This is a genomic window from Acinetobacter nosocomialis NIPH 2119 (assembly GCF_000368085.1).
Lineage (GTDB): Bacteria > Pseudomonadota > Gammaproteobacteria > Pseudomonadales > Moraxellaceae > Acinetobacter > Acinetobacter nosocomialis.
The window spans coordinates 1,453,714-1,511,384 of the sequence record NZ_KB849239.1 but is presented as its reverse complement, the minus strand read 5'-3'; the positions used below and the strand labels follow the sequence as shown (position 1 = coordinate 1,511,384).

59 protein-coding genes and 1 pseudogene (1 of these 60 running past the window's edge) are annotated in these 57,671 nt (G+C 39.8%); 37 read left to right on the top strand and 23 right to left on the bottom strand.

Going from position 1 to position 57,671, the window contains the following annotated elements:
* A protein-coding gene (locus F984_RS11115) for a GNAT family N-acetyltransferase (protein WP_004709361.1) crosses the window boundary here: on the top strand, positions 1–99 show its 3' portion. It extends 186 nt beyond the left edge of the window; only the last 99 of its 285 coding nucleotides appear in the window; its start codon lies beyond the left edge, outside the window; it ends in the stop codon at positions 97–99.
* Between the two features lie 116 nt (positions 100–215).
* Here the strand turns inward: F984_RS11115 and F984_RS22415 are convergent, their stop codons facing one another.
* A complete protein-coding gene (locus F984_RS22415) occupies positions 216–305 on the bottom strand; it encodes a hypothetical protein (RefSeq protein ID WP_228128016.1) in 90 nt (29 codons plus the stop codon).
* A 79-nt stretch (positions 306–384) separates the two neighbouring features.
* Between F984_RS22415 and F984_RS11110 the strand changes: the two genes are divergently transcribed.
* The 5 genes from F984_RS11110 to F984_RS11090 all read left to right on the top strand — a co-directional run bounded on the left by F984_RS11110 (position 385) and on the right by F984_RS11090 (position 4,274).
* Positions 385–1,044, top strand: a complete 660-nt coding sequence (locus tag F984_RS11110; RefSeq protein WP_004709359.1) for an amino acid ABC transporter permease — start codon at positions 385–387, stop codon at positions 1,042–1,044.
* Positions 1,034–1,699 carry an amino acid ABC transporter permease gene (locus tag F984_RS11105; protein WP_000418074.1) on the top strand — a complete coding sequence of 222 codons (666 nt, stop codon included), beginning with the start codon at positions 1,034–1,036 and terminating at the stop codon, positions 1,697–1,699. Before F984_RS11110 ends, F984_RS11105 begins: the two co-directional genes overlap by 11 nt.
* A gap of 2 nt (positions 1,700–1,701) precedes the next feature.
* The gene (locus tag F984_RS11100; protein WP_004709357.1) at positions 1,702–2,433 is read left to right on the top strand and encodes an amino acid ABC transporter ATP-binding protein; all 732 of its coding nucleotides are present in this window, start codon (positions 1,702–1,704) and stop codon (positions 2,431–2,433) included.
* A gap of 30 nt (positions 2,434–2,463) precedes the next feature.
* On the top strand, positions 2,464–3,324 hold the full coding sequence (locus F984_RS11095) for a transporter substrate-binding domain-containing protein (protein ID WP_004709354.1): 861 nt from the start codon (positions 2,464–2,466) through the stop codon (positions 3,322–3,324).
* Between the two features lie 83 nt (positions 3,325–3,407).
* Positions 3,408–4,274 carry a cysteine ABC transporter substrate-binding protein gene (locus F984_RS11090; RefSeq protein ID WP_004709351.1) on the top strand — a complete coding sequence of 289 codons (867 nt, stop codon included), beginning with the start codon at positions 3,408–3,410 and terminating at the stop codon, positions 4,272–4,274.
* A gap of 245 nt (positions 4,275–4,519) precedes the next feature.
* Here F984_RS11090 and F984_RS11085 read toward each other — a convergent pair whose 3' ends face one another.
* Positions 4,520–5,455: a LysR family transcriptional regulator gene (locus tag F984_RS11085; RefSeq protein WP_004709349.1), complete on the bottom strand. Its 936-nt coding sequence runs from the start codon at positions 5,453–5,455 to the stop codon at positions 4,520–4,522.
* A 91-nt stretch (positions 5,456–5,546) separates the two neighbouring features.
* Between F984_RS11085 and F984_RS11080 the strand changes: the two genes are divergently transcribed.
* The gene (locus tag F984_RS11080; protein ID WP_004709347.1) at positions 5,547–6,185 is read left to right on the top strand and encodes a LysE family translocator; all 639 of its coding nucleotides are present in this window, start codon (positions 5,547–5,549) and stop codon (positions 6,183–6,185) included.
* 605 nt (positions 6,186–6,790) lie between these two features.
* Here F984_RS11080 and F984_RS11075 read toward each other — a convergent pair.
* The 5 genes from F984_RS11075 to F984_RS11055 all read right to left on the bottom strand — a co-directional run bounded on the left by F984_RS11075 (position 6,791) and on the right by F984_RS11055 (position 12,340).
* On the bottom strand, positions 6,791–8,752 hold the full coding sequence (locus F984_RS11075) for a family 2A encapsulin nanocompartment cargo protein cysteine desulfurase (RefSeq protein WP_004709345.1): 1,962 nt from the start codon (positions 8,750–8,752) through the stop codon (positions 6,791–6,793).
* Entirely contained in the window at positions 8,727–9,659 is a 933-nt protein-coding gene (locus F984_RS11070; protein ID WP_001107594.1) for a family 2A encapsulin nanocompartment shell protein, read from the bottom strand. Before F984_RS11070 ends, F984_RS11075 begins: the two co-directional genes overlap by 26 nt.
* 236 nt (positions 9,660–9,895) lie before the next feature.
* Positions 9,896–10,837, bottom strand: a complete 942-nt coding sequence (epsC, locus tag F984_RS11065) for a serine O-acetyltransferase EpsC (RefSeq protein ID WP_080631556.1) — start codon at positions 10,835–10,837, stop codon at positions 9,896–9,898.
* Between the two features lie 18 nt (positions 10,838–10,855).
* Positions 10,856–11,365 carry a rhodanese-like domain-containing protein gene (locus F984_RS11060; RefSeq protein WP_000992242.1) on the bottom strand — a complete coding sequence of 170 codons (510 nt, stop codon included), beginning with the start codon at positions 11,363–11,365 and terminating at the stop codon, positions 10,856–10,858.
* 237 nt (positions 11,366–11,602) lie between these two features.
* Positions 11,603–12,340 (bottom strand): SDR family oxidoreductase, encoded by a 738-nt coding sequence (locus F984_RS11055; protein WP_004709341.1) that lies wholly within the window; start codon positions 12,338–12,340, stop codon positions 11,603–11,605.
* 125 nt (positions 12,341–12,465) lie between these two features.
* Here F984_RS11055 and F984_RS11050 point away from each other — a divergent pair, with 125 nt between their 5' ends.
* Complete coding sequence (locus tag F984_RS11050; protein ID WP_004709339.1) at positions 12,466–13,386, top strand: LysR family transcriptional regulator; 921 nt, start codon at positions 12,466–12,468, stop codon at positions 13,384–13,386.
* A 37-nt stretch (positions 13,387–13,423) separates the two neighbouring features.
* On the opposite strand, the gene yghU is transcribed toward F984_RS11050, so the two are convergent.
* The 3 genes from yghU to F984_RS11035 all read right to left on the bottom strand — a co-directional run bounded on the left by yghU (position 13,424) and on the right by F984_RS11035 (position 15,970).
* Entirely contained in the window at positions 13,424–14,284 is an 861-nt protein-coding gene (gene yghU, locus F984_RS11045; RefSeq protein WP_004709336.1) for a glutathione-dependent disulfide-bond oxidoreductase, read from the bottom strand.
* A gap of 33 nt (positions 14,285–14,317) precedes the next feature.
* Entirely contained in the window at positions 14,318–14,944 is a 627-nt protein-coding gene (gene yfcF, locus F984_RS11040) for a glutathione transferase (RefSeq protein ID WP_004709334.1), read from the bottom strand.
* Between the two features lie 120 nt (positions 14,945–15,064).
* Positions 15,065–15,970, bottom strand: coding sequence for a LysR family transcriptional regulator (locus F984_RS11035; protein WP_004709332.1), 906 nt, complete (start codon positions 15,968–15,970; stop codon positions 15,065–15,067).
* Positions 15,971–16,080: 110 nt separating this feature from the next.
* Here F984_RS11035 and F984_RS11030 point away from each other — a divergent pair, with 110 nt between their 5' ends.
* Complete coding sequence (locus tag F984_RS11030; protein ID WP_004709330.1) at positions 16,081–16,512, top strand: CidA/LrgA family protein; 432 nt, start codon at positions 16,081–16,083, stop codon at positions 16,510–16,512.
* Positions 16,513–16,525: 13 nt separating this feature from the next.
* Entirely contained in the window at positions 16,526–17,215 is a 690-nt protein-coding gene (locus F984_RS11025) for an LrgB family protein (RefSeq protein WP_004709328.1), read from the top strand.
* A gap of 7 nt (positions 17,216–17,222) precedes the next feature.
* Here the strand turns inward: F984_RS11025 and pdxR are convergent, their stop codons facing one another.
* Entirely contained in the window at positions 17,223–18,713 is a 1,491-nt protein-coding gene (pdxR, locus tag F984_RS11020; RefSeq protein WP_004709325.1) for a MocR-like pyridoxine biosynthesis transcription factor PdxR, read from the bottom strand.
* Between the two features lie 115 nt (positions 18,714–18,828).
* On the opposite strand from pdxR, the gene F984_RS11015 reads away from it, so the two are divergent.
* Together F984_RS11015 and F984_RS11010 are read left to right on the top strand one after the other, a co-directional pair.
* Complete coding sequence (locus F984_RS11015; RefSeq protein WP_004709323.1) at positions 18,829–19,464, top strand: FMN-binding negative transcriptional regulator; 636 nt, start codon at positions 18,829–18,831, stop codon at positions 19,462–19,464.
* 42 nt (positions 19,465–19,506) lie between these two features.
* Positions 19,507–20,100 carry a GNAT family N-acetyltransferase gene (locus F984_RS11010; RefSeq protein ID WP_004709321.1) on the top strand — a complete coding sequence of 198 codons (594 nt, stop codon included), beginning with the start codon at positions 19,507–19,509 and terminating at the stop codon, positions 20,098–20,100.
* 7 nt (positions 20,101–20,107) lie between these two features.
* Here F984_RS11010 and F984_RS11005 read toward each other — a convergent pair whose 3' ends face one another.
* On the bottom strand, positions 20,108–21,295 hold the full coding sequence (locus F984_RS11005; RefSeq protein WP_004709320.1) for an MFS transporter: 1,188 nt from the start codon (positions 21,293–21,295) through the stop codon (positions 20,108–20,110).
* A gap of 403 nt (positions 21,296–21,698) precedes the next feature.
* Between F984_RS11005 and mdcA the strand changes: the two genes are divergently transcribed.
* The 9 genes and pseudogenes from mdcA (at position 21,699) to madM (ending at position 29,039) form a co-directional block, all read left to right on the top strand.
* Positions 21,699–23,378, top strand: coding sequence for a malonate decarboxylase subunit alpha (mdcA, locus tag F984_RS11000; protein ID WP_004709318.1), 1,680 nt, complete (start codon positions 21,699–21,701; stop codon positions 23,376–23,378).
* Positions 23,378–24,264, top strand: a pseudogene (locus F984_RS10995) (triphosphoribosyl-dephospho-CoA synthase). The gene mdcA and the pseudogene F984_RS10995 overlap by 1 nt, the downstream one beginning before the upstream one ends.
* A gap of 2 nt (positions 24,265–24,266) precedes the next feature.
* A complete protein-coding gene (locus tag F984_RS10990; protein WP_004709314.1) occupies positions 24,267–24,566 on the top strand; it encodes a malonate decarboxylase subunit delta in 300 nt (99 codons plus the stop codon).
* Positions 24,559–25,410 (top strand): biotin-independent malonate decarboxylase subunit beta, encoded by an 852-nt coding sequence (locus tag F984_RS10985; protein WP_004709312.1) that lies wholly within the window; start codon positions 24,559–24,561, stop codon positions 25,408–25,410. Before F984_RS10990 ends, F984_RS10985 begins: the two co-directional genes overlap by 8 nt.
* Entirely contained in the window at positions 25,407–26,234 is an 828-nt protein-coding gene (mdcE, locus tag F984_RS10980; RefSeq protein WP_004709310.1) for a biotin-independent malonate decarboxylase subunit gamma, read from the top strand. Before F984_RS10985 ends, mdcE begins: the two co-directional genes overlap by 4 nt.
* Entirely contained in the window at positions 26,225–26,833 is a 609-nt protein-coding gene (locus F984_RS10975) for a malonate decarboxylase holo-ACP synthase (protein WP_080631555.1), read from the top strand. The genes mdcE and F984_RS10975 overlap by 10 nt, the downstream gene beginning before the upstream one ends.
* A 12-nt stretch (positions 26,834–26,845) precedes the next feature.
* Positions 26,846–27,778, top strand: a complete 933-nt coding sequence (mdcH, locus tag F984_RS10970; RefSeq protein ID WP_004709307.1) for a malonate decarboxylase subunit epsilon — start codon at positions 26,846–26,848, stop codon at positions 27,776–27,778.
* Between the two features lie 53 nt (positions 27,779–27,831).
* Positions 27,832–28,233, top strand: a complete 402-nt coding sequence (madL, locus tag F984_RS10965; protein ID WP_000587899.1) for a malonate transporter subunit MadL — start codon at positions 27,832–27,834, stop codon at positions 28,231–28,233.
* A gap of 44 nt (positions 28,234–28,277) precedes the next feature.
* Positions 28,278–29,039, top strand: a complete 762-nt coding sequence (gene madM / locus F984_RS10960; RefSeq protein ID WP_002114328.1) for a malonate transporter subunit MadM — start codon at positions 28,278–28,280, stop codon at positions 29,037–29,039.
* Positions 29,040–29,093: 54 nt separating this feature from the next.
* Here madM and F984_RS10955 read toward each other — a convergent pair whose 3' ends face one another.
* The 5 genes from F984_RS10955 to F984_RS10935 form a co-directional block, all read right to left on the bottom strand.
* The gene (locus F984_RS10955; protein ID WP_004709303.1) at positions 29,094–30,011 is read right to left on the bottom strand and encodes a LysR family transcriptional regulator; all 918 of its coding nucleotides are present in this window, start codon (positions 30,009–30,011) and stop codon (positions 29,094–29,096) included.
* A 100-nt stretch (positions 30,012–30,111) separates the two neighbouring features.
* Positions 30,112–31,530, bottom strand: a complete 1,419-nt coding sequence (locus F984_RS10950) for an aminotransferase-like domain-containing protein (RefSeq protein WP_004709302.1) — start codon at positions 31,528–31,530, stop codon at positions 30,112–30,114.
* A 98-nt stretch (positions 31,531–31,628) separates the two neighbouring features.
* The gene (locus tag F984_RS10945) at positions 31,629–31,763 is read right to left on the bottom strand and encodes a hypothetical protein (RefSeq protein ID WP_000736768.1); all 135 of its coding nucleotides are present in this window, start codon (positions 31,761–31,763) and stop codon (positions 31,629–31,631) included.
* Between the two features lie 14 nt (positions 31,764–31,777).
* Complete coding sequence (cydB, locus tag F984_RS10940) at positions 31,778–32,782, bottom strand: cytochrome d ubiquinol oxidase subunit II (protein WP_002049414.1); 1,005 nt, start codon at positions 32,780–32,782, stop codon at positions 31,778–31,780.
* Positions 32,775–34,220: a cytochrome ubiquinol oxidase subunit I gene (locus F984_RS10935; RefSeq protein WP_004709299.1), complete on the bottom strand. Its 1,446-nt coding sequence runs from the start codon at positions 34,218–34,220 to the stop codon at positions 32,775–32,777. The genes cydB and F984_RS10935 overlap by 8 nt, the downstream gene beginning before the upstream one ends.
* Positions 34,221–34,874: 654 nt before the next feature.
* Between F984_RS10935 and F984_RS10930 the strand changes: the two genes are divergently transcribed.
* The 4 genes from F984_RS10930 to F984_RS10915 all read left to right on the top strand — a co-directional run bounded on the left by F984_RS10930 (position 34,875) and on the right by F984_RS10915 (position 40,338).
* On the top strand, positions 34,875–35,693 hold the full coding sequence (locus F984_RS10930) for a hypothetical protein (RefSeq protein WP_004709297.1): 819 nt from the start codon (positions 34,875–34,877) through the stop codon (positions 35,691–35,693).
* 118 nt (positions 35,694–35,811) lie between these two features.
* Positions 35,812–37,104 carry an acyl-CoA dehydrogenase family protein gene (locus F984_RS10925; RefSeq protein WP_004709296.1) on the top strand — a complete coding sequence of 431 codons (1,293 nt, stop codon included), beginning with the start codon at positions 35,812–35,814 and terminating at the stop codon, positions 37,102–37,104.
* A gap of 180 nt (positions 37,105–37,284) precedes the next feature.
* The gene (locus F984_RS10920) at positions 37,285–38,676 is read left to right on the top strand and encodes an LLM class flavin-dependent oxidoreductase (protein WP_004709294.1); all 1,392 of its coding nucleotides are present in this window, start codon (positions 37,285–37,287) and stop codon (positions 38,674–38,676) included.
* 195 nt (positions 38,677–38,871) lie between these two features.
* Positions 38,872–40,338: an MFS transporter gene (locus tag F984_RS10915; RefSeq protein ID WP_004709291.1), complete on the top strand. Its 1,467-nt coding sequence runs from the start codon at positions 38,872–38,874 to the stop codon at positions 40,336–40,338.
* Positions 40,339–40,398: 60 nt separating this feature from the next.
* Here the strand turns inward: F984_RS10915 and F984_RS10910 are convergent, their stop codons facing one another.
* Positions 40,399–41,583: a hypothetical protein gene (locus F984_RS10910; protein ID WP_004709289.1), complete on the bottom strand. Its 1,185-nt coding sequence runs from the start codon at positions 41,581–41,583 to the stop codon at positions 40,399–40,401.
* A 442-nt stretch (positions 41,584–42,025) separates the two neighbouring features.
* Between F984_RS10910 and tauA the strand changes: the two genes are divergently transcribed.
* The 4 genes from tauA to tauD are packed head-to-tail and all read left to right on the top strand — an operon-like array spanning position 42,026 to position 45,626.
* Complete coding sequence (gene tauA, locus F984_RS10905) at positions 42,026–43,066, top strand: taurine ABC transporter substrate-binding protein (protein ID WP_025469317.1); 1,041 nt, start codon at positions 42,026–42,028, stop codon at positions 43,064–43,066.
* Between the two features lie 9 nt (positions 43,067–43,075).
* Positions 43,076–43,870 carry a taurine ABC transporter ATP-binding protein gene (locus tag F984_RS10900; protein WP_004709285.1) on the top strand — a complete coding sequence of 265 codons (795 nt, stop codon included), beginning with the start codon at positions 43,076–43,078 and terminating at the stop codon, positions 43,868–43,870.
* Positions 43,867–44,736, top strand: coding sequence for a taurine ABC transporter permease TauC (tauC, locus tag F984_RS10895; protein ID WP_004709282.1), 870 nt, complete (start codon positions 43,867–43,869; stop codon positions 44,734–44,736). Before F984_RS10900 ends, tauC begins: the two co-directional genes overlap by 4 nt.
* 8 nt (positions 44,737–44,744) lie before the next feature.
* Positions 44,745–45,626 carry a taurine dioxygenase gene (tauD, locus tag F984_RS10890; RefSeq protein WP_004709280.1) on the top strand — a complete coding sequence of 294 codons (882 nt, stop codon included), beginning with the start codon at positions 44,745–44,747 and terminating at the stop codon, positions 45,624–45,626.
* A gap of 66 nt (positions 45,627–45,692) precedes the next feature.
* On the opposite strand, the gene F984_RS10885 is transcribed toward tauD, so the two are convergent.
* Both F984_RS10885 and F984_RS10880 read right to left on the bottom strand, forming a co-directional pair.
* On the bottom strand, positions 45,693–46,427 hold the full coding sequence (locus F984_RS10885) for an aspartate/glutamate racemase family protein (protein WP_004709277.1): 735 nt from the start codon (positions 46,425–46,427) through the stop codon (positions 45,693–45,695).
* Entirely contained in the window at positions 46,424–47,893 is a 1,470-nt protein-coding gene (locus F984_RS10880; RefSeq protein WP_004709275.1) for an NCS1 family nucleobase:cation symporter-1, read from the bottom strand. Before F984_RS10880 ends, F984_RS10885 begins: the two co-directional genes overlap by 4 nt.
* A 398-nt stretch (positions 47,894–48,291) precedes the next feature.
* On the opposite strand from F984_RS10880, the gene F984_RS10875 reads away from it, so the two are divergent.
* A complete protein-coding gene (locus F984_RS10875) occupies positions 48,292–49,041 on the top strand; it encodes a GntR family transcriptional regulator (protein ID WP_080631554.1) in 750 nt (249 codons plus the stop codon).
* Between the two features lie 39 nt (positions 49,042–49,080).
* Here the strand turns inward: F984_RS10875 and F984_RS10870 are convergent, their stop codons facing one another.
* The gene (locus F984_RS10870) at positions 49,081–49,971 is read right to left on the bottom strand and encodes a LysR family transcriptional regulator (RefSeq protein ID WP_004709271.1); all 891 of its coding nucleotides are present in this window, start codon (positions 49,969–49,971) and stop codon (positions 49,081–49,083) included.
* Positions 49,972–50,165: 194 nt separating this feature from the next.
* On the opposite strand from F984_RS10870, the gene F984_RS10865 reads away from it, so the two are divergent.
* The 3 genes from F984_RS10865 (at position 50,166) to F984_RS10855 (ending at position 53,275) form a co-directional block, all read left to right on the top strand.
* Positions 50,166–50,852, top strand: a complete 687-nt coding sequence (locus F984_RS10865) for a hydrolase (RefSeq protein WP_004709268.1) — start codon at positions 50,166–50,168, stop codon at positions 50,850–50,852.
* 330 nt (positions 50,853–51,182) lie between these two features.
* Positions 51,183–53,057 (top strand): amidohydrolase, encoded by a 1,875-nt coding sequence (locus F984_RS10860; protein ID WP_004709266.1) that lies wholly within the window; start codon positions 51,183–51,185, stop codon positions 53,055–53,057.
* A gap of 56 nt (positions 53,058–53,113) precedes the next feature.
* Complete coding sequence (locus F984_RS10855) at positions 53,114–53,275, top strand: DUF1427 family protein (RefSeq protein ID WP_000784879.1); 162 nt, start codon at positions 53,114–53,116, stop codon at positions 53,273–53,275.
* Between the two features lie 68 nt (positions 53,276–53,343).
* On the opposite strand, the gene arsC is transcribed toward F984_RS10855, so the two are convergent.
* On the bottom strand, positions 53,344–53,772 hold the full coding sequence (arsC, locus tag F984_RS10850) for an arsenate reductase (glutaredoxin) (protein WP_025469316.1): 429 nt from the start codon (positions 53,770–53,772) through the stop codon (positions 53,344–53,346).
* An 84-nt stretch (positions 53,773–53,856) separates the two neighbouring features.
* On the opposite strand from arsC, the gene F984_RS10845 reads away from it, so the two are divergent.
* Complete coding sequence (locus tag F984_RS10845) at positions 53,857–54,186, top strand: metalloregulator ArsR/SmtB family transcription factor (RefSeq protein ID WP_004709262.1); 330 nt, start codon at positions 53,857–53,859, stop codon at positions 54,184–54,186.
* A 104-nt stretch (positions 54,187–54,290) separates the two neighbouring features.
* Complete coding sequence (gene arsB, locus F984_RS10840) at positions 54,291–55,325, top strand: ACR3 family arsenite efflux transporter (protein ID WP_004709259.1); 1,035 nt, start codon at positions 54,291–54,293, stop codon at positions 55,323–55,325.
* Between the two features lie 88 nt (positions 55,326–55,413).
* Here arsB and F984_RS10835 read toward each other — a convergent pair whose 3' ends face one another.
* A complete protein-coding gene (locus tag F984_RS10835; protein WP_004709257.1) occupies positions 55,414–56,316 on the bottom strand; it encodes a LysR family transcriptional regulator in 903 nt (300 codons plus the stop codon).
* A 101-nt stretch (positions 56,317–56,417) separates the two neighbouring features.
* On the opposite strand from F984_RS10835, the gene F984_RS10830 reads away from it, so the two are divergent.
* Positions 56,418–56,978 (top strand): chromate transporter, encoded by a 561-nt coding sequence (locus F984_RS10830; RefSeq protein ID WP_004709256.1) that lies wholly within the window; start codon positions 56,418–56,420, stop codon positions 56,976–56,978.
* Positions 56,978–57,499, top strand: coding sequence for a chromate transporter (locus tag F984_RS10825; protein ID WP_004702206.1), 522 nt, complete (start codon positions 56,978–56,980; stop codon positions 57,497–57,499). The genes F984_RS10830 and F984_RS10825 overlap by 1 nt, the downstream gene beginning before the upstream one ends.
* The last annotated feature ends 172 nt before the right edge of the window (positions 57,500–57,671 follow it).

Below are 57,671 nucleotides of genomic sequence, written 5' to 3'. Positions count from 1 at the left end.
TTTGTTCGTGAAAAAGACGTAAAAGTAATTCCACTTTGCCCATATGCAAAATCAGTTTTTGATAAAGACCCAAGTATTGGTGATGTACTTAGAAAATAAGCAATAAATTGAAAATCATTTAATAAAAATCGGGCCGTGGTGTCCGATTTTTTTATTAGTTTTATTATTCATCTTTGTTTTAGTGAATATGTTTTAAGCAGTTGTCTTCAACTGAGTTAACAGTTTTCGTTTACCAAATCGAATTTATCAAACTTATAGAAAAGCTTATCTAATAAAAATAGTTTTAGACCAATTGGGAAAAAAATAAACTCGTTTCACAAATATTTAATGGCTGACGAAAGCTAAATATTTATAACGTTTTAATATTATTTGTTGGAATTTTCCTTGAACTGGCAGTATATCCATAGTGTGTTGCCGCAATTTTTCTCTGCAACTTTGACCACGCTGAAAATTTCAATTATCAGCATTATTTTGGCGATTGTTGTAGGGCTGATTTGCAGCATTTTAATCACATATCGCGTGCGGGTACTAAATAGAATTTCCCAGTTCTATATTGAGTTATCTCGAAATACCCCTTTATTAATCCAACTGTTCTTTTTGTATTACGGTTTGCCAAAACTCGGTATCAAAATCGATGGTTTTACTTGCGGTGTAATCGGACTGACCTTTTTAGGCGGAAGCTATATGGCTGAAGCTTTCCGAGCAGGTTTGCAGTCGGTGGCAAAAGGGCAAATTGACTCAGCAAAAAGTATTGGTCTGCAACCCATTCAGATTTTTAGATATGTCATTTTCCCTCAAGCACTGGCTATTTCAATTCCGGCAATAGGGGCAAATTGCCTATTTCTAATTAAAGAAAGTTCTGTGGTCAGTGCGATTGCTGTCGTTGAGCTACTTTTTGTGACCAAAGACTTAATTGGCATGGACTATAAAACTACGGAAGCTCTGTTTTTACTCATCATGGCTTATCTGATTATTTTATTGCCTGTGTCTATTTTAACCAGTTATCTGGAGCACAGAAGTCGGAAGGTGAACCATGGAACTTGATTATCTATTTCAAGCGAGTCACCTCGAACGTTTAATGTGGGGACTCTGGGCAACTGCAAAAATTGCTTTTATTTCGGTGTTTTTCTCTGCAATTTTTGGCACAGTTTTCGGCGTCATTATGACTTCTAAAAACATAGTAGTTAAATCGCTGTGCCGTCTGTATTTAGAAGCGATTCGAATCATTCCAATTTTAGTTTTGCTGTTCGTGTTTTATTTCGGCTTTGCGACATGGTTTAACTGGCAGTTTTCAGCAATGTGGGTGTGTGTTGTTGTGTTCGTTTTATGGGGTACGGCAGAAATGGGCGATTTGGTTCGTGCTGCCATTACTTCAATTGACCAGCATCAACGCGATTCGGCCTATGCGCTCGGACTTACCCACGTTCAAGCTTTGGTCTATGTCATTTTTCCGCAAAGTCTAAAACGAGTAACACCAGGCGCGATTAATTTATTTACGAGAATGGTGAAAACCAGCTCTTTGGCAGTCCTGATTGGTGTGGTTGAGGTCATTAAAGTTGGCCAGCAAATTATTGAAAATTCGCTGTTGACTGTGCCAAGCGCTTCTCTTTGGATTTATGGCTTTATTTTTATTTTGTATTTTCTAATTTGCTATCCCTTATCTCGTTTGGCGGCACATTTAGAAAAGGTCTGGGAGTAATTATGCCTTTGTTATCGATACAACAATTACAGAAATCATTTGCACAAAGTCATATTTTACAGGGCATTGATCTGGATGTAGAACAAGGAGAGGTGGTTGTTATTTTAGGTCCATCGGGCTGCGGTAAAAGTACTTTATTGCGCTGTATTAATGGCTTAGAACCGATTCAGGGTGGTGAGATTCGTTTAACTGGTTCAGGCGTGCTCGGTAAAGATGTGGACTGGACTAATGCTCGTCAAAAAATTGGCATGGTTTTTCAAAACTATGAGCTATTTGGGCATATGAACGTCATTGACAATATTTTGCTTGGACCACTCAAAGTACAAAAACGCCACCGTGATGAAGCTGAACAAGTCGCAGATGAATTGCTAAAGCGAGTCGGGCTATATGAGCGAAAAGTTGATTATCCGCGCCAACTTTCTGGTGGACAAAAACAGCGTATAGCCATTGTCCGTTCACTGGTCATGCAACCTCAAGTGATTTTACTTGATGAAATTACCGCTGCGCTTGACCCAGAAATGGTTAGGGAAGTGCTCGATGTAGTACTCAAGTTAGCGAATGAAGGAATGACCATGTTGATTGTGACACATGAGATGTCCTTTGCACGTAAGGTTGCCGACCGCATTATTTTTATGGATAAGGGCAAGATTATTGAACAGGCTTCACCAGAAGAATTTTTTGAACAGCCCAAGACAGAACGAGCGAAAGCCTTTTTAAATATTTTGTCGTACTAAATTTTTATTATTTGAATCATGAGGAAGTGAATGTTTAAACGTAATTCGATAAAAATATTAAGCAGTCTTGCCGTTGCTGGGGTGTTGTTAACTGCATGTAGTAAAACGCCATCCACTGAACAGGCAAGTAATGCTCAAGAAGACCATTCTTTAAAGCAAGTCAAAAAAAATGGGGTTTTACGCGTTGCCGTTTTTGCCGATGATCCGCCGTTTGGTTATGTAGACAGTGCTGGTAATAATCAGGGCTTTGATGTGGCTTTAGCAAAACGTGTGACTAAAGATTTGCTCGGTGATGAAAAGAAAGTTGAGTTTATTGTGACTGAAGCTTCAAATCGGGTGGAGTTTTTAAAATCAAATCGTGCCGATGTGGTATTTGCGACATTTACAGTAACGCCAGAACGTAAGCAAGTTGTCGATTTTGCCGAGCCTTATTTGAAAGGTGCTTTTGGCATTGTCTCACCTAAAGCTAAGCCGATTACCGACATTACCCAGTTAGAAGGTAAGACCTTAATTGTAAATAAAGGCACAAGTTCAGATACCTACTTTACCAAGCATTATCCGAAAGTAAATTTACTCAAGTTTGAAAGAAATTCGGATGCCTTCAAAGCTTTAACCGACGGTCGTGGTGACGCAATTTCACAAGATAGTACATATGCTTTGGCGTGGGCCGCGAAGAATCCAAGTTATGTTGCAGGTATTCAGTCTATTGGTGATCAAGAGTTTATTGCACCAGCAGTTAAAAAGGGCAATACCCAATTATTGAATTGGCTCAATACTGAAATTAAGCAGCTAAGAACAAGCGGTGAAATTAAGAAAATTTATGATGAAACCTTGAAGCCAATTTACGGTGACTCGGTCAATCCAAATGTGTTTTTAGATGTAGGCCAATAATTTTCGATATCGCTAGAGCAGTACCTAAAAGTAGGCGCTGCTATTTTTAAATAAGACTTTTACAAAAACGATAGGGTGAAATAATGACAACATTAACATTTCAAAACGTGAAGCATATTTTAGCTGCGTCTTTACTGAGTTTAGGTTTGGTTGCATGTGACAAAGGAACTCAATCTACTGAAAAAGCGGCCGATACCACACAAAAGGTGTCGAGTATTGAACAGATTAAAAAGAATGGAGTGGTACGAATTGGTGTATTTAGTGATAAACCGCCGTTTGGATATTTAGATGCCCAAGGCAAAAATCAGGGCTTTGATGTAGAAATTGCTAAGCATGTCGCTAAAGATCTGCTGGGTGATGAGAACAAAGTTGAGTTTGTTTTAACTGAAGCGGCTAACCGTGTCGAATATTTAAAAGCCAATAAAGTAGATATTATTTTTGCAAACTTTACTGTTACACCAGAACGTAAGGAAGTGGTCGATTTTGCTAAACCTTATTTGAAAGTCGCTTTGGGTGTCGTTTCTCCTAAAAGTCATCCAATCACTGATGTTGCTCAACTGAAAGATAAAACTTTACTGGTAAACAAAGGTACAACGGCTGATTCATTCTTCACCAAGACTCACCCTGAAATTAAACTACAAAAATATGAGCAAAACACTGAAACTTTTGATGCTTTAAAAGATGGTCGTGGTGCTGCGCTTGCACATGATAACTTGCTGGTTTTAGCTTGGGCTAAAGAAAATCCAAATTACACTGTTGGCATTACCAATTTAGGTGAGCAGGACTTAATTGCACCAGCAGTGAAAAAGGGTGACAAAGAGTTATTGGACTGGTTGAACCAAGATTTAGAGAAATTGGCGAAAGAAGGCGTGATTCATCAAGCTTATGAAAAAACCTTAAAACCAGTTTATGGCGATACGATTAATCCAAAAGATCTATTGGTTGAGTAGTTTTACTCACAGCCCCTAATGACTAGGATTTAGATAGTATTTGCTTGAGCTAGGATTCATCTACAGCCTGCCTATAATCTATAAAGATAATGTTTTTGCAATATTTTTCATAGATATAAACAGTGGTCAGGTTCTGTAGATGAGAAAGTTTTTTGGTTACTTTTTTCAAAAAAAGTAACAGAATGAGCTGATCGCTTTAGAGATTCAAAGATAGAATTCCATCGTGCTAATTCATTGAATTTATATTACTTTAACTTAAATAACGTCGGCTCTGCTGCTAGTTTATCTGCCAAATATTGAATTAACATACTCAATTTAGGCGGGACATGCCGTGTCGGTGGGTACAGTAACCACAGCCCACCGCTATAATAGGTTTTAAAATCCCAGTCGGGCAAAACCTGAACTAAGCTACCTTGTTGTAGTGCATGGCGTGCAACGAAGTATGGCAAGCTCGCAATACCTAAATGCTGTAATGCAGCACTCAAACGCACACCGGTATGGTTTGCTGCATAACGACCACGCACAGCCACACTTATCGATTTATTTCCCTGTTGAAATTTCCATTTTGAGTCACTGGCTTGCTCACCCAAGTAAATACATTCATGCTGCTTTAAATCATGAGGATGCTTCGGTGTACCATGCTTGGCCAAATATTCAGGCGTAGCACAAACCAAATGATCAATATCAATGAGTTTTCGGCCCATTAGTCCACCCGGTGGCTGCTCTGTAATTCGAAGCGCTAGATCAACGCCATCATCAATGAGGTCTACATAACGATCTTCTAAAAGCATTTGTATATCAATTTTAGGGTAGCGTTCTAAAAATTCGGGTAAATGTGGATGAATCATAAAATGTCCCACAGCTTTCGGAACACTCATACGAATAACACCTTCTGGCTCGACATGAAATTGCCCAGAACTTTCCATGACTGCTTGTGCCGCATTCACCATGTCTAGACAGCGTTGATAGACCTGTTGTCCACTTTCACTTAAACGAAGTTTCCGTGTAGTTCGATAGAGTAAACGAGTGCCTAAAGCACGTTCTAAACGGGCAATGGCGCGGCTCACAGCAGAAGGTGTCGTACCAAGCTGGCGGGCAGTTTCAGAAAAGCTTTCCGACTCGACAACCTTCACGAAAGTCGCCATTTCATTTAAAAGAACCAGACTTTGATTTGTGCTCATGAGGCAAAAGTTATTTGGATTTTTATTGGATTATCGCGTCTAAAAAATCGCAATACAATCTTTTAGGTGATTTTCAGGAAACTAAATTGTTATGTGGCAGTTGTATGGACATGAGTTTTTAACGCTAGCTCTTATTCACTTTATGGCGGTGATTTTACCGGGACCAGATTTTGTGATTACGGTAAGGCAAAGTGTACGTTATGGCTATTTAATTGGATGTCTAACTGCAATTGGTATTGGTGTCGGGATTTCAGTACATGTGTTTTATACACTTGTTGGTATTGGCTTCTTGATTCAGCAAAGTGAATGGCTCATGTCTCTGATCAGAACAGCGGGGGCGGCTTACTTAGTGTATTTAGGATGGCAGTGTTTACGTAGCCAGCCGAATACCAATATTGAGATTAATGGCCAAGCAGATAGTGACACGCCGAGCTTATTTAAAGCTTTTACAATGGGTTTTCTTACCAATGCGTTAAACCCGAAAGCCACTATCTTTTTTCTGGCAATTTTTACGACGATTGTAAGTACGACCACACCAATGAAAGTTCAGGTCTTTTATGGGGTCTGGATGTGTATGGTCAATGCCATCTGGTTTATGGTGGTGAGTGTACTGTTTGCTCAGCCTATTGTACGTAAACGTTTTTTGGAGTTTGGAGTGTATTTTGAGAGGGTGATGGGAGTGTTGTTGATTGGGATTGCGTTGAGATTGATTTGGGGATTGTTTAATTAAGTTGGTTTTATTTATAAGTGGATGGGTTAGCGCGACGGAGTCTTACCGTTTATAGGTCATAATAAAGTAGCTAATTCTGTTACTTTTTTTGGAAAAAGTAACCAAAAAACTTTGTCATCTACAGAACCTGTTCACTGTTTTCATCCATCAGGAAATGTTGCAAAAACATTATTTTTATAAATTATGGGTAGGCTGTAGATGACTTTTAGCTCAAGCCGAAGGCTAAGCTAGGAATCGAATTTAAAATAACAAGACTCCGCAGTGATAACTACTTTGAGTTGTCCGAACTATTGATGACTTTTAATTCGAGCTAAAATCATCTGCAACCTGCGTGGTATTAAATAGTTTATGTTTCTGCGATATATCGATTAGATATAAGAAGAGGACAGGTTTTGCAGATGAAAATGCTTTTGCTTACTTTGGGCGAAACCAAAGTAAGTCTAGCCGAAGGCTAATTCAGAAATCGAATTTAAAATAATAAGACTCCACTGTGATAGCTACTTTGACTTGTTACTTCATATATAACTTTTGAGCTCAAGTAGTTTTAATAAATAATCCATAAAAAAGACCGCTCAAAAGCAGTCTTTTCTAGTCTAGAAATAGATTTAATTACTACGCCTATTACGCGTCAGTTGATGTAACACCGACACCAATAAATCAATTTCTTCAGTCGTATTATAAAAAGCCAAAGACGGACGCACGGTCTGTTCTACACCAAAACGACGTAAGATTGGCTGTGCACAGTGATGGCCAGAACGTACGGCAATACCATGTTGATTTAAAGCTTTACCGACTTGTTCGGTTGAATAGCCTTGTAAGGTAAAGGACATTACACTGGCTTTGTGATGTGCGGTTCCGATCAGGCGTAAACCTGACACACTGCTCAGCGCATTTTGACCATATTCGAGTAGATTATGTTCATAGCGAGCAATGTTATGAATGCCTAGACTTTCTACATATTCAAGCGCAGCGCCTAATCCGACAGCATCGGCAATGTTGCCAGTTCCAGCTTCAAACTTGTTGGGTGCAGGTTGGTAAACTACTTGTTCGAAGGTAACATCCTGAATCATGTTGCCGCCGCCTTCCCAAACAGGCATGCTTTCTAGCAACTCTGGTTTTGCATAGACCGCGCCAATGCCCGTTGGACCAAACACTTTATGTCCAGAAAACACAAAAAAGTCTGCATCGAGAGCTTGTACATCGGTAGGAATGTGCGAAACAGATTGAGCACCGTCAACTAAAACACGTACGCCTTTGGCATGCGCAATTTTAATGACTTCGGCAACAGGTGTGACTGTACCCAAAGCATTCGAAACTTGAGTAATTGACAGCAGTTTAGTGCGTTCATTAATCAGTTTTGGCAACTCTTCTAAAATAATCTGGCCCGTGTCATCCACAGGAATGACTCGTAATTTCGCTCCAGTTTTTTTAGTGAGTTGATACCAAGGCACAATATTGGCATGGTGTTCTAAGTGAGAAACGATAATTTCATCACCTTCACCAATATTTTGCTCACCCCATGTTTTTGCAATCAGGTTAATGCCCTCGGTTGTTCCTCGAACAAAGATAATTTCTTTGGAAGAGGGTGCACCAATAAATCGGGCAACTACATTTCTTGCATGTTCATAGGCATCGGTTGCACGGGCTGCTAACTCATGTGCAGCACGGTGAATATTTGAGTTTTCATGCTGATAAAAATAAGCAATCCGATCAATCACGCGCTGCGGTTTTTGTGTAGTAGCTGCATTATCAAACCAGACCAAAGGTCGACCGTTGACGCGTTCCTGTAAAATTGGGAAATCACGACGTATAGCATGCACATCGAGTGGTTGAGCACTACTTGCTACAAAAGTAGGTTGCGACGGTTGATAGTGACTATAACTTTGTCCAGTTTGAGGCAAGTCTAAAAAATAAAATGCAGAGCTTGCCGAACTTTGGGTAGGCGTGTTCGTTGCAAAACGATCTTCCGTCAGTAAGGACTGTAGCTGGTCACCATGTGGCAATTGAAAAGACTGTGCAACCGAATAATTATCTTCAACACCTTTAACAGACGGTTCTGCTACATTGGGAGCAGAAAAATCATTTAAAAAATAATAAGGTGATTCACCTGCACCAGTGGGTAAGTTTGGTTCAATGCGTGGCACATTTGGTTCACTATGAGCAGCTTGTGGTAAATGTGGTTCAAATGGTGGGCGTGGCAAATTAGCTCCACCAACCACAGGCGCGGAAGCTACTATTCGGCGTTCAGGGTAGTCTGGCAAATTTGGAATATGCTCAGGATATTCCGGATTGAGACTTTTCTGAAAGGCGATATTGGGCGCACGACCACTGAGAGCAGAAAATGGTTCACCCGGTTGCGGTGGGTGAGGTGGCGCTCCGACAGGTAAGTCCAAGTTAAGGCCCGATGGAGAAGTCGAACTGCTTGCGTTCGGTACTGCTGAAAAGAACTCATTAGCAAGTCGAGCAATCGTGGACTCATCGGGGAAGTTGGCTGGTGGATGAGCACCAGCCACATCAGGCCCTATTGGACTACCTTGCAGATTATTTGTAGTTAACTGGGTAGTCATGATATTTGTCCACCTCCACATCATCTAACACTGCTAACGCATCGTCTGTTAATACTGCAAGTGAGCAATATAACGAGATTAGATACGACGCAATCGCGTTACGGTTAATTCCCATAAAGCGTACTGAAAGCCCCGGTGACTGTTCACCCGCAAGACCCGGTTGGAACAAACCAACAATCCCTTGACGCTTTTCACCAACACGAAGTAGCAAGATTTTAGTTTTACCATCTTCTACAGGAATTTTATTTGATGGAATGAGTGGAATACCGCGCCATGTAATAAACTGCGAACCAAATAAGCTAACCGTTGGAGGTGGCACACCACGGCGTGTACATTCACGGCCAAATGCTGCAATCGCGTCCGGGTGTGCTAGGAAAAAACCCGGTTCTTTCCAGACTTTACGTAATAAGTCATCAAGATCATCGGGGGTAGGTGGGCCATTTAAGGTCGAAATACGTTGGTCATCTGTCACACTAGCCAATAAACCGTATTCAGGGTTATTGATCAGCTCACTTTCTTGACGTTCTTTAATAGTTTCAATAGTTAAACGAAGCTGTTCTTTAATTTGGTCATGTGGGCTGCTGTAAAGGTCAGCAACGCGTGTATGCACATCTAAAACAGTAGATACACCATTTAAAAAGTATTCACGTGGTTCTGGATCATAATCGACGAAAGTTTGAGGTAAAGTTGCTTCATCACGTTGTGTGCAAGCTACTTGAATATCATCGGTATTATTGACACGGTTTAGGCGATAAATACCTGCTTCAACAGGAATCCATTGAAGTAAGTGAGTCAGCCAGCGGGGAGTAATTGTAGAAAGCTGGGGAGCTGTCTTGGTTGCATTGGCCAGTTGACGGGCCGCATGGTCCCCAAGTGCAAGTTGGGCTTTGTCTGTATTTTTCGCCATGAATCATTTTTCCTTATTACATTGGCTTTTTGAAAATAAAAATTCTAGGATGCATATAAACTAGAATTAGTTCTGGTTTTAAAATTAAAATAGCGTTGTAATTTAAATACTGAGCTTATTAATGAGTTATCTATTTTCTAAATAAAAATATATTTAAACTAGAAATAAGCATTTTATTAATCTGCACGTTCTTTGTTTATTTATCTCCTTATCTATTTATTTCACATCTATAGTTTTTAACCGGCAATATGATTTTTTTGATAAGACTCATTCGGTGACTGTAAAATCTGGCTACCTGCAGCAACACTATGGGTTAGCCAAACATTCCCCCCAATAATTGAACCTCGACCAATGGTAATACGGCCTAAAATAGTGGCACCTGCATAAATCACGACATCATCTTCAACAATCGGATGGCGTATATAATCTTTTTTCAAACCACCATCATCATTGGTTTCAAAGCGTTTTGCTCCAAGGGTCACGGCCTGATAAATACGAACGCGTTCCCCAATCACACAAGTCTCGCCAATCACCACACCCGTACCATGATCAATGAAAAATCCTTTGCCGATTTGCGCACCCGGATGAATATCAATACCCGTAGCAGAGTGAGCTAACTCGGAAATAATGCGAGACAATAAAGGCACTTGAGCATAGAGCTGATGCGCAATTCGGTGATAAATAATCGCAAATATGCCCGGATAGCAGAGTAATACCTCATCTACACTATGTGCTGCTGGATCACCTTCATAAGCCGCCCGTACATCACCATCTAAAAGGCGCCGTATAGAGGGCAAAGTGTTGGCAAAATCCTGCACAATAGTTTGGGCAAGTTCTTGTGGTTGCTGGTCTGGGCTTGAATGGCCCAAATGACGTTTTGCTTCATAATTTAAAGCCAGTTGTACTTGCGCATGTAAGGCTGTGAGTACCCGATTTAAAGTATAGGCAATATAAGAATCTTCAGTTTCTTGGCGTAAGTCAGCCGGGCCTAAACGCATTGGAAATAAAATGCCGCACAGGTCATCTAAAATGGCCTTTAAAGCTTCTTTAGATGGAAGTTCGCGGCCCCCAAATTCTTTTGTTCTGTGCTGTTGCTGACGCCAGTCATGCCTTGCTTGTTGTAAACCTTGTACAACCGCATTAATGTTCCATTGAGTCACAGGCTTTCCTTGATTCACTGAAAATTGATTGAAGTATTAGTCTTGTTGCCAAGGAAGTTGGTGGATGCGCCAGCCATTTTTCTGGTTACGCTGTTGCTGATCATTTAGATCACCTTCGAAGCCTTCAAGAACGTTATAAATGTGCTCAAAACCTGCATTAAATGCGGCTTCGGCAGCTTGTGCTGAACGGTTGCCACTACGACATAACAAAAGAATGGTTTTGTCTTTGCCAACTTTTGATTCAAGTTCTTTTAAAAAGCGTGGATTACGGTTAAACGATGTGCCTGTTGCCCATGCAACATGGATACTTTCAGGGACATAACCCACAAATTTGCGTTCTTCATTGGTACGCACATCAACTAAAACCGCTTCTCCTTGTTGTACGAGTTGCCATGCGTCAACAGGTGATAAACTGCCACTAAAATTTAGTTCGTGTTCTTGTGCATATTGCTGTGCTTTAGCAAGAATATCTTCGGCCGAAAAGGATGTATTTGAACCATTTGAGATAAAACTTTGTGGAGTTTCAGTATTTAATTTAGCGTTCATTGAATATATCCTTATCTTTGATTCAGATTGTTAAGGATCAATTTACGCGGTTTTAAATATAAGCAAAAATAAGGAATATCTATTTATATATATTATTTTGATAAATAAGAGCGGTGAGTATTTTATATAAAACAGTATTAGTTAATCTTATAAAGTTATTAAAGTAAAATAGATTTAATAAATTTTATTATTTAGTAAAAACCGTGCAGATTAAAATAATCCGCACAGTTTTTAAAATTAAGCAAATCCACCATTTACTCGAATGACTTGTGAGTTTACCCAACGTCCATCTGGACCAGCTAGCATGGCAACTACGCTAGCAATTTCGTCAGGTGTTCCGATTCGTTCCAATGGAGCAAGTTTTGCAATAGCCGCCACTTGCTCTTCAGTTTTTCCATTATAAAAAAGGTCAGTGCCTGTCGGGCCGGGAGCAACGGCGTTTACAGTGATATTGCGCCCACGTAACTCATTTGCTAACACATGTACTAAACCTTCGACACCAGCTTTTGAAGCAATATACGGTCCATATAAAGGAAAAGATTTAGCAATTACACTGGTTGAAAGCGCAATAATCCGACCACCATCTGGCACTGTTTCGGCTGCATGCGCCAATATTAAAAAAGCACCGCGCAAATTGGTATGAATCATTGTATCGAAATCTGGCAGGCTTTCAGGTGTAATTTTTGCCATATGCATAATGCCTGCGCTATGAACGACTACATCTAACTGACCGTTAATGGCCTTTGCCTCTTGAAACAAACGGCTCACTTCATGTTCATTTGCAACGTCCGCTTGAATAGCTGAAGCTTGACCACCTTGCTCAATAATATGATCTACAGTGGCTTGGGCATGCACTTTATTACCAGCATAGTTAACAATCACATAAAAACCATCTTGAGCTAAACGTTCTGCAATAGCACGACCAATACCACGTGATGCGCCAGTAACCAGAGCTGTCTTTTTTGAAATATTCATTTTTAGATTGCCTGTTTGAGTAAGTATGGCTTATTTTAATAATATAGAAATATGGGATAAATCGTTAGAATTGGATAAGATAATTCCATATACATTAATAATGGATAGGGTTAAAAGCGAGCACCATGGATAAATTTGATACCTTGCAACTTTTTACCCGCATCGTAGAGCTGGGGAGCTTTAGTCAAGCGGCCGATCAACTGAATATCCCCCGCGCTACAGCAAGTAATGCCATTAAAGAGTTAGAAAATAACTTACAGTGTCGTTTATTAGAGCGGACGACTCGGCATGTAAGACCATCACTAGATGGACAGGCATTTTATGTACGCTGTACACAAATATTATCGGAACTCGATGATGCCGAATCATCTTTACGCAATGTAATTGCTCAGCCCCGTGGTTTATTACGTGTCGATTTATCGGGCGCCCATGCGACCAAAATTGTTTTACCCAATATCGACCAATTTCACGAGTTGTACCCCGACATTGAACTGATAATTAGTACGGGTGATCGCTTGGTTGATCTGATTAGGGAAGGGATAGACTGTGTGGTGAGAGCGGGCCGTTTGGATGATTCCACTTTAATTGCTAGACATTTGGTGGATATGCCACAAGTCATTTGTGCAAGTCCTGACTATTTAAATAAACATGGAATGCCAGAGCAACCAGAAGAGTTGTTATCACATTATTGTGTCAATTTCTTCTCGACATCAGGCGGACGGAATTATCCATTTGAATTGATGGTGAATGGCAAAAAACAAGATTATTTTTTGAAAAGTTGGATTGCGGTAAATGACGCTGAAAACTATGTATTATCTGCCTTACAAGGGGCTGGCTTAATTCAAGTACCGCGCTACCATGTGGCAAATGAATTAAAAAATAGGCAACTGGTTGAGGTTTTATCTGAGTGGGAAATCCCGAAAATGTCAGTTTCTGCTTTATATCCGCAGCATCGGCAGCTCTCGCCACGCGTACGAGTTTTTGTTGCTTGGCTGAGTGAGTTATATACGGGCTATTTTGCCAACTTTGAATACCCGCAAAAATGAAATATCTTGCGGGTAAGTCAAAAACTGAATGATATTTTTAAGACTGGTTCTGCAATTTATCTTGAGTCTTGGTCTCAAAATCACTCGCATCATGGCGTTCATGCAACTGCGTAGCTAAATCACCAAAAGTACGGTTGACCATACGCCCGCGTTGAACCGCAGGACGCGCTAAAATCGCATCTGCCCAACGTTGAACATTTTTATATTGATCGACACCTAAAAACTCCGCGCCGTTATATACCCAGTTTTTAATAAGACCACCATACCAAGGAAATGCCGCAATATCAGCAATCGAATATTCAGAACCAGCCAAATATTCGTTTTTTGCCAGATGCTGATCTAATACATCAAGTAAGCGTTTTGTTTCCAAGGCAAAGCGGTTAATGGCATATTCAATTTTAACAGGGGCATAAGCATAAAAATGCCCAAAACCACCACCTAAGTAAGGTGCACTGCCCATTTGCCAGAATAGCCAATTGAGGCATTCAGTACGTGCAGCAATATCAGTCGGAATGAAAGCTTTAAATTTTTCAGCCAAGTAAAGCAAAATTGAGCCAGACTCAAACACTCTTAATGGCGGGTTTTGGCTATGGTCAACCAATGCCGGAATTTTAGAGTTTGGATTAATATCTACAAAGCCACTGCCAAATTGCTGTCCTTCTCCGATTTTAATCAGCCAAGCATCATATTCCGCATCTTGGTGTCCTAGAGCTAAAAGCTCTTCTAACAAAATAGTGACTTTTTGACCATTAGGCGTTGCTAAAGAGTAGAGCTGGAGCGGATGTTTTCCTACTGGAAGTGTATGTTCGTAACGAGCACCTGAGGTAGGTTGGTTTAAATCGGTTTTTTCTCCAGTCCATTGCCAAACTTGTGGAGGAATATAGTTTGAATCACTCATTTTTTATCTCATGTTTGGTGTAAATATAAGGGTTTAGTTATGTCGCAAGGCAAGCCATTTTTGTACGCTCGGACGTTGCCATTGCTGTAATGCATAGGTTTTTAGGTGCTCTGGTACAGCATCACCATTTTGAATAAGGCGTTGCAACATCAGGGCAAGTTCAGCATCTACAATGCTCCATGAACCAAAAAGAAATTTGGCATCAGACGCAAGAAGTTTTTCTGCAACAAAGAAAAGTTTCTCGGCTGCTTTTTTGCCTTCTCCTGAAAGTGGAGTGGACTTGGGCTGAATAAAAATGACATCGGTTGGACGTTCTGTTCTTAGTACCACTAAGTCCGATCTGAGCCATGCTTGAATTTGACGTGCTCTGGCACGTGCTTGAATATCTTTTGGATAAATAGCTGTGTCTGGATAGAGCTCTTCGAGATATTCCAAAATGGCGGAGGATTCTGATAGGGCAAAATCATTATGCTCAAGTACAGGCACTTTGGCAGTTAATGACTTTTCTACATAAGATTTTTCTAACTGTCCTTGCTGGCCTAAGTTGATGGTCGCTATTTCAAATGGAATTTGTTTTTCATGTAGCCCTACAAAAACAGTAAACGCATAGGGGCTTAGAAATTGTGAATCTGTATATAGCTTAAAATGCTCATTATTCATTGTTATTGTCCATGTCATAAAACAATCGGATCTAGTCTAAGTGAGCTAAGCCAAGATTGGGTAGCTTTTTTGTGGAAAAGCTTTATTGGTTTTTGAATTAAGCCATTTTAATATTCAACGTTAAGGCTTAACGTGCTGGAAATGCTCATGAACAATATTAAGCCACGCTTGTACCGCTGGTGAGACAGGAAGATTTTTTTTCCAAGCCATGACTAAGTGCCACTGAATATTTGGTTTTTCGAGTGGCACTGCTGCAAATAAACTAGGGTCAAGCATGTCGGTATAATATTGGGGGAGAAGCGCAATCCCCATACGTTGTAACACCATATCTGCCAAAAGATGCCATTGGCTGGTACGGCAAGCAATGGTTGGGTAGAAACCATGCTGTTTACAGGCATCAAGAATAATACTGTTTAAAGAGAAATTTTCAGGAAACATTAAAAACGATTGATGTTGTAGTTCTTCTAAATTTATTTTTTTGCGGGTTGCCCAAGTGGCATCACGACGTAAAAGGACCATTAAAGGGTAGTTACATAGCTCAATGCTATTAAAGATTTGCTCATCAAAAGGCTGCAATAAAACGCCAACGTCTAACTCGTTATTGAGTAAAGCTTGTTCAATACCGCGTGAACCTACTTCCATAAAAGCTAATTCAATAGCTGGCCATTGGCGATGAAAGTCAAACAGGGCTGTTGTTAGGAGCTGGGAACCTAAAGGTGGAACGCCAAGTTTTAAAGTACCTGTTTTTAATTGTTGATAGTTTTCTATTTCAAGAAAGATGTTTTGTTCTGCCTTAAGAAGCTCGATCGCATGTTGATAAATACGCTCTCCAATTTCCGTTAATTCAATTTGTCTTTTTCGTCCATGATCGGGTTTGACCAAAAGTTGTACCTGAAGCTGTTCTTCGAGTTGTTGTAATATTTTACTAATGGTGGGCTGAGTCAAATATAACTCTTCAGCAGTACGGGTAAAACTTTTAGTTTTGACCAGAGTAACGAAGCACTGTAATGATTTTAGAGAAAGCATAATAAAGAATAGATTATTCCATTTTAGAATAATATTAACATGAATAATTTATATTTAGCAGCTTTAACCAAGATAGCATAATGATGTAGTTAACCATTTAATTTCGAAAAATGAGTACTGAATCTGCTTCTGGAACACCCTCACAACCATCACTTTTAGTTTTAGTTAAACAAATTTTGATTTTGGCTGGATTTTGGTGGGTCGGATATCTCTTACACCAAAAACTCGGTGTGCCTGTCTCTGCAGGTATTTTAGGTATGTTTTTATTGCTTTTATGCCTGTTCTTTAAAATTATCAAAATGGATCAGGTGGCAATGGGAGCAACCGTTGTTTTAGGTGAGCTATTACTGTTCTTTGTTCCTGTGGTAGTCGCCGTTGTCCAGTATAAAACGCTGTTTATGACCGAAGGATGGCAAATTGTCTTGAGTATTGCCATTGGTACTATTTTAGTCATGCTAAGTACTTCGCTGACTATTCACTATTACAATCGTTTGAAGGCTTATTTACAAGCTCGAAAACGTCTTCAACATAAGCATATCTAAAGAGCAAAACGACATGAATATTTGGTCAATTCTTTGTCTGATCTGGACTTTGGCAGCCTATGTTGTGGCAAAGCGAATCTATCAGAAAAATCCAAAACTTTGGTTATCACCCGCAATTAGTGTGCCTGTACTCACCATTATTTTGATGACGATTTTGGGAATTTCATATCAAACTTATGCAGAAGATACGCAGTGGATTGTTAATTTGTTAGGGCCGGCAACGGTTGCTTTCGCTGTACCGATTTATCGCTATCGGGAAACAATTCGTAAAAACCTTGGGGTTCTTTCGATTGCGATTATTGTGGGTATGAGTGTAGGTGTGATGTCTGCCTATGAGATGGCACAGTGGTTCCATTTTAGCCCTGAAGTGACCAACAGTTTGATGGCACGTTCTATTTCAACACCATTTGCCATGATTCTAGCGGAAGATATTCATGGTTCGGCAGCATTGGTTTCACTATTTACCGTTATTACCGGTTTGGTTGGTATGATTTGCGGCGATGCGATTTTAGCGATTACTAAAATCCGTTCTAATGTAGCAAATGGAGCTGCCTTTGGTAATGCAGCTCATGGTTTTGGTACAGTCAGAGCACAGCAAAGAAATAGTGAAGAAGGTGTAATTGCCAGTTTAACTATGGTCATCGCCGGTATTTTAATGGTGTTGATTGGGCCATTTGCGATTCATCTATGGTTGATGTTGTAAGCTTGGATTAAGACGGTTTGTCATGTTGTTGAATAATTTTTGATAGTTTTTTAATGGCTTGTTGCATCTGTTCGGGTTCAAAATCACCTAAGCCCACAATTAAACCCGGACGTTGTTGCTCTTTTGAAAATGTTGGTGAAATTGCTTTAACGGCAATACCTGCATCGACTGCCGATTTTGCAACGTCAATATCATTAATATGATGAGCAAGCCATAACACCATATGCATGCCTTGATCGCCCGGCTGTAACCAAGCCAGTTCTTGAGGTATATGTTTTTCAATCAAACCAATAATGTATTGCCGAACTTCCGCATAAACATGTCGAGTACGTCGAATATGTCGTTCTAAATAGCCTTCTTGAATAAAAGCAGCTAAAACGTGTTGGTCAGCAGCAGGTGGGTGTCTATCAATTAATACTCTCAGCCCACAAAAAGGTGCCACCAGTTCTTTAGGCAACACGGCATAGCCAAGCCTAAGCGATGGAAATAGAACTTTGCTGAAAGTGCCAAGATAAATGACTTGGTTGGGTGCCATACCTTGTAAAGATGGAAAGGGCTGACCGTTATAACGAAGTTCACTGTCATAGTCATCTTCAATGATCCATGCATTTTGCTGTTTTGCCCAAGCCAATAAAGCCGTGCGTCTTGCTAGACTCATTGGCATGCCAAGTGGATATTGGTGAGATGGTGTCACAAAAGCAGCACGCGCATGTTTTGCAAGTTTAATTCCGGTTTCAACTTGAATACCTTCTTCATCGACAGGAACACGCACCGTACGGATATTTTTTACGGCATGTTCAAAAATGGCTGTGGTACCACGATAAGCCGGATCTTCTATCCAGACTTCATCTTTCGCTTCAAATAAAATCTGGCTGCAAATATAAAGTGCCTGTTGAATACCTGGTGTAATCACGATTTGTTCAGGTTCACAGTGTACAGAGCGGGATCGACGTACATAGTCTGCTATAGCGATTCTTAATGATAACACCCCTTGAGGTTCACCATAACCTGACGGAGCACCAGCCCCTCGAGATCTAAATTTATTACCAAATTTACGCCAAATATCAGTCGGTTGAGTACGAGCAATCGGAACAGACACTGCAAAAGGGGCATGAGGAAGGGGTTTAAACTCTTTGAGTACCTCGGCATAACAAAGAGCTGATTTGGTTAAAGGGATTGAGCTAGAAATTGTTTCTTTCTGGGAAGATTCCAATACAGTTTTTTTAGTTAAAGCATGAGATACATAAGTGCCAGTTCGGGCTTGTGAAGAAAAAACACCTTCAGCGAGAAGTTGATCATACGCTTCAATAACGGTTCCACGAGCGACCCCAAGTGTTTGAGCCAGTTCACGTGAAGAAGGCAAGGGATCACCTGGCTGTAAATCACCACTTTGTACAGCTTCGCGTAAGGCTTGAGTTAATTGAGCACTTATCTTTCCTTGGCTTTTATCAATCTTTGCAATCGACGGAAGTTCAACAACTTTTGCCATTCTTGCCATAATTCTGGTCTACTTAAAAAAATACAAAGTGGTTCTTTTTAATAAACCACATAAACCAGAAAATTTACAACACAAAATATAAATAACCCTGAGATTTACAGTGAGGTTTTGAGCCATGTATATCCCCGATGATTATGCAGAAAACCGTTTGGATGTATTGCATTCTCTTATTACAGAATATCCGTTTGGTGTGCTTTTTACTCATGGAAGCAATGGATTAGATGCAAATCATCTTCCTTTTGAACTTCAGAAAAATGAAGGGAAGTTTGGCGCTCTACATGCGCATGTGTCTCGAATGAATCCTGTCTGGCATAACATTAAAAATGGAGATGAGGTGTTGGTCGTGTTCCAAGCCGGTGATGCTTATATTTCACCAAACTGGTACCCATCCAAACATGAACAGCACAGACAAGTGCCGACGTGGAATTATAGGGTTGTGCATGCTCATGGCAAAGTAACAGTTCATGATGATGAACGTTATGTTCGCGGTGTGGTGGCTCGTTTAACCCGTAGCCATGAAGCTTCTCAACCTGAACCCTGGAAAATGTCAGATGCACCAAAGGACTATCTTGAACCGATGTTAAAGGCGATTGTGGGAATAGAAATTGAAATTACTAAGCTGCAAGGCCAATTAAAATTGGGGCAAAGCAAAGAACGTCGAGACATTTTAGGTGCGGCAGATGGCCTATCAAAATCTGGTCATCAAACCATAGCAGATGCCATGTACAGTGTGGCTGAGTTAAATAAATAATTTCGAAAATATAGAACATTCATATCAATTGAGGAGACAATGATGTCTTTTACTACACCTGTTGAGTTGGTAGGTGAGCACGTTATTTTAAAGCCGCTAGATGTCACTCAAGCTGAAGCGCTCAAAGAGGCCGTTTGCGATGGGGAACTCTATAATCTTTGGTATACCCGTGTGCCAAGACCTGAACAGATGACTGCTGAAATTGAAAGACGTCTTGGTTTACAAAAATCTGGTTCTATGTTGCCATTTTATATTGAAGACCGAAAAACGGGACGATCGCTTGGCATGACAACTTTAATGCATATTGAAGAAGCGCATCGCCGTGTCGAAATTGGTTCGACGTGGTACCGCAAATCTGCACAGCGTACACCTGTCAATACTGAATGTAAAAAACTACTGTTAGCCCATGCATTTGAGACTTTAAACTGTATTGCGGTTGAATTACGCACATCTTCTTTAAATGTTCAAAGTCAAGCCGCGATTGTACGCTTAGGTGCAAAGCTCGATGGTGTGCTAAGAAGCCATCAAATTGTGAAAGATGATATTTTACGGGACACTCACGTTTATAGCATTTTAAAACATGAGTGGCCTGCGGTTCGCCAAAATCTGGAATGGATGTTGAATAAACCGCGATAGAAAAGATTTAAACAAACTGCTTTTCTCTTTTTTGGCTTAGCCAGAAAAGAGAAATTGCGGCTATCACCAGCCACGGTATTAAAGCCATATTCATTGCTTTCCAGCCAAATAAATCCAGTAAAGCCCCAGCACTAAAAGAGCAGATTAAGCCGACAACAAAAACAGTCATATCGTTAATGGCTTGGGCCTTGGCTTTTTCAATCGCCGAATAAGTTCCTGTGAGTAAAGAAGTACTGCCAATAAATAAAAAGTTCCATCCCACGCCTAATAAAATTAAAGAAATAGCAAAAGATGTGAACTGAATACCTGAGAGAGCAAATCCGATATAGCAGGCAAATAATAAAAGACCTGTAAACATGATTTTAAGCACACCAAAGCGAGCAATTAAATGTCCAGTAAAGAATGAAGGTAGGAACATGCCAAGTACATGCAATTGAATGACTGTCGTAATCGTGCCTAGTTCATGCTGTGAATGTCGCATAGCAATGGGTGTAGCAGTCATACCTAAAATCATAATGCCATAACCTGTGATTGCACCAAACAGAGCAACCAAATAAGTGGGTTGAAAGACAATCTGATGCCACGGGCGACCAGCAGTAAAGTCAGACTTTTGCTCAACTGTATCGGCAATATGTAGGCTAGATAAAATGCCCATTGCCACAAGTGAAATGATACTAATAATTAAAAATGAACCGATATATTCCACATGTTGGAATAAGGGCCCACCAAAGCGCGCCAAAGTCGGGCCAATCAGTGCTGCAACAATTCCACCTGCCATCACCCAAGAAATAGCACGTGAACGGAATGCATCATCTGCAACTTCACTAGCAGCAAAACGATAAAACTGAGCGAAGGATTGATATGCGCCAACGCATAGTGTGCCTAAGGCAAGAAGTATGAGTGAACTATAAAAAATACCGATTGATGCAATAATGCCGCCGAGCACACCTAAAAAAGCACCGAATAGAAAACCGTTACGCCGCCCTATACGTGCCATCAACATTGAAGCAGGGAACATCATTAAAGCCGTACCCAAAAACATAGAGGCGATGGGTAGGGTTGCAAGTGTAGGGGTATTTGAGATATTGGCCCCAGCCAAGCCACCAATGGTCATGACCATGACAGAAACAGTTTGAAAAAATGATTGGGAACTCGCCAAAATTAATACTTGGCGGTGCATGGTGTTTTGAAGCATGAGAGCCTTTAATTATATGTGTTAATCGATGAGTATGGGTGCTGAGTTTTTATATAGTAAGCAAGTATCAACAGCTCAGCTTGAAAATGTTGAGGTGTTTTTGGTGGCAGGCATAACAATATTTCTTTGGCATAAACTATTTCTTATCAAGTAATTGTAGCTGAATAATCAGGGTTAATATTCTATCATCTGATAATTTGATACAAAACATTTGAGCATCGTTTTTTCTAAATAAGCATTGATATACACGACGTTTATTGGATTTATTCTTTCAGATCATTTTAGTCAATTTACATTTAATCGTTAACCTGAAGTTAATAACAACTCATGTAGGTTGATTGATCGGAAGTTCATAAAGCGTTTTTATAGATTCAGAACAAAACTGCGATCTATAGGTAAGTACATGGAAGGATCAGTTCAGAATAAAGAACGGTTATGGACAAAGCGGCGTCATGCCAAACAACTAAAACTAGAGATGGCAAACCAATATACCGATGGTGTAGTTATTCCAACTCAAGACATTATTAAAGTTTTAGAAACCTTAATTACACCAGGTGACAAAGTTGTACTCGAAGGAAATAACCAAAAGCAGGCAGATTTTTTATCGCGTTCTTTGGCACAAACCAACCCAGATATTTTGCATGATTTACATATGATCATGCCAAGTGTGGGACGTTCGGAACATCTCGATCTGTTTGAAAAAGGCATTGCGCGTAAACTCGATTTTTCTTTTGCTGGCCCACAAAGTTTACGTATTAGCCAGTTAATCGAAGATGGACTATTAGAGATTGGTGCCATTCATACCTATATCGAGTTGTATTCACGTTTGGTGGTGGACCTCATTCCAAATGTCGTGCTCTCGGCGGGTTTTATGGCAGATCGTCAAGGCAATATTTATACGGGTCCGAGCACCGAAGATTCTCCAGCACTTATTGAACCTGCGGCGTTTAGTGACGGTATTGTGATTGTTCAGGTCAATGAACTGGTCGATGACGTTTCAGAGTTACCACGTGTCGATATTCCTGCTTCTTGGGTTGATTTTGTAGTAGTCGCAGATCAGCCATTTTATATCGAACCCTTATTTACTCGTGACCCGAAACATATCAAGCCAGTGCATGTGCTTATGGCCATGATGGCTATTCGTGGAATTTATGAAAAGCATAATGTTCAATCTTTAAACCATGGCATTGGTTTTAACACTGCGGCAATTGAACTGATTTTACCGACCTATGGTGAGTCTTTAGGTTTAAAAGGAAAAATTTGCCGAAATTGGACACTAAATCCGCATCCAACCTTGATTCCAGCCATTGAAACAGGTTGGGTAGAAAGCGTGCATTGCTTTGGTACCGAACTCGGTATGGAAAAATATGTTGCTGCTCGGCCTGATGTTTTCTTTACAGGTCGTGATGGCGCTTTACGTTCCAACCGTATGATGTGTCAGCTTGCAGGCCAATACGCTGTTGATCTATTTATTGGCGCAACTTTGCAAGTTGATGGCATGGGCCATTCTTCGACTGTCACCAAAGGACGTTTAGCTGGTTTTGGTGGAGCGCCAAACATGGGGCATGATCCGCGTGGTCGTCGTCACGATACACCTGCATGGCTAGATATGCGTTTGCAAGGTGCCAATGAAACTGAAACCTATTTGGCACGTGGTAAAAAGTTAGTGGTACAAATGGTGGAAACCTTCCAAGAGGGAGGTAAGCCAACTTTTGTAGATCGTCTCGATGCGATTGATGTTGCTAAAACAGCAGGCTTACCTTTAGCACCGATCATGATTTATGGCGATGATGTCACTCACTTACTCACCGAAGAAGGCATTGCTTATCTATATAAAGCAAGCAGCCAAGAAGAACGTCAAGCCATGATTGCTGCGGTAGCAGGTGTGACCAGTATTGGTTTAACTCAAGATCCGAGAACAACAGCACGTTTAAGACGTGAAGGTTTGGTGGTCTACCCTGAAGATTTAGGTATTCGCCGCACCGATGCCACACGTGAGCTTTTAGCGGCGAAAAATATTGCTAACTTGGTGACATGGTCAGATGGTTTATATCAACCACCTGCAAAATTCAGGAGTTGGTAATGATGGCGCAAGTTCAATATCAAACGCTCAGCGATAGTCAGCTTTTGGCAGGTTTAGCAGTAGAAGCTTTGATTGATGAAGTGAATCTGACACCGAAACCAGCTTTGGTTGATCGCCGTGGTAGTGGTGCACATGATGACCTGACTTTGGAGTTAATGGAGCGCTCTGCAAAAAGTTTAAGGCCTATGTTTGATGCAATGGCCCAAGCTGCAAAGCATCATGGAAAAGTCTGTTTGGCCTTGCGTGAAGACATTGGAGAAATTGGCCGTCATGGTGAAAAGACCATGAGGTGGGCGACAGATGGTGTAAATACACATCGCGGCGCAATTTGGGCCTTAGGGTTAATGGCTACGGCAGCAGCATTAGCGCGCACGAATCAACAATATTTATCGGCTGTTGAGCTATGCCAGTTAGCAGGTCAGATTGCCCAGCTTGAAGATCGCTTTATTCCAAAACAGGCTTTAAGTCATGGACAACAAGTACAGAAAAAATTAGGCATCTTAGGTGCCAAAGAACAGGCACAACAAGGTTTTCCAACGATTGTGAATTTTGGTTTAAAGCAACTTTATCAAAGTCGCAGTAAACCCATGAAAGAAGAGTTTGCTCGTCTAGATGCATTACTTGCGATGATGACTGATTTGACTGATACCTGTGTGCTTTATCGCTCTGGAACATCTGGTTTAAAGCGTATGCAACAAGGTGCTCAGCAAGTACTCGATTTAGGAGGGAGTTCAAGCTTGGAAGGCCGACGTGCTTTGCATCTTTTAGAGATTGATCTGCTTCGGATGAAAGCTTCCGCTGGTGGTGCCGCAGATTTGTTGGCAGCAACACTATTTATAGATCGTGTTGAGCAGACATCTGTCAAAAAAATAAAGAAGGATTTTAATTATGGAAACACTTCATTTTGAATTTGTGGCGACAAAGCCACCTGTAAAAAAAGCACTAGTAGGATGTGTCGGCTCGGGCGATTTAGAAATTTTGATGGAACCTGGTGAAACAGGCAAAGCTTTTATTCAGGTAGTGACTTCGGTAGATGGCAGTGCGGCACGTTGGCACAATCTTTTTGAACGGATTTTTACTGCGCAAATACCGCCAGCGGTCAATATTGATATCCATGATTTTGGTGCCACTCCCGGTGTCGTTCGCTTACGTCTGGAACAAGCATTAGAGGAGATTGCCCATGACTGATATTCAAAGCTTGTTAAATAAACAAGATTTTATTGAACTCAGCGCAAGAGAGCGTGCTAAAGCATTATTAGATGAAGGGACTTTTCGAGAGTTACTCGACCCATTTGCCCGTGTTATGTCGCCTTGGTTGATTCAGCAAAATATTGTCCCACAAGCCGATGATGGTGTAGTGATTGCAAAGGGAACTATTCAAGAACGCCCAGTGGTTCTAATTTCTATTGAAGGCTTATTTCAAGGTGGAAGTTTAGGCGAGGTGGGCGGTGCCAAAATTGCGGGTGCCTTAGAACTTGCGGTTGAAGACAACCTGAAAGGCATTCCAACAGCAGCAATCTTACTTTTAGAAACAGGCGGCGTTCGTTTACAAGAAGCAAATCTGGGCTTGGCTGCAATTGCTGAGATTCAGGCTGCAATTGTGAACTTACGTCAGTATCAACCTGTGATTGCTGTGGTTGCAGGCAGTGTAGGGTGCTTCGGCGGTATGTCAATTGCAGCTGGACTATGTAGCTATATTGTAATGACACAAGAAGGACGTTTAGGTTTAAATGGTCCCCAAGTGATAGAACAAGAAGCTGGTGTACAAGAATATAACGCCAAAGATCGTCCATTTATATGGAGTATTACGGGTGGTAACCAGCGTTTCGCGAGTGGTTTGGTAGATGCTTATGTAGATGATGATCGTCAGAAAATTCGTCAGCAGGTTATCGATTATTTAACTCAAGGCGTGCCTCAGCAGCATCGTAGTTCAAATTACTCATTCTACTTAGCGAAGCTACAACAAGTTGATATTGCTGAACAGATTACCCCAGCACAAGTTCAAGCTTTGTATCAAGGAGAACAAGCATGAATATCGCCGTTGATACATTAAAAGCTTCTACTCGTGGTGCGCATTGGTTTAAAGCACTCACACAGGGTTTTAAGGCAGTTGAAGGTTTTCCAGCTTCTGTTTGGGTAGCTGATGGTCAGATCGATCAGCAAGTGGTGCGTGTGATTGCAGTTGTGCAAGACAGCAATAATCTGTTCCCACGGGCAAAACAAGGTGAAGTTGGACTCTTGGAAGGCTGGAACTTGGCAAAAGCAGTTGATGACGTGATTCAAGCCGATGCAAAGGCTAAAACTAAACGCGGTATTTTATGTCTGGTTGATGTCCCAAGTCAGGCGTATGGGTGCCGTGAAGAATTATTAGGCATTCATCAAGCTTTAGCGGGTGCAGTAGATAGCTATGCTAGAGCCAGATTGGCAGGTCATCCAATTGTGAGTTTATTAGTTGGTAAGTCGATGTCTGGTGCTTTCTTGGCACATGGATACCAAGCCAATCGTATTATTGCCTTAAAAGATTCAGGTGTTATGGTGCATGCAATGGGTAAAGAATCTGCTGCACGCGTTACCTTACGGTCAGTTGATGAGTTAGAGCAATTGGCATCAAGCATTCCACCAATGGCTTATGACATTGAAAGTTATGCCACGCTTGGTTTGTTATCTGAACTGTTATTTGTTGAAAACCCTGAACAACCGACAAATGATGATCTTTTGTTAGCGAAGCAGGTGATTGCTCAAACGTTTAAAGAAATTAATGCTGATCAATCTAAAGGATTGGAACAAAGACTTCACGGCCAAAACCGTCAAATGTCTAAAAGGGCCCGTGAATTATTGCGTGAGCAATGGTCATGAAACTTAAGCTCGAAGCCCATGATTTACTATGGGGTATGACGGTCAATTGCTTGGCCGATGATGCCCCACTTTGGGTGAAAGAGGTGTTACTACGCGGTGATCCCGTTGTAATTCGACGGGAAATTACTCCTGAAGATCAGGTGGCTGTGGGTATAAGAGGACAATTTCGCTATCAACGATATGCAGCGCAAATGCCAAGATCTTTAATTAGCAGACAGCTTAAACCTGAAGTACTAGCTGAAGTAAATCCAAGTTACTTTAAACACTTGGCAGAACGTTTACAGAGTATTTCTAGCATTATGAAAAATTTTTCAGGATGTTGGGGATATACAGGAAGTTTCGGGTTTGAACTGGCAACAGGCATTAAAACAGTAACCCCGCAAAGTGATATAGATCTGTTGATTCGAGCGGAACAACCTTTTGCCAAAAAGCAGGCGATTGAGCTACTCGAAAATTTTCACCAAGCCGGGCTCAATGTGGATATACAGCTTCAACTTCCACAAGGCGGTTTGGCGTTAAAAGAATGGGCGAGAAATAGCGGAAAAGTTCTATTGAAACGTCCTGATGGTGCTGTTTTAGTAGAAAACCCATGGAATTAGGGAACAGATATCATGGCTTCAATTTGGGTCTATCCGGGTCAAGGTGTGCAACGAAGCAATATGTTGCACGATTTACCTCAAACCGCTCTGGTCAAAGAATACCTTGAGCGTGCATCGGATGCACTTAAAGAAGAAGTCTTGATGTTGGACAGTTCGGCAGCATTACAGTCAACGCGTGCAGTACAGCTGTGTTTGCTTATTTCCGGTGTGGTGAGTTCTGCACTATTAAGTGCGGAAAACTTAACACCAGATTATGTTGCAGGTTTATCAATTGGTGCATGGTCAGCGGCGGTTGTAGCAGGAGTTTTAGCCTTTGAGGATGCCGTTCGTTTGGTTGCCTATCGCGGTGAACTTATGCAAAACGCCTATCCGGTTGGCTATGGTATGACCGCCTTGATTGGTGCAGATCGTTCAGCAGTAGAAGTATGGGTGAAACAAGTTTATGAAATAACGCCAGAGGTGTTTGTTGCAAATATTAATGCACATAACCAGAACGTTATTTCAGGAAGTTTTGAAGCCATGGACCAAGTTGCTATTTTGGCAAAGCAACAAGGCGTGATGGCAAAAAAATTAGACGTATCGGTGCCATCGCACTGTGAATTATTAAGTCAGCAAGCAAAGCAACTTGCAGCATCTATGGAGGGAGTCACTTTAAATCAACCTAAAATTCGATATTTAAGTGGTTCAACGGCTCGTACACTTAGCAGGCCAGAACAGATTAGAGATGACTTAGCTTTTAACATGAGTCGAACTGTAGATTGGGAAAGTACCATCCAAGCTGCATGGGAGCGAGGTGTAAGGTTGCAGATTGAAGCTTTGCCGGGAACGGTGCTTACTACACTTGCACGTCGAATATTTAAAGAAGGAACTGTATTGTCATTTCAGGGAACACGTTTAGACAGCATTCAATTGGCAATGCAAAACGAAAATAAAGCTTCTTTGTAATTACAATACAAATTAAAAATTGAGTAATAACCCAAGGATATGAGGGATTTACAATGATTATTTATGGAACAGCAATATTAGCGATCTGCCATTTATTAGGCGACTATCTTGGTAACACCTTAGGCATGCTATTAGGTGTTAAAGCAAATGTCGGTGGCGTTGCTATTTCAATGATTCTCTTAATTTTGTCTAAAGAATTGTTGGCAAGAAAAGGTTACTTACCTCAAGTCACACAATTTGGCGTTTTATATTGGTCTGGTATGTATATTCCAATCGTTGTTGCGATGTCGGCAGGTCAAAATGTCGTTGCAGCTTTATCAGGTGGCATGTTAGGGCTAATTGTCTCTATTGCATCGTTAATTGGCACGGTTTTAGTCATCCGTTATTTAAATAGAATTAGTGGCGACTATGAAACTTATGAATGGACGTTAGAAAGTAAAGAAAAAATAGCCTAAGCAAATATAAACTACAAAAAGTTCAATCAAAAAGGAATTAAATGATGGACGCTATAATTGCTGTGTTATCAAAAAATGCATTAGTTACTGCTCTTGCCGTAACGGGTTTAATGATGTTTGTTTCCCATTTACTCTCAAAATATTTGACGAAGGGAAAACTACAAAGCTCTGCAATCGCGATTACTTTAGGTTTGGTTGTTGCTTACTTTGCAGGGGTTTATACCCAAGGAACCAAAGGTGTTTCTGACATCGCTATTTTTTCTGGTTTTGCGCTGTTGGGCGGAGCCATGATTCGTGATTTGGCTATTGCTTCAACTGCATTTGAAGTTGATGTGAAAGAAGTGAAGAAAGCAGGCAAAATTGGTCTAATTGCATTAATGCTTGGTTGTGTTGTGCCTTTTGCAATTGGGGTTATGGTTGCATGGGTTATGGGCTATCGAGATCCTATTTCTATGACAACGATCGGTGCAGGCGCAATGACTTATATTGTGGGTCCAATTACAGGCACTGCAATTGGTGCAAGTTCTGATGTCATCGCACTTTCTATTGCAATTGGTTTAATCAAGTCAGTTTTCTTTATGGTCGGTACGCCGCTGCTTGCTAAATTTATGTACCTAAAAAGTCCACGCTCTGCCATGGTGTTTGGTGGCTTGGCAGGAACAACCAGTGGTACGGCTGCTGGATTGGCAGGTACAGATGTACGATTGGTACCTTATGGCGCTTTAGTTGCAACCTTCTATACAGGACTAGGCTGCTTACTTGGACCTTCTGTATTTTTCTTAACGGTTAATGCGATTTTTGGATAAATTTTTGAAAATCTTATAACGGCAACTCATTATTTTTTAATAAGTTGCCGATATTTATCTTTTAAAATTAGTGGCGAACATTCGACATTCAGCAATCAGAGCAAGTAAGTTTGGATCTCGCTCTTTACTTTTTAAAAAGACCAGACCAATTTCTTGTTGCATGTGATATTGCTGTTTTAGCGGAATAAGTTTGACTGAACTTTCATAAACTGCAGAAATACGACCGGGTAATAGAGCAAAACCTACGCCTGAACTGACCATACTAATGAGGGTAAAAATATCATTGACCTGCAAAGCCACTTTAGGTGAAAAACCAGCTTTTTTAAAAATGATATCGCTGTCGTTATGAGTTGCAAAACCCTTGGTTAAAGTTAAAAAAGTTTCTTCTTTTAAAAGGCTTAAATCAATATCTTTAAACTCAGCATATTTTGAATCTTTATTGACGGCTAAAAAAATATCGTCGGAAAACATTGGCAAAATTTCAAAGTCATCATCTTGAGTGGTTTCATTTAAAGCCACGATAATGGCATTAAGTTCAGTTGCTTTAAGCTTTTTCACCAAATCCTGATTTGAACTGAGTAATAATTGAATATCAAGCTCACTACGTCTGAGTTTAAGACCGCTAATTACATTTGGAATTGTGTTTACCGTTAAAGAATAAAGGGAACCTAAATGTAAAACCTTAGCTGCAAAGCCTGCAGCTTCTCTAGTTTTATTTACGGTGATAAAAATGTCTTGTACGATTTTTTGCGCCCGCTCTTCAAATACATAAGCACTTTTTAAAGGAATGAGGTTACGGCCTTCGTTTTTAAAAAGAGGACAACGTAAAGCGCTTTCTAAAGAGTGTAGTGCTTTATGAACGCTGACATTACTGAGCTGCATTTCTGCCGCGGTTTTAGACAAATTGCCACAGCGCATAAAAGCTAAAAAAATCTGTATTTTTTTAAGGGTCAGTTCTTCATCTATTTCCATCTTAATTCCTTGAGCCTGTTTCCCTTAAAACTATAGATTTGAGCTATAAAGTTACCACAAAATAAAGTCTATAAAATTGTGCTTAGGTCGAACCATATCTTTATAAACTTGCTTCAACTTTTTGTTGAATAGTTTGGATGACTTGATCTAAAGCAACTTGAATTTTTTCGTTCCACTCAAAAGAACAATTGATTCTTAAATAATGCTGCTGTGCGGGTAAAACACTAAAGAGTGGGCTTGGCGCAACGCCAATGTCTTGTTGGATGAGTTCTTCATAAATTTGCATGCTATCGAGTTTATGAGGCAATTTAATCCATAGAAAATAACCGCTTGGGTAATAATAAATCTCGCAGGTCGCGGGCAGATGTTGCTTCAAATAGTGGTAAAACTGCTTTTTATAACGTTCAAGTGAAAGTCTAAGTGTGCGCAAATGCTTTTCATAATGATGATGAGATAAGAACTCAACCAGTGCATTTTGAATGAGTGCATTTACTGAAATAGTACTCATGAGCTGCAAGTGTTGAATATGGTCCGAAAATTTACCCGCATAGACCCAACCTACCCGAAAAGCTGCCCCTAAAGTTTTAGAAAATGAAGAGCAGTGCAGTACCAGATTTTGTTGGTCAAAGTACTTCATCGAAAGTGGTTTTTGCCCGCCATAATAAAGCTCTTCATACACATCATCTTCAATTAAGTAAATCTGGTGTTCATGAAGCAGTTTGGCAATTTTATATTTAATCTCATCACTGAACGTAAAGCCAATCGGGTTATGGGTATTCAGCATGAGCCAACACACCTTGATAGGATATGTTTGAATAACTTGCTCAAAAGCCTCTAAGTCAAAACCATATTGCGGATGTTCGGGAATGGTAATGACCTTAAGTCCTAAACGTTCAGCAGCCTGCCAAGCACCGTAAAACACGGTTTGTTGCAATAGAATATAGTCGCCCGGTTTGGCTACTGCTTGTAAAGAAAGATTGAGCGCATCTAATCCTCCTGATGTAATGACAATGTCATCTGGATCGGTCTGTATACCTTGCATACAATAGCGCTGAGCAATCAGTTTTCTTAAAGCTAAATTACCGGGAGGTAAGCTTGCTGTCTGGTCATAGCTTTGTCTTTGCCGAGCAAGTTGTCCCATAATTTGAATAAGTTTGGGAGCAGCTAAAAGCTGACTATCTGGAAAAGCTGAACCAAAAGGTACGACAGATTCATGTTGAATTGACTTTAGGTATTTAAAAACTAATGAGTTAATTTCGATTTTAGAGTTTAGTGAAACAACTGAATATTGCTCGAGTGGCTTTAGTGCAATTTGCTCGGCAACGAAGTAACCAGACTTTTCCTTTGAATAGATCAGCCCTTGTGATTCAAGTTCTTGGTAAGCATTCATCACAGTCATTAAGCTAAACCCAGAACGTTGGACCTGATCTCTTAATGAAGGTAATTTCTCATGTGCACTTAAAGTACCACTTTCAATAAGTTGGCGAATGCTATGCGCGAGTTGTTCTGATTTATACATGTATGAGCTGCACGAAAGAATAAAATAAAAGATGCACTGAACCCATAATAAATGCCGCTTGTAGAATCTACAAACGGCATTTGTTTATAAGGATGGGTTTACTTTAAGTAAGGGGCAGCATAAATCAATATCACTTTAAACAAACCTGCAATCACAGCTAAGGCTAAAAAACCACCAAGCCATAACAGAATAAACCATTGGGTTTGACTGAGTTTAACTGACAACTTTTTCATAACACCCCCGTACCTTAATGATAACCTTCATCACCTACACGAACTTTGTCACGGAATACCCAGTAAGACACAACCGTATAAGTAATAATGATTGGAATCAGAATAAGTGCACCCACTAAAGCAAACATCTGGCTGGAATGAGGCGCTGCCGCCTGCCAAATCGTAACTGATGGTGGAATGATATTTGGCCATAAGCTAATTACAAAACCAGTAAAGGCAAGGAAGACCAATGCCAAGGTATATATAAATGGTTTGTGGTCTTGCTGTTTTTTACATGCCGATAAAATCAAGCCAACAAACAATAAGACCAAAATAGGCACAGGACTAAAATAAAACAGATTTGGTAAAGAGAACCAGCGATCTGCAATTTCAGGGTGTGTTAAAGGTGTGTATAAGCTGACGGCACCAAAGATAATAAGCAGCGCAATAATTAACTTTGGCATAAGCTCATACATACGTTGCTGCAAGCCTTTTTCAGTTTTCAAAATGAGCCAACCACAGCCTAAAGTGGCATACATCGCAACTACACCAATACCTGTGAAAATGGAGAATGCAGTAAGCCAGTCAAAAGGGCCACCCGCAAAAATACCATTTTCCGTTTTAATCCCTTGAATATAGGCCCCTAAAATAATCCCTTGGAGGAAGCTCGTTAAAACTGAACCCCAAATAAAAGCTAAGTCCCAAAGATGTTTGGTTCGATGAGCTTTAAAACGGAATTCAAAAGCAACTCCACGGAAAATCAAGGCAATCACCATGAAAATAATAGGCAGGTAGAGCGCAGATAAAACTGTTGAATAGACTAGAGGGAAGGCTGCATACAAGCCAGCACCCCCAAGTACCATCCAGGTTTCATTGCCATCCCAGACAGGAGCAACGGTATTCATCATCACGTCACGTTCTTGGCTATTCTTAATGAAGGGAAACATAATCCCGATTCCTAAGTCAAAGCCATCCATGACCACGTAAATTAAAACACCTAAACCGATAATACCGACCCAAATTAAAGAAAGATCAATCATGACGGTTCTCCCCAGAGTTTTGTTTGCTGTCAATATTTTCATCGACTGCACTAAGTGGACGCATCGGTGTTTTGAAGTGACCTACGCCACCTGTTTCCATATTTGGTGTGTCGATAAATACAGGGCCTTTATTAATGAGTTTTAAGGTGTAGTAAATACCACTACCAAAAACGATGGTGTAAACCACCACAAAAATAAAGAGACTTAGACCCACCTGATCTGCCGAAACAGTATGCGATAAACCATCTTTGGTGCGCATAATGCCGTATACCACCCAAGGTTGACGGCCTACTTCGGTAGTAATCCATCCAGCCAGCATTGCCACATAACCTGCTGGCCCCATCACTACAGCAAATTTATGAAACCATGATGTTTCATAGAGTTTTCCACTTTTACGCAGCCAAAGAGCAATGAGTGATAAGGTGACCATAAGGACGCCAAGACCTACCATGACTCGGAAACTCCAGAAAATAATGGTCGAGTTTGGACGATCTTCAGGTGCGAATTCTTTTAAGCCAGTCACTTGCCCATCTAAACTGTGAGTCAAAATTAAACTACCCAAATATGGAACACCCACTTCAAAGTGATTTCGTTCTTCTTTCATATCTGGAATGGCAAATAACAGTAGCGGCATAGGCTCGTTATGATTGGTTTCCCAGTGACCTTCCATCGCAGCAAGTTTGGCAGGTTGATGCTCACGAGTATTTAAACCATGGTTATCGCCAATTACTACTTGTAAACAAGAAGTCACCAGTACCATCCATAAACCCATCGAGAATGATTTTTTAACCAATTCATCACGACGACCTTTTACCAAGTGCCAAGCAGATGTTCCCACCACCAATAAAGATGAAACCAAGAAGGCAGCAGCACCCATATGTGCAAAGCGGTAAGGGAAGGACGGGTTGAAGACAATAGCTAGCCAGTCTTTTGGCACAATAATGCCATTTTCGATGGCAAAACCTTGCGGTGTTTGCATCCAGCTATTGGACGATAAAATCCAGAACATCGAAATACATGTTCCGATGGCAACCATAAGCGTTGCAAAGAAATGGGCTCTAGGACCAACACGGCCCCAGCCAAACAGCATAATGCCTAAGAAACCTGCTTCTAAGAAGAAGGCACTTAACACTTCATAGGTAAGTAAAGGACCAGTAATACTTCCGGCTACTCGTGAAAATTCACTCCAGTTGGTACCAAACTGATAGCTCATTACGACACCGGAAACCACTCCCATACCAAACGCAACGGCAAAGATCTTAATCCAGTATTTAAATAGATCTTTATAAATTGGGTTTTGCGTTCTTAACCATTTCCACTCTAAAACTGCTAAAAAGCAGGCAAGTCCGATGGATGTGGCCGGAAAAATAATATGGAAGGATACTGTGAAAGCAAATTGTATTCGCGCTAATTCTAGAGCGGTTAGACCGAGGCTCATAAACTTTCCCCCTGTGAACTAGCTGATGATGATTGAATGAGTTAAATACTTATTTTCAGGCAAAAAAGTACTCTGGCGATTAAACTTACTTCTGTGATAAATGTTCTTAGCAAGTAAAATGCCAACAGGGTAAAGCAATATAATTGCTTGATATTTCAATAGAATAGGGCGATTGATTGTTTTCAATCTGTTAGCAAAGTTTATGCTTGATGTTGCATTTGTAAAAATGCATGTTGCATTGAAACATTGATGAAATATCTGGCGATATGCAATAGATCGTCTCATGAAAACTACCTACCTTAAGAAGTTTTCTTAATCATGCACTCGCTCTATTTGTATATGTAGATACAGAAATTTTTTATAAAACTATAACAGTTCAGTATGGTTTCGAAGGTGTGCTATAGTTTTTTTTCAATCATCTGTAGCTACATATTAAGTCCTCTAAAGTTCAGAATAAAAATGAACAGGATTTACCGTCGACCTAAACCAACTTTCAAGACTCAATGTGAACGCTGCTTTAGATTTTATTTAAGCACATGATTATGTTCTTCTTTTCTATTTCCATTGTTGTTTTGCGTAGGGTCCGGTTGCTGCGTGTTTCTTAAAGACCTAAGTGTAAGTGTAGCGCTTCTAAAATAGCTTGGATGTTAAAAAATGTTTATCACATCTCAACTGAATATCATTCATAAAATTATTAAAAATCAGACTATTTCCACTTCGGTAGTAGATCAGTTGGAACAGTCTTATGTGAATCTTGAAGCAACCCTACTTAGAGCGAAAGTACTCAGGGATTTTTCTAAAACTCAAATCGTGTATTTAATTCAGTCGCATATTGAGCCACAGCAAAGTAGTCTGGCTTATCTATTCTCGCCATTTATTTTTGCGAACTTAAACAAGGCTGCTATTTATACAACACCTGCAACACCACCTGTGCTTACTATTCTGAATAAATACTATCAAGCAGACAAGAAGGTCGTATTTAAGATAGATGAAGTTTTAGAAAGCCTAAAAATATATCTTGATTTAGAATTAATAGAGATGGGAGAAGCTGACTTTATTTATTTAAAATTAATCAAAGCATTGTGTCGAAGTGATATCTCTACAGTTTTTTTAATCACCCATTTAGAGCTTGATTTAGAGGCTTTAAAGCAACTTGAACAGTTCTTAAAAATAAAAATTCATTGGGTAAAAGTCGTAAAAGATGAGGGTCTAAAAGGTGTAGATCAGTTGGATATGCGAAAATTATTATTTAAAAATAAAGATGAAGCATATGTACAGTTATGTGCTCATTTTGCGCAAATGAATGCAGCACTGGTCGGCCTATGCGATACCTTTACTACTAGTCAAATGACGCACTTAATCGATGATATGTTTTATTCAGAGCATATTTTCGAAAAACTTTCTGTCTATTCAGAATATATGCAAACCTTATTGCAAAGTCAGCATAGTCTTACCAAGAAAGAGATCGCTTAGGGCTGTCATGCTTTTAATTGGTGTTATATCAAGATTGAATACTGTTATAAAAAAATAATCGTTTTCATGTGAAATAAATATTTTATGGTAAAAGCAAAGCAATATTGGTTTTACTTACATGACAAATTTAAATTTTGAGCATCATCTCGGTTCATTAACTCACGCTGCACTGAGCCAGGCTTCTATCATTTCGCGGGTATGGGGTGAAGGACCGTCACCACGGTATGATGAATTGGCAAGTAACTTCAGACCGACGTTTGCCCGTATTAAAGAAGGGGCTTTAATCCGTGAGCAGCAGCATATTTTGCCATATGAACAACTCCAGTGGCTCAAAGATATTGGTTTTACACGATTACGACTTCCAAAAGCTCATGGTGGTTTTGATGCAACTATTCCTGAACTATTTGCATTGCTTATTGAACTTGCAGAGGCCGACTCAAACTTACCGCAAGCTTTGCGTGTGCATTTTGGTTTTACTGAGGATGTCTTGGTAAGTAAAGATAAAGCGTTTCAGCAGCGTTGGCTGAGCCGAATTGCCAATGGGGAAACTGTCGGTAGTGCATGGTCTGAAGGCGGCAAAGAGTCAATCGATCAGTTTGAAACGCACTTATATCGAGATAGTGACGGAAAAATTCGCGTTAAAGGCAAAAAATACTACACCACAGGGAGTCTATATGCAGACTGGGTGGATGTTGGGGTAACAGATTTAAAAGGAGAGTCTGGCTCAGTTGTTGTTCGCCGTGAAGATGAAGGTGTCGAAATTGTCGATGACTGGAATGGCTTTGGACAGCAGCTCACTGCAAGTGGTACGGCATATTTCCATGATGTATTGGTCGATGAAGCTGAAATTTTACCTGATGATGACCGTTTTAAATATTCAGCGGCTTATTATCAACTGGTCCAACTGGCAATCATTACAGGTCTAGGGCGTGCTGCAACCTATGATGTTTCTCAAGCTGTAGCAAAACGTACCCGAAACTACACGCATGCAAATGCTCAATTTGTAAAACAAGATCCGCAAATTTTACAAGTCGTAGGACAAATTCGTGGCGCAGCTTACAGTGCAGGAGCGATTGTTGAAAAAGTTGCACAAAGCTTACAGCGTGCTTATTTGGCTGCATTTCAAAATAATGAACAGCTTGAAGAAGAACAAAATGCACTTGCCGAGCTTGAAAGTGCGCAGTCTCAAACGGTCATTACTGATTTAATTTTAAATGCTTCTACAATTTTATTTGACGCTTTGGGTGCTTCCGCAACAGATAAAGATTTAAGTTTAGATCGGTACTGGCGTAATGTGCGGACTTTAGCTTCACATAACCCGAGAGTATTTAAAAATCGAATTATTGGTGATTTTAGTGTGAACGGCACATTACCACCGTATCAATGGCGAATAGGGAATGTTGCTAAATAATAATTGATAATTGTAGATATTAAGCTGCTATTTTTAGTGGCTTAATATTATTTTTATTGTTTTAATTAAATTATAAAAATCTATTAGAATAAAATCGTATTTTGTTTGGGGTATATATTATAAAGAAAATATAAAAATTGCTTTAGTATAAGAATTAAATAAAATGCTGGTTGTTATTTTATGACTAAGAGAATTAGTTTTAACGCTTTTGAAATGAATTGTATTGCTCATCAATCTCCTGGATTATGGCGACATCCTCAAGACCGATCTGTTGAATATAAAGATTTAGAATATTGGACAGATTTAGCCCAAATTCTTGAGCGTGGTTTTTTTGACGGTATTTTTATTGCAGATGTACTTGGTATTTACGACGTTTATCATCAAAGTGCCGAACATGCCTTAACAGGGGCAGTGCAAGTTCCGGTCAATGATCCGCTACAGATTGTGCCAGCGATGGCGGCAGTCACAAAGCACTTGGGTTTTGGTGTCACAACTTCGATTTCCTTTGAGCATCCTTATCCTTTTGCTAGACGTATTAGCACGCTAGACCATTTAACCAAAGGGCGAGTTGGTTGGAATATCGTGACGTCTTATTTGGAAAGTGGTTCAAAAAACTTGGGTCTAAAAACTCAGGTTAATCATGATAATCGTTATGATATCGCCGATGAATATTTAGAAGTCCTTTACAAACTTTGGGAAGGGTCTTGGGAAGAAGGTTCGGTACTTCGTGACCGTGAAAGCGGTATTTTTGCTGACCATAAAAAAGTGCATCCAATTCAGCACGAAGGTAAATACTTTACTGTACCGGGCATCCATATTTGTGAGCCATCACCGCAGCGAACACCAGTACTTTATCAAGCGGGGGCATCTTCACGTGGGCAGAAGTTTGCGAGTCAAAATGCCGAGTGTGTATTTATTGCAGCGCCGTCTAAAATTGCCACTAAAAAAGTGGTACAGGGCATTCGCCAGAAATTGGTTCAAGAAGGCCGCGACCCGTACTCAGTTAAAATTTATGCACTTTTGTCGATTGTCACTGATGAAACAGATGCAAAAGCACAGGCTAAATTTAAAGAATATCAAAGCTATGGAAGTTACGATGGCGCTTTAACATTGCTGTCTGGCTGGTCTGGTGTGGATTTTTCACAATACCAGCCAACGGATAAAGTTGAATATATTCAAACCAATGCCATTCAATCTTTACTAGATTCTTATGTAAATGCGGACCCAGAACGTGTTTGGACTATTGAAGAAATTGCAAACTGGAACAGCTTAGGCGGTAATGGGCCAGTATTGGTGGGTTCGGCAGAAACCGTTTCGGATGCTTTACAGCAATGGGTTGAAGATACCGATGTTGATGGCTTTAACCTTGCCTATATTTTGGCTCATCAAACCTTTGCCGATGTGGTTGAGTTTATTGTTCCAGAGTTGCAAAAAAGAGGGGTATATCAAACTTCGTATACACAAGGAACATTAAGAGAAAAATTATTTGGTGCTGGGCCATATTTGCCTGAAAATCATCGTGGTGCAAAATATCGTAATCTAAAAGAGTTAAAACTTGCTGAGGCGAGTTAATATTTTGGAAAGTCTTTAAATAAATAGTTGGTTAAATACCAGCTATTTATTTTGTCTTTTTATATCGGTTTTACTTCTGAGTTAATAATGAAAAGATAATTCTATAATTTAGATTAAAACATCAGATTAATTTGTTTTTGTATGGTGCGAATAATCATTATTTTGTTTCTGTGATTAAAATACAGGAATTATTAAGTGAACACACAAGAACTCGATCATAACCACCGTTATGAAATTAAATCTTCCGATGATGTTTCACAATTAATTTCAAAATTTGCAGGGAAGGGCAAATCGAATAAAGTTATTTGGTTGGCACTAATTGGGGTGTTTATTGATGCCTATGATTTAACAACGCTCTCTTTCGGTATTGAGCAAGTCATCTCAGAGTTTTCTTTAAGCCCTGTTATGACTGGTGTGGTGGCTTCAGCAATTGTCTGCGGAACCATTGTGGGGAACCTGATTGGTGGTTGGCTGACAGATAAAATTGGCCGTTATCGAGTCTTTATGGCGGACATGGTGCTCTTTGTCATTGCGGCAATTGTCGCAGGCTTTGCACCAAATGTATGGGTTTTGATTTTAGCCAGATTTATTATGGGAATTAGTGTGGGGATTGATCTGCCTGTGGCAATGTCCTACTTATCTGAGTTTTCCAAATTTAACGGTAGTAGCAATAAGGCAGCGCGTTTAGCCGCATGGTGCCCAATGTGGTATGCCGCTTCTTCGGTGTGTTTTGGCCTAGTTCTGGCGCTTTATTTTCTTTTACCCCCTGAGCATAGTAACTGGTTATGGCGAGCATCTTTAATTTTTGGAGCAGTGCCAGCGTTACTCATTATTTTTATTCGGGGTAAATATTTAACTGAGTCACCCATTTGGCTTGCGAATCAAGGCGATTTAAAAGGCGCAGCTCAAGTTCTACAAGAGTCTTATGCAATTCATGCAGTCGCTACAGTTGAAAAAGTAGAAAGAACTGCTGAAAAGAAAAAGCGTGAGGGTTTTGCTGTTTTATTTAATAAAACCTATTTGCCAAGAACTATTGTGGCAATTGTGATTCATATTTCGGTGGCATTTCAGTACACGACGATTGCTTTCTTTTTACCTTCTATTTTAACGCGGTTCTTTCATACCGATGTCTTGACGACCATTACCACCACACTTGGGCTTAATTTATTGTTTGCATTTACAGGCGGACTATTAGGCGTATTTGTTGCTAGCAGATTTAAATCTCGTCATGTGTTGCTCACGGGTTTTTTACTTCAGTTTATTGCCCTCATTGCCTTGGCATTCATTGGTGAGCCTGGTAATAGCTTTTTACTCTACACCGCAGTTGGCATGCTCGGTTTGTGGCTTTTTGCGGAAGGCTTTGGTCCCGGCGCACAAATGATGGTTTATCCAACAATGGCTTATCCTGCTTCGATTCGTGGCGTTGGGGTCGGCTTTAACCGTGCGGTAACGGGTGTTGCTCAAGCAATTGCTTTGTTTGTTTTACCAATCTGGATGGCGGGTTATAAAACCGATGTTTACCTGATTATTTCTATCTTTGCGTTTATTCCTTTAATTGTGATTGGACTGCTAATTAAGTTTGAGCCTACCGCTCAAGATGTCGATGTTATTGATGAATCTTCTCCAGAACTTTCTCTCAGTAATTCACCAGTAATTGACTAAAGTGAAAGTAGATATCTAAAGAAAATAAAGGCCAACATCTGTTGGCCTTTATTTTAAGCGTTAGAAGTAGTAAGCAAAAATCACAAATGCTTTTTTGTTCCATTTATCATTGCTTCCGCCAGCCGCAAGACCTTCACTGTCTCCTAAATATGGATCATGTTTACCCATCAGCAACTCGGCTTGTACTGTCAATTTTTGATAGTTAAATGCAATGCCGGGAATAAAACGGGTAGAGTCTTTAAAGCCATCTTGCTCTTTTCGATAAGAGCTGTAGTTTAAATACGGGCGAACAGAGGTAATTGGGCCAAACTGCCGAGGAAATAAATAGCTCAGTTCGGCTGAATAAATCTGACCTTTGGTTGCCGAGTTAAATGAATAATCGAAACCACCCAAGGTCAGATGATCTTTATATTGATTGTCGGCATTATCAATGTTTTGATAACCAGCCAAAAGCTGTAAATTCCATTGGTTGTAATTGGTATTGCTAAAAACCGAATAAACTTGGCGATCGCCATCTTGCCCTGAACGTTTATTTTCAATGGTGGAATACCATGCGGAGGCGCCAAGTTGAGTAGAGAAATTTTCTTGGCCTAAGATATTTTTAAAGGTATGCGCACCGCGAACAACAATCGAGTTCTTTTCTTTGGTATTAGTGCCTTCTGGTACAGAGTCATCTGCATTGACAGGATTGATACTAAATCGACTCGAGTCTTTGCTTTTACCTCTATAAGTGCCACCATCGGTAGGATAAAAGGCGAGTTGAGCTTCATTGATTCCATCATTGAAATCATATTTCACCCCAAGGTTATGTACATCTTCCCAGCCAGCACTATTGGCAATACCTAAATAATAAGTATTTCCCCAAAAGCGGCCCAAGCCAAAAGGAACAGGGTTTAAGCCAGCAATAATTTTACTGTTGTCATTAATTTTATAACCCAACCATGCATCAGTGAGCCAATTTGCATCGCCTAAACGTCCATAATATTCATAAACCCGATAATCTAAACGGCCAATCCATTTCGGGGAGTTGTAGTCCAGCCATAAGACCGCGTCATTAAAAGAAAATTTACTGGTAGAAGGTTCAGAGTCAAAATCATAAACATATTTAGCCCGAACAGTACCACTCACTTTAAGTTGGCCTTCTTCAGCATTACCAAAGGTAAGCGCTGCATGACTTGAGAGGCTGAGTGTAATTAAAAACGTTGTAATTAATGTTTTTTTCAAAATTTGAGAATGTTTAAACAAAAGAATTTTTCTCCTCTTAAAAATAAAAATTAAATTTGCGTCATGTATAAACCAGAAAAAGATTTGTCCAAATCTCAATATTTGCAGAAGTTTTAAGATAAAAAGATAATAAAATCTGATCTTTATAAAAAATGGCGAAAATTGATTAGATGCAAAACGTCTAATGCGATAGGCCAAAAGAAAAATTGATTAAAGGCGAGTAGGATAAAATACTAGAGGGTATATGTCAGGCTTTTCCAATCATATGATTTGGGAATAACGTTTTTACTTATTGATATATAAGTATTTTAATTTTGTATCTATTCTATAAGATTACTTAAAATTTGCTTTTTACCAAAAGATAAAAACTTATGAAGAAAAGTTATTTATAAAAACTAGATAAGCAACTCATATTTTTTTATTTTTCATTATAAAGCCAGCTGCATACCATAGGCTTATATTATTGAAAGATCATGAAATTATGAGCACGAAGACCAAACCGCTGATTGTCACGGCAATTGTTATCGTCGCAATTGTTGCATTTATCGTATGGCAAAATAAGAAAGACAATAATACAAGTGCTTCAGTTCGTGACAACAAACCTGTTGTGATTGCTTATCAAACTGGGGTTGACCCAAGCAAAGTTGCACAGGCTAACGGAGACTATGAAAAAAATAGTCAACGTAATATTAAATGGAAAAAATTTGATGCAGGCTCAGACGTTGTTAACGCTCTGGCTTCAGGTGATGTCGTACTTGGCAATATTGGCTCAAGCCCACTTGCTGCTGCAGCAAGCCGCAATTTACCGATTGAGGTATTCTTAATTACTTCAAAACTTGGTGCGTCTGAAGCACTCGTGGTAAGTAATAAATCAGGCATTAAAACTCCTCAAGATTTAATTGGCAAAACCATTGCTGTACCTTTTGTTTCAACAACCCATTACAGCCTTTTGTCTGCACTTAAACATTGGAATATTCCAGAAGACAAAGTAAAAATTATTAACTTGCGTCCACCTGAAATTTCAGCTGCATGGGAACGTGGAGATATTGATGCTGCCTATGTGTGGGAACCTGCTTTAAGTAAAGCCAAAGCATCTGGTACGGTTTTAACCGACTCAAAACAAGTGGGTGAATGGGGTGCTCCAACTTATGACTTATGGGTGGTACGTAAAGATTTTGCAGAGAAAAATCCTGACTTCTTAAAAGCTTTTGTTAAAACCACACTTGAGCAACTCGAAAAATATAACCAAGACCCAGCTTCTTACGTTAAAGATGCCGATAACGTGCTAAAAATTGCACAGTTAACAGGTTCAGATGCAAAAGATATCCCGCTTTTATTAAGTGGAAATATTTACCTTGACCGTGCACAGCAAAAACAAACGTTAGATGGCGAATTCGCACAAAATATTTTTGATACAGCGAAATTCTTAAAAGGTCAGGGCAAGGTCGATCAACTGAAAGCCGATTATAAAGGCAATGTGAATTCTTCATTTTTGCAGCCTTAAGGAGTTGTCATGAGTGTATTAGAAGCCAAACATATTCATCTGACTTTTCCTAAACAGCAAAAGCCAGTTTTACAAGACATTAACCTAACCATTGAAGAAGGCTCTTTAACCGTAATTTTAGGTGAGTCAGGTTGTGGCAAAACAACTTTGCTTAATATCTTGGCAGGATTTCAAAAGCCAAGTTCTGGTGATGTGCTTGTAAATCATGAAGTCGTAACTGGACCAGATGTAACTCGTGCTGTTGTATTTCAAGATCACGCCTTACTTCCTTGGTTGAATGTTGCAGATAATGTTGGCTTCGCTTTGCAGTTAAAAGGTTTAAAGCGTGCAGAGATTGAGAAACAAGTGAGGGCAATTTTAAAAATTGTGGGTTTAAGTCACGTTGAAAAAGCCAATATCTGGGAGCTTTCCGGTGGTATGAAACAACGTGTTGGTATTGCCAGAGCTTTGATCAGTCACGCGCCGTTTATTTTATTAGATGAACCTTTTGCGGCATTAGATGCTTTTACGCGTGAAAACATGCAGCAGTTAGTGCTCGATTTATGGATTCAACAAAATAAAAGCTTCTTTTTGATTACTCATGACATTGAAGAAGCATTATTACTCAGCAATCAGCTGGTACTAATGACAGCGCATCCAGGCAAAATTGTAGAAACTCTACACCTCGATTTTGCCCAAAGATATCGTCAGGGCGAGTCTATTCGCTCAATTAAATCGGATTCTCAATTTATTCAGCTCAGAGAACAGCTATTTGAAAGTTTAAGGGCACAAAAACAAAGCGGTAAGGAGGCGTTACCTACATGAACACTAAAGATAACGTCTATGAATATGACAAAGCAGAGCTTAAACCTGAGTTAAATGTGCAAACAGAAAATGCTTCATTTCTATCGTCATTTTTTGAAAAGCACCACACTTTGGCAGTTAGCATAATCAGTGTAGGAAGTGTGGTTGCGCTCTGGTTCCTCATTACTGCTTTGCACGTCGTACCTGAACTATTTTTACCGAGTCCACAGGCAGTATGGCAAAAATTTATATCGGTCAGTCAAGAAGGCTTTATGAAGGCAACTTTGTGGCAACACTTGGCAGCCAGTATCTCTCGTGTGTTTTTGGCTTTGATTGCAGCCGTAGTGATTGGTGTTCCGCTGGGTTTATGGATGGGGCTGAACAAATGGGTTCGCGCTGTTCTAGATCCTTTGGTTGAATTATTACGTCCAATTCCACCGTTAGCTTATTTGCCATTACTTGTTATTTGGTTTGGTATTGGCGAAACCACAAAAGTACTTTTGATTTTCTTCTCGATTTTGGCGCCTGTGATTATTAGTAGTGCGCACGGTGTATTAAGCCATCAGCTGAATCGTGAACGTGCGGCATTGTCGTTAGGGGCAAGTCAGTCACAAGTCTTTTGGCATGTCATTTTACCAACGGCTTTACCTCATATTATTACCGGTATTCGTATTGGTCTTGGGGTGGGTTGGTCAACATTAGTTGCAGCAGAGTTGGTTGCAGCGGACCGCGGTATTGGTTTTATGGTGCAATCGGCAGCGCAGTTCTTAATTACCGATACGGTGATTCTGGGCATTATTGTGATTGCGATTGTCGCGGTTAGTTTTGAGCTGTTTTTACGTTGGTTACAAAAACAGTTTTCTCCTTGGTATGGTCAGCAGTTGTAGTAAAGAAGATGAATACAGTAGTAGCAAACTTAAATGTAGAAGTGATCAAGCCTACCATTGGCGCAATTATTCACGATATTGATTTGAATGCGTTAAATGAACAGACAACGCAACAAATCCAGCAGGCTTTGCTTGATCATCAGGTCATTTTTTTTCGAAAGCAACAATTAGCACCACAAGCACAAGCAGACTTGGCACGTAGTTTTGGCACCTTACATGTGCACCCGATTTATCCTTCAATTGAAGATGTACCTGAGGTGATGGTGCTCGACAGTTGGAAACAAGATTTGCGTGACAATGAACTTTGGCACACAGACGTGACTTTTAGTAAAACTCCACCTTTAGGTTGTGTGTTGCAAGCCATTAAAATTCCACCTGTAGGCGGCGATACATTATGGTCGAGCAACACAGCAGCTTTTAAAGGGCTGCCGCTTGAGTTACAGCAAAAACTACGTGGCTTAACTGCAACACACGATATTCGTAAGTCTTTTCCACTTGAGCGTTTTGCCCATAATGAAGAAGAGCGTGAAAAGCTTTTACAAACCTTTAAGCGTAACCCGCCAGTGGTTCACCCAGTGGTGCGTACTCATCCGGTTACTGGTGAGCCTTTGTTGTTCGTAAGTGAAGGCTTTACCACTCGCATTAATGGGTTACCTGAACAAGAAAGTGAGCAATTACTTAATTTCTTGTTTGAACATGCGACCCAAGAGCAATTTCATTTACGCTGGAAATGGCAAGACGGTGACGTCGCGATTTGGGATAACCGTTGCACACAACATAAAGCATTATTTGATTATGGCGATGCTCATCGCATCATGCACCGCGCAACGATTAATGGCGATGTACCATTTTATAAAGAAGAACAACAGCCAGAGTTAGCTGAAGTTTAATTCTTTGGTTTTTAGCCGTTTCAATTCCAACGCAGCGTTTTGAGTTGGAATTGAAACAATAACTCTTTAGCGCATTCCAAATCCTGACAATATGCCTGTGTAGTTCTTTACAGGAGGTGAAGCCCAATCACCAATTTTGCTGGTTTTTAAATTTAATTGGACTAACATTTCAGCTTGTTTAACGGCTGCTGCAACGCCGTCAATAACGATTACATCTAACTCGTTTTGTAGCTTTAGACATAAATCACTCATACCTGCACAGCCCAAAACAATCGCATCGCTTTTATCTTCTGCGAGCGCTTTTTTGCACTCATCTCTTATTGTTCGATAAGCGGCTGAGTCAGGAAGCTCCAACTCTTCAACTGCGATATCACATGCCCGAACATTTTTGCAAAATGGCGTAGCGCCATAACGATGTGCCAGATGCCAGCTCATATTCACTGTGCGTTGTAAGGTTGTGACTACACTAAAACCAGTACTGACATAACTTGCAGTTCGCATAGCTGCTTCAGCAATCCCAATCACAGGTGCTGACGTCATTTCACGGGCAGCGTAAAGCGCAGGATCACCAAAACAGGCAATGATATAGGCATCTACACCTAGAAGTTCACCTTGGCGGATTTCCTCCAGCACACCTACGGCACTTAGAGCTTCATCATAATAACTTTCAATCGTTGCAGGTCCCATTTGAGGACTCACAGCAATAATTTGAGTATCAGAATTTGCGACTATCTTTGCTGATGCAGCAATTTTGTCAGTCATGCTTTGGATGGTATTGGGATTAATAATTTTAATTTTCATTGTACTTTTACCTTAGTCATTGCCGATTTAGCATGGCTAAGCGGTTGGTTAAGAAATCGGTAAATGACAAAACCAAATCCCATACCAATAAACCATGTGAAATTAGCTAGCCCAGACAGTTGTGGTAAAAGTACGCAGAGAATAGGAATTAATGAAGCTGGAATTAAGGCATAAAAAGCAGAGTGGTTATAACCATTTTTGTACCAATACGAGCCTTGAGTATCTAAAGTATATAAATCATCTACCACGATTTTCTGTTTTTTAACGAGGTAAAAATCGGAGAGCAATACACCAAAAAGTGGACCGATAAATGCACCTAAAATATCAATGGTATAATGGATCACTTGAGGGTTATTGAACAAATTCCATGGGGTAATGAAAATTGAACCTACTGCTGCAATCATTCCACCCATACGCCAGCTAATTTTGCTTGGTGAAACATTAGAAAAATCAAAGGCAGGTGAGACAAAGTTCGCAACAATATTAATCCCAATGGTGGCAATCATTAAGGTCAAACTCCCTAAAATGACTACAAATGTATTATCCAGTTTTCCAACCATTTCGACAGGGTCAGTAATGAGCTTGCCGTAGACTGGAAGCGTTGCCGCAATACACACCACAGTAAGTAACGAAAAGCCTAAGAAGTTAATCGGTAGTCCAAGAAAGTTCCCCATTTTAATGGCATTAAAACTTTTGCCATAACGAGAAAAGTCACCAAAGTTCAGCATAGGCCCTGAAAAATATGAAACAACAAGCGCAATAGCACCAATCATGACTGGTACAACCGCAAACCCGTCGTATTGAACACCACTCAAGTTTAAATCAATATTTTGCCAGCCAGCTTTCCAGATTAGCCAGACTGCCATGGCAAACATTACAACGTAGACAGCCGGACCTGCCCAGTCAATAAATTTACGAATGCTGTCCATGCCAGACCAGAAAACAATCGCTTGTAGTAACCAAAGCAGCATGAAGCCAACCCATCCTAAATAGGAAAGCCCAAGAAAGCCGTAAGTTGAAACATCAGCATAAGCTGTCCATTCTGGAAAGAATTTTAAAATGACCAATAAGAAAGCACTTGAGGCCAGATAGGTTTGAATGCCATACCAAGCCACAGCAATAAGACCGCGGATAACAGCAGGAATATTTGCACCAAGCACACCGAAAGTGGCACGACAAATCACAGGATAGGGCGTACCAGTTTGTTGGCTAGACTTGGCAATCAGATTGGTAAAAAACTGAACTATGGCAATGCCGATAAGTAAAGATAAAAGTACCTGCCAGCTATTGAGCCCGAGTGCAAAAAGGCTCCCAGCCATGACATAACCGCCGACACTATGAACATCAGACATCCAGAAGGCAAAAATATTATAAGCACCCCAAGTTTGCTTTTTTAAAGGAGCTAAGTCTTGATTTGTTAGCTTTGCATCATAAGAAGGTTTAATTATTGCTTCGGTATTATTCATCTTGAACACTCACTTCCCTATGTTGGGCGGGCACGTTCTTCAGCAGCTTGAAATACTGACTAAAAGAATGAAATTAAAATTGTGCACAATGTGTTATTTAGATTGTGCATAATTCATTGAGCAAAAGTTATGCCAAACTAGAGATGTAGTATTGATGAGTGATTTCGCTTGATACGATTTTGGAATATGAAGAGAGAGATTTATAAACTGAGACGGGCTTAATTTTTTATAAAAAGTAAGTAAATTTAGGTGTATAAGTAGATATTTAGAGATCTAATATTGAATTGTTCAGCTCAGTATATATGTTGTGAAAGTTAGAGAAATATTCCCAAATGCTTAAGTTAAACTTACACTCTTCAAAAGAGATAAAGTTCTAAAAAAGGGGGACGTTAATAAAAATGGAGAAATCAATGTCATCGAGTGCACCAAAAAAAGCCGTAGAAATGAGCAATGATGAAATTGATGACCATATATATAACGCTATTGTAGATGCTATTTTAAATCGACAACTTGCCCCTGGTGCACGTTTAGTTGAAGCACCTTTATGTGAAGCTTTCGGTGTAACACGAGGCGTGTTAAGACGTGTTTTTGTCAAACTTGCCCATGATAAGGTTATTGAAATTCAGCCCAATCGTGGGGCACTCATCGCAAAACATAGTGCTCATGAAACAAAAGAGGTCTTTGAAGCACGCAGCATGCTTGAAATCGCTACTGTAAAAAAGCTAGCTCAAAAGTCACACAGCCTAGATTTTAGTGAGCTTCGAGGCTTGGTCGATCAAGAGTCTAAAGAGCGTTTAGCTGGAAATTGGGCTGAGTGGATTAAGCTATCAGGTCAATTTCATTTAAAGCTAATTGAAGCTAATCAAAATTCGATCATGTCTAGTTATTTGCAGACGCTTATTGCGAGAACTTCGTTATTAATTGGATTGTATGAGATTCCAAAACATAATAATTGTTCGGCAGATGAACACCGTGCAATTTTAGATGCCATTGAACAAGGCGATGAAAAGCGCGCAACTCAATTGATGGAAGAGCATTTAGAACACTACGCAACTACATTTATTGAAGAAAACAGTACAGTGTCTGCAGAGCAAAATTTATTAAATTTATTTAAAAATAAGAAGATTGAAACGCCGCAAACTAACTAAAAATTATGGGCCAATTCCTATGGAAAAGGCCCAGATTGGTTATTTTATGGGAACGATTTGACGTGTTAAAAAATCAATAAATAGTTTTACTTTCTTCGATAAAATCTTACGGTTTGGCCATGTCACATATAAGTGAAGTGGCTGACTAGTGTAATCCTCCAAACATTTCTGTAATTTACCTTCTTTGTAGTAAGGCTCTGCAATAAACTCTGGAAGAAAAACAATACCGTGATTCTTTAGACACATATCTAATAATAATTCACCATTATTACAGGTCATCACAGGGAAGCAATTAAAAGACACTTCTTTGTGATCTTTTTGAAAAATCAATTTTTTATGTCGGCTATCTTGATAGTAAATCAGAAACTTATGTTCTTTAAGTTCTTCTAAAGAGGTTGGTAGTCCATGCTGATTAAAATACTCAGGCGCTGCATATAAATATCGTTGATAGGTATTCAAAATTTTACTATTTGCCAAATTTGGAGGAGAACCATCAACGCGGATTGTTAAATCAAATTTATTATTATTCGTGTCTAATAGCTGATCAGTCATGAATAAATCAATTTTAATGCTGGGATATTTCTCTATAAAGTCTGAAATAATATGTTGAAGAAAAATATTGCTAAAAGACATGGGTGTATTAAGCTTGAGTTCGCCTTCAGGGTACTGCTGATTGTAGCTAATTTCATAAGCAGCCCATTCAAACTCACTTAAAATGACTTTGCTATGTTGATAAAATTTTTCCCCACAAGAGGTCAGGTTCATCTGTCTTGTTGTTCTGGTTAATAGTGTAGTTCTAAGGTCATTTTCAAGGTAGCAAACACGTTTGGCCACTAAGTCACGAGAGATGTCGAGTGCTCTGGCTGCGCTACTAAAATTCCCATGTTCTACGACACTTACAAAAGTGGAAATACAGTCTAATCGATCCATGGATAAGCGAAAGTTAAAAATATATATCTATGATTAAACTATAAAAATTAAAAAGCAATCATTGTTTTGATTGTATTCGTACAGCATACAGATTCGAGCTGATTTGCTGTCTATGTTTTTACATTTTTATCTGTTTTGATAATAAGCAGAAGGCAGTTTTAAAAGCCTCATTTAAGGAATAATGGAGTTTACCCATGAATAAATCACTTTTAGAACAATTATCACCAACGAATTGTCAGGTTATTTTTATTGATCATCAGCCACAAATGGCTTTTGGGGTACAGTCAATAGATCGCCAAGTATTAAAAAATAATACGGTCGGGTTAGCAAAAGCAGCTAAAACATTCAATATTCCTGTCACCATTACCACGGTTGAAACTGAAAGCTTCTCCGGTCATACCTATCCAGAACTTTTAGACGTATTTCCAGATGCTCCATTACTAGAACGTACTTCAATGAATTCATGGGATGACCAAAAAGTACGTGATTCACTTGCAAAAAATAATCGTAAAAAAGTAATCGTTTCAGGTTTGTGGACTGAAGTGTGCAATAACACCTTTGCTTTCGGTGCCATGCTTGAAGGTGATTATGAAATTTATATGGTCGCAGATGCCTCTGGTGGTACATCGAAAGAAGCACATGACTATGCCATGCAACGTATGATTCAAGCAGGTGTTGTTCCGGTAACTTGGCAACAAGTATTACTTGAGTGGCAACGTGATTGGGCAAATCGCGATACTTATGATGCAGTCATGGCAATTGTACGCGAACATTCAGGTGCTTACGGTATGGGTGTGGACTATGCTTATACCATGGTACATAAGGCGCCTGAACGTACAACTTCAAAACACGAAGTACTTGCACCAGTTCCTGCAAAATAAGAAATAGTTGAGTTAAGGGTATTTCGATATTTAAGTTGATTTATTCGATTTTTGACTATATTGGATAAGCGGAAAAGCCATCTGCAACTGTTCGAGGCAGGACAAAATCTGAAAAGATTGTAATTGAACGAGTTTTGCAGATCTTGCGCTGCCTTAATGGCAGCTCAGGTTTTGGTTACTTTTCCCGAAAGAAAAGTAACAGAATTAACTCCTCTTATTGGATGTAAAACGGTCAGACTCCGTCGTGTAAAATCAAAAAAGAATAATGAAATATATTTGTTGCTATACCTTTATTTTTTAAAACAATAATTCACAAGAATGGAGTTCAGAATGACCGAAATAAGCCTCATACTCAAAAACGGTAAAATCACAACACTAGATCCTCAGAACCCGGAAGTACAAGCAATTGCGATTGCAGATGGTAAAGTTCTCCGCACGGGTACAAATGATGAGATCATGAAGCTCGTAACACCAACAAGTAAAGTTGTAGACCTAAATGGTCGTCGTGTTATACCGGGGCTAAATGACAGTCATTTGCATATTATTCGTGGTGGTCTCAATTACAATATGGAGTTGCGCTGGGAAGGTGTGCCATCCGTTGCCGATGCGTTACGCTTACTCAAAGAACAAGCAGACAATACTCCAGCTCCCCAATGGGTTCGTGTAGTAGGCGGTTGGACTGAATTCCAATTTGCTGAAAAGCGTTTACCGACTTTAGAAGAAATTAATAAAGCTGCGCCAGATACTCCGGTATTCGTTTTACATCTATATGCCAGTGCGATGCTCAACCGAGCTGCGCTTGATGTATTAGGCTTTAACAAAGACACGCCAGACCCGCCGGGTGGCAAGATTGTAAGAGATGAAAAAGGTGAGCCAACAGGACTGTTGCTCGCAACGCCATCCGCTATGATTTTGTATTCAACCTTAGGTAAAGCACCGAAATTGCCAGTTGAAGATCAAGTCAATTCAACTCGTCATTTCATGCGTGAGCTGAACCGATTAGGCATTACTTCTGCAATTGATGCAGGCGGTGGCGGTCAAAATTATCCTGAAGATTATGATGTGATTAAGCAATTACACGACCAAAATCAAATGACCGTACGTATTGCTTATAACCTATTTGCTCAAAAGGCAGGCCAAGAGCTTGATGACTATCGCCGCTGGACAGAAATGACATTTCCGGGCGATGGTGATGAACTATTTAGAATGAATGGAGCCGGTGAAAACCTGACGTGGTCTGCGGGTGACTTTGAAGATTTTTATGAGCCACGTCCAGATTTACCAGAAAAAATGGAAGGTGAACTCGAAGCCATTGTAGAGCACTTGGCTGAAAAGAAATGGCCATTCCGTATTCATGCAACCTATGATGAAAGCATTAGTCGGTTACTCAATGTATTTGAGCGCGTAAATGCCAAACAGCCATTTGCGACCCGATTTATTATTGATCATGCCGAAACTGTATCTGAGCGCAATATCGAGCGTATTGGTGCGTTGGGTGGTGGTATTGCCATTCAACACCGTATGGCATATCAAGGTGAAATTTTCGTAAAACGTTATGGTGCCGAAGCCGCTCAGGCAACGCCACCAGTTAAAAAAATGTTAGAACTCGGTGTTCCTGTGGGTGCGGGAACAGATGCGACTCGTGTTGCGTCTTATAACCCTTGGGTGTGTTTGTATTGGCTGACTACAGGTAAAACAGTTGGTGGATTACCTTTGTATGATGAAAAAAATCTATTAGACCGTCAAACAGCCCTCAAACTCTGGACGAAAGGTTCGGCATGGTTCTCGGGTGAAAAAGATATCAAAGGTTCACTCACAGCAGGGGAACTTGCTGACTTGGTTGTGCTGTCAGATGACTACTTCAAAGTTGAAGCAGAAGATATCCAGTGGATTGAGTCTGTACTCACTGTTTTAGGTGGCAAGGTGGTGTACGCAGGGGCAGAGTTTAAGCAAGATGATCCGCCGTTACCGCCAGCATCTCCAACATGGTCGCCGGTAAAACACTTTGGTGGTCAGTGGCGTTTATCTGAAAACCGTAATGCACCATCCAATGAGTCATTACAGTCACAAAGTGCTTTGTGTGCATGTGCTAATAGCTGTGGCATGCATGGACACAGCCACGCTTGGATGCTTGACGTTCCTGTAAACGATAAAGACAAAAAGTCTTTCTGGGGTGCACTCGGTTGCTCGTGTTTTGCATTTTAAATAAACAGTATGGGAGCCTGCCGCTTTAAATGGCTTGGTTTTCTAAGGTATGTACCATGAAAATGTACTTATTATCTTTGGCTGTAGGATTGCTTGTTGGTGTCTTATATTATGTTTTAAATGTGAAGTCACCAGCTCCACCTCTTGTTGCATTAGTCGGTTTATTAGGCATGGTAATAGGAGAGCAGCTGCTTCCTTTTATTAAATCCTATTTTTAATCCGTTTCATTCAAAAAAGCTAAGTGGTGCCATGCCATTTAGCTTTTTATATTAATAAATATCTTCAATTACTTTATACGATGGCCTTGCTGATCAATAATCACTTCACCGTCTTCTTTTACAAAATAGCCTAAGTTTTGTGTATCTAAAATATCTAAGACAACCTCAGAAGGGCGGCAAAGTCGTGTGCCTTTTGATGTAACCACAAATGGACGATTAATTAAAATTGGATACTGCACCATAAAGTCAATTAACTGTTCATCGGTCCAGTGGTCTTGTTCTAACTCTAAATCTTTGTAGGGATCTACATTTTTACGAATGGCTTCCCGTACATTTAAGTTTGAATCCTGAATGAGTTGGATTAGTTCATCTTTACTTGGAGGTGTTTGTAAATATTCGATAACGATAGGTTCAAGCCCAACATGACGAATAAGCGCCAATGTATTTCGTGAGGTTCCACAAGCAGGATTATGATAGATTTTCACTTGATCGCTCATGATAAATTGATCTTCAAATTAAGATATTGCATTTATATATGGATATCCGTATATTTGCAATAACGAATATATTTTGTTGAAGATATGATCAACCAAGTCGATTTCTTTAAATGTCTATCTGACCAAACTCGGTTAAACATTCTTAAATTAGTTCTAAACAAACAAAATATTTGTGTTTGTGAGCTAACAGAGCAGCTTGAGTTGAGCCAACCCAAAATTTCTCGACACTTAGCTTTACTAAGAACTCATGGCGTATTACTGGATGAAAGAAAAGGACAGTGGGTTTATTACAGCTTAAATCCTGATTTACCTGTATGGGCTTTAGATATTTTAAAGGTGATAGAAAATGACGAAATTGAGGCAAGGGTAAAACAACAAGATCATTCTTCTATCACTACAACATGTTGTGATTAATCTTTCTAGATTTTTGTCTTAAAAATTCGGATTTTCTTAGTATAAGTGTATTAGTCATTTGTGTGTATTGAGCAAAATTAATCAATTCTTTCTTCGAGTAAAACATGACCAAACAAGGGCTTTCCTTTTTAGACCGAAATCTAACGCTATGGATTTTTATAGCCATGGCTTTAGGTTTAGCCATTGGAGTTTTCTTTCCTCAGGCATCTGTGTCTTTAAATAAGTTAAGTGTAGATAACGTTAATATTCCAATTGCGATTGGTTTGATTTTAATGATGTATCCACCTTTAGCAAAGGTTGATTATGCTGCGTTACCAGAAGTATTTAAGGATAAGAAAACCTTAACTTTATCGTTGGTACAGAACTGGATTATTGCTCCAGTTTTAATGTTTATCCTTGCGATTGTTTTTTTGCATAACTATCCAGAGTATATGACAGGCCTTATTTTAATTGGCTTAGCACGTTGTATTGCAATGGTATTGGTCTGGAATGGCTTAGCTTGTGGAGACAACCAATACGTTGCAGCATTGGTTGCCTTTAATAGTATTTTTCAGATTTTATTTTTTAGCACCTATGCATGGTTGTTCTTAACTTTCTTGCCGCCATATTTTGGTGTGGCAGGGCAAGTGATTGATGTCAATTTCTGGACCATTACCCATGCTGTTTTAGTGTATTTGGGTATTCCATTTTTAATGGGATTCTTAACTCGTTTGCTTTTAGTTAAATCAAAAGGGTTAGATTGGTATCAAACCAAGTTTTTGCCAAAGATCAGTCCAATCAGCCTTATTGCTTTGCTCTTCACCATTGTTGCTATGTTTAGTCTAAAAGGTGGAGATGTAGTGAGTTTACCTTTAGATGTATTACGTATTGCGATTCCACTCACGATTTACTTTGTCGTAATGTTCTTTATCAGTTTCTTTATGAGTAAACGGATGGGGAATAACTACCCACGTACCACCGCTATTTCATTTACCGCAGCGGGAAACAACTTTGAGTTGGCTTTAGCCGTAGCCATTGCAACTTTTGGTTTGGCATCACCAGTTGCTTTTACTACAGTGATCGGGCCATTGGTTGAAGTACCAGTGTTGATCTCACTGGTTTCGGTTTCGCTTTGGTTAAAGAAAAAGTATTACTCTTAAAAAATCGCAAAATTTATTTGAACTATTTTCTAAAGATCACTAAAAAAGTGCCTTTATATAGGCACTTTTTATTGTCTGGCTTTTATACTTAGGTCATTGTCGGTAAAAGTTTTTGCATGAGTTCAATGAAGTTTGCAACTTTAGCTGAGTTTTTATTTTCTCGTGTAATCAAGTAAATAGGCGCATTTAGTTTTATTGAATCATCAAAGTCGCGATAGACGATTTCATGGTCCCAAAAGTTATGCATTGAAGCAGGCACAATACTAATTCCAATACCGGCAGCCACTAAATTGAGCGTCGCAGTAGGACGCGGTGCTTCTTGAATAATGCGTGGACTAAAACCTGCCCGATAGCAGCTATATAAAATATTGTCATATAAGCCTTGCCCTGAAGAGCGACGGTATAAAACAAAATTTTCCTCTGACAAGTTACTTAAACTAATTTTTTTCTTCTTTGTAAGCGGATGACCGATAGGTAAGGCCACCACCATTGGCTCATCTAAAATATGAAGATGCTTCAAACCAATATCTCGGCTAATCGGCGCTCTTAAAAAAGCAATATCAAGTTTTTCTGAAATTAACCAGTCCAGTTGCTTTTGACTGCCTGCTTCTTCAAGTTTGGTTTGTACAGCAGGGTACATTTCCCGATACGAACGTAATACAAGTGAAATGAGTGGATGCAAACCTGCGGAACTTGTAAAACCAATATTAAGCTGTCCAGTTTTACCTTGGCTAACGTCTTGCACCAATTTGGTAATATGGCGAGCATGCTCTAATAAAAGTTGTGCTTCTTTAAATAGTGCTAAACCTGCTTCTGTCGGTTCAATCCCGCGCGGTTGACGAATAAGTAACTGTGTACCGAGTTCTTCTTCAAGTTTTTTGAGTAAACGCGTTAGAGGCGGCTGTTGGATAAACAATCGGTTTGCTGCATGCGTAATGTTTCTTTCTTCAACCACTACAACAAAGGCATGAAGCTTATGTAAATCGAGCATAGAAATACCTTTAGGGTATGGTTAACGAAAATAAAAGCATTTGTAGATATACCACAAAAGTATCATTCTATCTTGGTCAGATAAAGTGAAAAGTAACGAAAATGAACCATGTTGAGATTGCCGTGCAGAAGGAGAGTGTACCTACCTGCACAGAGTTATTTTTAGGTTTTTTAACATTAGGTTTAATGGGATTTGGTGGTGTTTTGCCTTTAGCCCGCAAAGTTATTGTAGAGCAAAGGCAATGGCTAAGTCCTGAAAAGTTCACCGAGTTACTTGGTTTGTGTCAATTTTTACCAGGCGGCAATATTATTAATTTATCTGTTGCGATTGGCATGGAGTTTCGCGGTGTCCGTGGAGCAGTGAGCTCACTTATTGGTTTGATTCTTGCCCCTACCGTAATTGTTGTACTTTTACATTATGTTTATGAACAGTTCCAAGATAACTTGATGGTTAAGCATCTTTTCGAAGGTTTAGGGGCAGCAGCAGCTGGGCTTTTGGTTGCAACTGGATTGAAAATGATTAAGCCTTTATTACGTAATCCAATAGCGATGTGTGTTGTCGTAGCTGCAATTGTCAGTATTGCTTTTCTAAAAGTTCCTTTACTTTTGACTATGTTGATTTTATTGGCACTTTATTCATCTATTATTTGGAGACGTGTGTAATGGGCGCAGTTCTACTTGCTTTAGCGATCATTTTTACTCAGTTGTCTCTCATTGCATTTGGTGGCGGGAATACAATTTTACCTGAAATGCAACGCCAAGTAGTCGACATTCATCATTGGATGACGGCACAAGAATTTAGTGCTTTGTTTGCCATGGCGCAAGCAGCTCCTGGTCCAAACATGATGATTGTACCGTTGGTGGGATGGCATGTAGCAGGGTTGTCAGGTTTACTTGTGGCTTCCACTGCTAAATTTTTACCGTCATCTCTTATTACTGTATTTGTAATGAGAGGCTGGTCTAAGTTTAAAGACAAAAAATGGCGCCGTGTTTTACAGCTTGCTTTACAGCCTGTGACAGTTGGAACAGTGCTTGCCAGTGCTTGGATTATTTCTGAGGCGGCAGCAATAAATACTTTACTTATCATTATGGTAGTCATTGCGACTTTATTATCTTTAATTAAAAAAGTTCATCCCTTGCATGTTTTGATTGCTGGGGCTGTATTTGGTGTTGTGTTGCTCTAGTTGACCAGTTTGCCGATCTGCGCTGGGATAAGTTCAGGTTGGCTTTTTTTGATTTGAAGTAAGTAATAATAAAATCTAAAAAACCGATCAAATACATAAAAACATACTGTTTTACCTATTCATTGTTTTCACGTACTATGCATCTATTGAAAGAATTTGGATGCATTGGAGT

Bases quoted from the DNA above. Each gene is read 5' to 3' on its own strand.
- F984_RS10830 (WP_004709256.1), top strand. From the start codon at position 56,418: ATGAACCATGTTGAGATTGCCGTGCAGAAGGAGAGTGTACCTACCTGC.
- F984_RS11105 (WP_000418074.1), top strand. From the start codon at position 1,034: ATGGAACTTGATTATCTATTTCAAGCGAGTCACCTCGAACGTTTAATG.
- F984_RS10835 (WP_004709257.1), bottom strand. From the start codon at position 56,316: ATGCTCGATTTACATAAGCTTCATGCCTTTGTTGTAGTGGTTGAAGAA.
- tauD (WP_004709280.1), top strand. From the start codon at position 44,745: ATGAATACAGTAGTAGCAAACTTAAATGTAGAAGTGATCAAGCCTACC.
- F984_RS11090 (WP_004709351.1), top strand. From the start codon at position 3,408: ATGACAACATTAACATTTCAAAACGTGAAGCATATTTTAGCTGCGTCT.
- F984_RS10930 (WP_004709297.1), top strand. From the start codon at position 34,875: ATGTTTATCACATCTCAACTGAATATCATTCATAAAATTATTAAAAAT.
- F984_RS11080 (WP_004709347.1), top strand. From the start codon at position 5,547: ATGTGGCAGTTGTATGGACATGAGTTTTTAACGCTAGCTCTTATTCAC.
- F984_RS10925 (WP_004709296.1), top strand. From the start codon at position 35,812: ATGACAAATTTAAATTTTGAGCATCATCTCGGTTCATTAACTCACGCT.
- mdcE (WP_004709310.1), top strand. From the start codon at position 25,407: ATGAATATCGCCGTTGATACATTAAAAGCTTCTACTCGTGGTGCGCAT.
- F984_RS11055 (WP_004709341.1), bottom strand. From the start codon at position 12,340: ATGAATATTTCAAAAAAGACAGCTCTGGTTACTGGCGCATCACGTGGT.
- F984_RS10975 (WP_080631555.1), top strand. From the start codon at position 26,225: ATGGTCATGAAACTTAAGCTCGAAGCCCATGATTTACTATGGGGTATG.
- F984_RS10860 (WP_004709266.1), top strand. From the start codon at position 51,183: ATGACCGAAATAAGCCTCATACTCAAAAACGGTAAAATCACAACACTA.
- F984_RS10885 (WP_004709277.1), bottom strand. From the start codon at position 46,427: ATGAAAATTAAAATTATTAATCCCAATACCATCCAAAGCATGACTGAC.
- yfcF (WP_004709334.1), bottom strand. From the start codon at position 14,944: ATGAATAATGAGCATTTTAAGCTATATACAGATTCACAATTTCTAAGC.
- F984_RS10935 (WP_004709299.1), bottom strand. From the start codon at position 34,220: ATGAGCCTCGGTCTAACCGCTCTAGAATTAGCGCGAATACAATTTGCT.
- F984_RS11070 (WP_001107594.1), bottom strand. From the start codon at position 9,659: ATGGCGAAAAATACAGACAAAGCCCAACTTGCACTTGGGGACCATGCG.
- tauC (WP_004709282.1), top strand. From the start codon at position 43,867: ATGAACACTAAAGATAACGTCTATGAATATGACAAAGCAGAGCTTAAA.
- arsC (WP_025469316.1), bottom strand. From the start codon at position 53,772: ATGAGCGATCAAGTGAAAATCTATCATAATCCTGCTTGTGGAACCTCA.
- F984_RS10990 (WP_004709314.1), top strand. From the start codon at position 24,267: ATGGAAACACTTCATTTTGAATTTGTGGCGACAAAGCCACCTGTAAAA.
- F984_RS11050 (WP_004709339.1), top strand. From the start codon at position 12,466: ATGGATAAATTTGATACCTTGCAACTTTTTACCCGCATCGTAGAGCTG.
- F984_RS10865 (WP_004709268.1), top strand. From the start codon at position 50,166: ATGAATAAATCACTTTTAGAACAATTATCACCAACGAATTGTCAGGTT.
- mdcH (WP_004709307.1), top strand. From the start codon at position 26,846: ATGGCTTCAATTTGGGTCTATCCGGGTCAAGGTGTGCAACGAAGCAAT.
- F984_RS11030 (WP_004709330.1), top strand. From the start codon at position 16,081: ATGAGTACTGAATCTGCTTCTGGAACACCCTCACAACCATCACTTTTA.
- F984_RS10870 (WP_004709271.1), bottom strand. From the start codon at position 49,971: ATGGATCGATTAGACTGTATTTCCACTTTTGTAAGTGTCGTAGAACAT.
- F984_RS11075 (WP_004709345.1), bottom strand. From the start codon at position 8,752: ATGACTACCCAGTTAACTACAAATAATCTGCAAGGTAGTCCAATAGGG.
- madM (WP_002114328.1), top strand. From the start codon at position 28,278: ATGGACGCTATAATTGCTGTGTTATCAAAAAATGCATTAGTTACTGCT.
- F984_RS10875 (WP_080631554.1), top strand. From the start codon at position 48,292: ATGGAGAAATCAATGTCATCGAGTGCACCAAAAAAAGCCGTAGAAATG.
- F984_RS11100 (WP_004709357.1), top strand. From the start codon at position 1,702: ATGCCTTTGTTATCGATACAACAATTACAGAAATCATTTGCACAAAGT.
- arsB (WP_004709259.1), top strand. From the start codon at position 54,291: ATGACCAAACAAGGGCTTTCCTTTTTAGACCGAAATCTAACGCTATGG.
- F984_RS11095 (WP_004709354.1), top strand. From the start codon at position 2,464: ATGTTTAAACGTAATTCGATAAAAATATTAAGCAGTCTTGCCGTTGCT.
- F984_RS10945 (WP_000736768.1), bottom strand. From the start codon at position 31,763: ATGAAAAAGTTGTCAGTTAAACTCAGTCAAACCCAATGGTTTATTCTG.
- yghU (WP_004709336.1), bottom strand. From the start codon at position 14,284: ATGAGTGATTCAAACTATATTCCTCCACAAGTTTGGCAATGGACTGGA.
- F984_RS10985 (WP_004709312.1), top strand. From the start codon at position 24,559: ATGACTGATATTCAAAGCTTGTTAAATAAACAAGATTTTATTGAACTC.
- cydB (WP_002049414.1), bottom strand. From the start codon at position 32,782: ATGATTGATCTTTCTTTAATTTGGGTCGGTATTATCGGTTTAGGTGTT.
- F984_RS11060 (WP_000992242.1), bottom strand. From the start codon at position 11,365: ATGAACGCTAAATTAAATACTGAAACTCCACAAAGTTTTATCTCAAAT.
- F984_RS10845 (WP_004709262.1), top strand. From the start codon at position 53,857: ATGATCAACCAAGTCGATTTCTTTAAATGTCTATCTGACCAAACTCGG.
- pdxR (WP_004709325.1), bottom strand. From the start codon at position 18,713: ATGGCAAGAATGGCAAAAGTTGTTGAACTTCCGTCGATTGCAAAGATT.
- F984_RS11015 (WP_004709323.1), top strand. From the start codon at position 18,829: ATGTATATCCCCGATGATTATGCAGAAAACCGTTTGGATGTATTGCAT.
- F984_RS10955 (WP_004709303.1), bottom strand. From the start codon at position 30,011: ATGGAAATAGATGAAGAACTGACCCTTAAAAAAATACAGATTTTTTTA.
- F984_RS10920 (WP_004709294.1), top strand. From the start codon at position 37,285: ATGACTAAGAGAATTAGTTTTAACGCTTTTGAAATGAATTGTATTGCT.
- F984_RS10825 (WP_004702206.1), top strand. From the start codon at position 56,978: ATGGGCGCAGTTCTACTTGCTTTAGCGATCATTTTTACTCAGTTGTCT.
- mdcA (WP_004709318.1), top strand. From the start codon at position 21,699: ATGGAAGGATCAGTTCAGAATAAAGAACGGTTATGGACAAAGCGGCGT.
- madL (WP_000587899.1), top strand. From the start codon at position 27,832: ATGATTATTTATGGAACAGCAATATTAGCGATCTGCCATTTATTAGGC.
- F984_RS10950 (WP_004709302.1), bottom strand. From the start codon at position 31,530: ATGTATAAATCAGAACAACTCGCGCATAGCATTCGCCAACTTATTGAA.
- F984_RS10855 (WP_000784879.1), top strand. From the start codon at position 53,114: ATGAAAATGTACTTATTATCTTTGGCTGTAGGATTGCTTGTTGGTGTC.
- F984_RS11085 (WP_004709349.1), bottom strand. From the start codon at position 5,455: ATGAGCACAAATCAAAGTCTGGTTCTTTTAAATGAAATGGCGACTTTC.
- F984_RS11005 (WP_004709320.1), bottom strand. From the start codon at position 21,295: ATGCTTCAAAACACCATGCACCGCCAAGTATTAATTTTGGCGAGTTCC.
- F984_RS11025 (WP_004709328.1), top strand. From the start codon at position 16,526: ATGAATATTTGGTCAATTCTTTGTCTGATCTGGACTTTGGCAGCCTAT.
- F984_RS11035 (WP_004709332.1), bottom strand. From the start codon at position 15,970: ATGCTTTCTCTAAAATCATTACAGTGCTTCGTTACTCTGGTCAAAACT.
- F984_RS11010 (WP_004709321.1), top strand. From the start codon at position 19,507: ATGTCTTTTACTACACCTGTTGAGTTGGTAGGTGAGCACGTTATTTTA.
- F984_RS10900 (WP_004709285.1), top strand. From the start codon at position 43,076: ATGAGTGTATTAGAAGCCAAACATATTCATCTGACTTTTCCTAAACAG.
- F984_RS10880 (WP_004709275.1), bottom strand. From the start codon at position 47,893: ATGAATAATACCGAAGCAATAATTAAACCTTCTTATGATGCAAAGCTA.